The organism is Pontibacter ummariensis, from assembly GCF_900188175.1.
Taxonomy (GTDB): domain Bacteria; phylum Bacteroidota; class Bacteroidia; order Cytophagales; family Hymenobacteraceae; genus Pontibacter; species Pontibacter ummariensis.
Genome location: NZ_FZOQ01000008.1, coordinates 57672 through 115342 on the forward strand (window position 1 = coordinate 57672; position 57671 = coordinate 115342).

Consider the following 57671-nt stretch of genomic DNA (forward strand, 5'->3'; position numbering starts at 1 on the left):
GAAGCAGGTTAAAGGTAACATTTACTCGTTGGAACTATTCCATGGCCCTACCTGTGCTTTTAAAGATGTGGGGGCACGTTTTATGTCGCGCTGCCTGCAGGCCTTTACAACGCCAGGCAAACCGGTAACCGTACTGGTGGCCACTTCCGGGGATACAGGCAGTGCTGTTGCCAATGGTTTTCTGGGCGTAGAGAATGTGGAGGTGGTGATCCTGTACCCGAAAGAAGGCGTGAGCGACATACAGGAAAGGCAGTTTACCACGCTGGGGCAGAACATCCGGGCAGTGGCAGTGGAGGGTACCTTCGATGATTGCCAGCACCTGGTAAAGCAGGCTTTTTCAGATGAAGCATTGGCAAAAGACATGCAGCTTTCTTCGGCCAACTCCATCAACGTGGCCCGTTGGCTGCCGCAAATGGTGTACTACTTCCATGCGTGGGGACAATGGCGTAAGGCACAGCCACAGGAAGTATCGGACGCAGTCACTTTTGCTGTGCCAAGCGGTAACTTCGGGAACCTGGCCGCAGGGGTGCAGGCCCAAAGGATGGGCCTGCCTGTCCGCTATTTTATTGCCGCCACCAACCGAAACAAAGTGGTTCCTGATTACCTGGAGACAGGAAACTATACCCCAGCCCCCTCTGTGCCTACCATTGCCAATGCCATGGATGTAGGCAGCCCCAACAACTTTCCGCGCATGCTGGAGTTGTTCGGGCAGGACGATAAGGCTTTAAAGGAGACGGTAAAAGGGTACTGGACCGACGATGCCCCAATCAAGACAGCCATACGGGGCGTGAATGAAAAAGAGGACTACCTGCTGGACCCACATGGGGCAATTGGATACCTCGCCCTGGAGCAGTACCTGCCAGCACTTCAAACGACCGGCATTTTCCTGGAGACAGCACATCCCGCCAAGTTCAGGGAAAGCATAGAGGCTATCGTGGGCAGCGAGCTGGCTTTGCCGGCGCAGCTACAGGCCTTTCTGAACAAACCCAAAAAGGCGGGCAGCATCCCCAATGACTATGGCAGCTTCACGGCGGTCCTGCAGGAAATGGCAAACACCTCCCCTGCCTCCTGACCTTTATTGTGTAAAAACGAAATTAAAATTGACAAGCGCGTGCCCTGGCAGAGGTCAGGCGCCTAACCATACGACACCATAACCATGAAAGTCCTGAAATTCGGGGGAACAACTGTAAGCACTGCTAAAAACTTCCGCACCCTGTTAGACATCCTGCAAGAAGAGTCCCAACTTGAAAAACCTGTTGTTGTGCTGTCTGCACTTCGTGGTGTAACCAGCGGCCTCGCTGGGCTGGCAGACATCGCCGCAGCGGGCAAAGAATTTAACGGCATTTTAAAGGAAATAGAGGAGCAGCATGTTTCCCTGGCAAAAGAGCTGCTTCAGGGAGAAACGCAGCCGCCTGTACTGGGGCAGTTAAATGCTTACTTCCAAGAGCTGGAAAGCCTTTTACAGGGTATCAGCACCTTACGGGAACTCACCCCTAAGACACGCGACCTGGTATTGAGCTATGGGGAGCGTTGTGCTACCTACCTCTGCAGTGAAGCGGCAAAGGCCCGCTTCCCCGAAGTCCTTTACCTCGATGCCACCACCATTGTTAAAACAGACAACAATTTTGGCCATGCCCGGGTGCAATCAGACGTAACAGACATGCTTGTCCGCAGCGCGTATGAGGAGCACAGAAACCACCTCCTGTTTGTGACCGGCTACATTGCCAGCGACGAACAAGGGCATGTTACAACCCTGGGCCGCGGTGGGAGCGACTATACAGCAGCTCTGTTGGGTGCTGCCTTAAACTGTAGCGAAATTCAGATCTGGACAGACGTGGATGGCATGATGACGGCGGACCCTAAAATGGTAAAAAAGGCATTCCCCCTCACCGAGCTCACTTACACAGAAGCTATGGAGCTTTCCTATTTTGGCGCGAAGGTGATCTACCCCCCTTCGATGATCCCCGCTTTCCTGAAGAAGATCCCCATCATCATCCGTAACATCAACAACCCGGCCTTCCAAGGAACGGCCATCCGGCACAGCTCCGATAAAAATGGCCATAAGATAAAAGGCATTTCCTCTATCAGCGACATCAGCATCCTGAACCTGCAGGGCAGCGGCATGGTCGGCAAGGCAGGCTATAGCGGCCGGCTGTTCTCTTTACTTTCGCGCGAACAAATCAATATTATCCTGATTACGCAGGCCTCTTCGGAGCACAGCATTACCTTTGCCGTGCATCCGACAGACGCCCAAAAAGCCAAACAACTGATAGAACAGGAGTTTGAACTGGAACTGCTGGCAGAGAAACTGGAAAGGCCTACAATTGAGCAGGATCTGGCCGTACTGGCCATCGTAGGCGAAAACATGAAGCAGAAGACGGGCGTTTCCGGTACCCTGTTCCATGCCTTGGGCCGCAACGGCGTTAATGTGCGTGCCATCGCACAGGGGTCCTCTGAGTACAACATTTCGGTGATCATTTTCCGCCACGACCTGCCCAAAGCCCTTAACTCCGTACACGATGCTTTCTTTACAGAGCTAAAGAAAAGCCTGCATGTCTTCTGTCTGGGCACGGGTAACATCAGCAGCACGCTGTTCCGCCAGTTGCAGGAGCACCACGAGTTTCTGCAGCAGCATAATGGCATACAGGTTAAAGTTGTAGGAATCAGCAATTCGCGTAAAATGCTGTTCAATGCCGATGGCTTGTCTTTAACGAGCTGGCAGGAAGAGCTGGACGAACGCGGAGAGCAAGCGAACCTGAAGGAGTTTATCAGCCGGATGCAGCAAATGAACTTACCTAACTGTGTGCTGGCAGACAACACCGCCAGCCCTGCCCCTATCCAGTATTACGAGGACGTTTTCCGCTCCAACATCTCCATCGTTACCTGTAATAAGATAGGGAACTCCTCTTCTTACCAACAGTACAGAACGTTTAAAGACACGGCCCTGCAGCATGGCGTGGACTTCTTTTATGAAACAAACGTGGGCGCAGGCCTCCCAATCGTGCGCACCCTGAAAGACCTGATGATGAGCGGGGACAGAGTGCTGCGCATTGAGGCAATCCTTTCCGGTACCATTTCCTTTATCTTCAACAACTTTAAAGGCGACGCCTCCTTCCACGACGTGGTGAAGCTGGCACAGGAGAAAGGCTTTACAGAACCAGATCCGCGTGATGATTTGAGTGGCATGGACTTTATGCGCAAGATGCTGATCCTGGCCCGCGATGCCGGATATCCGCTGGAGGCAGAAGATGTGCAGATAGAGAATATTCTCCCGCCGTCCTGTCTGCAAGCGGATACCGTGCCTGCCTTTTATGAGGAGTTGAAAGCAGCAGAGGATTATTTTCAGGCCTTAAAAGACAAAGCGGAGAAAGAAGGGAAAGTGCTGCGCTACATCGGCTCACTGGACCAGGGAAAGGCCTCGATCTCCCTGCAAATGGTAGACGAGATCCATCCGTTTTACACCCTATCCGGCAGTGACAACATCATCTCCTTTACCACGGATCGGTATAAAGAGCGCCCTATGGTCGTGAAAGGACCTGGAGCCGGAGCGGAGGTAACAGCGGCAGGCGTGTTTGCAGACATTGTGAATGTGGGAACGCATTAACTGTGAGCAAGAAGCGTGTAGCCTGAGAAACTGGGCCTGAAGCTGTTTTTGTCTGTGCTGGCGTAGCTGCTGCTGACCCTGTAGCATCACTTGGGTCCTTTTTATAGCGCTTGGCTTTTCGCTCCATCTTTGGGGTATTTTGCACTTCCCTCCTTATTTTAAGGGCAGGGGCAAAGATGGTGGTGACTCTCCTTTCGAGGGTCCCTCCTCCCCCATGAAGGAGAGCCGAAGGCTTGGCCGGCGAGGTAAAAAGCTAATAAAGAGCTATAAAATATCCGGTTTCTATTAGCTGTAACAGCAGTAAGGGACCTGGCTTTTCATTAATTTGAAAACAGAAGAGCCTCACAAACTTTGTGAGGCTCTTCTGTTATGAGGTAAGCAAACTTAGTCGGCGTACACTTCCTTCTTTGCGGCACGCAAGGTATTCTTCATCAGCATGGCAATGGTAAGCGGTCCTACACCACCGGGTACTGGTGTGATGTAGCTGCACTTCTCTGCCACGCTATCAAAGTCCACGTCACCACGCAGCCTGAAACCAGATTTGCGGCTGGCATCCGGCACACGGGTTGTTCCTACGTCAATCACCACGGCTCCTTCTTTTACCATCTCGGCGGTGATCAGACCTGGTTGGCCAACAGCGGCAATAATGATATCCGCCTGCGAGGTATAGCCAGTCAGGTCCTCGGTGTAACGGTGGCAAAGGGTAACGGTGCAATTACCCGGATAGGCGTTCTTGGCCATCAGAATACTCATCGGGGAACCTACAATATTACTGCGGCCCACCACCACACAGTGCTTCCCTTTGGTATCGATCTCGTAACGCTCCAGCAGTTGCAGAATACCCGCAGGGGTGGCTGGCAGGTAGGCGGGCAAGCCGGCCACCATCCGGCCGACATTAATAGGATGGAAACCGTCCACGTCTTTTTTAGGATCAACAGCTTCTAACACCTTCTCTGTATCGATGTGTTTAGGCAGGGGCAGTTGCACGATAAAGCCGTCTACCCGCGCATCTTCGTTCAGCTCCTGGATCTTGTTCAGCAGTTCCTCTTCGGTAATGTCGTCTTCATAGCGAATAAGCGTCGAGTCGAACCCGATACGCTCACAGGCCAGTACTTTGTTATTCACATAGGTCACCGAGCCACCGTCGTTTCCGACAAGGATTGCCGCCAGGTGAGGGACTTTGCCACCACTAGCTTTTATCGCTGCTACCTCAGCAGCTATCTCGTCCTGAATGGCTTCGGATGTTTTTTTACCGTCAAGCAGGGTCATTTGGTTGATTATGAATGATGAATAAAGGATTATGAATGGCTTTGTTTAAACGGGCAATGCTGGCTTTCGGCACAGCACCTTTTAAAACCGGCAGTCCGGTACCGGCGTAATTGCTCAAGGCATAAAGCAGCAAGCCCCAACGCGCGGACACGTCGGGGCTTGTGAGAGCTTAGTCTAGTTTGAGCACGGCTAAGAAGGCTTCTTGCGGAATCTCCACGTTACCCACCTGGCGCATGCGTTTCTTACCCTTCTTCTGTTTCTCGAGGAGCTTGCGCTTACGGGAAATGTCACCGCCGTAGCATTTGGCCAACACGTTCTTGCGCATCGCTTTCACGGTTTCACGGGCAATGATCTTCTGACCAATGGCCGCCTGAATGGCGATTTCGAACATCTGGCGCGGCAGCAACTCGCGCAGCTTCTCACAAAGGCGCTTGCCCCAGTCATAGGCCTTATCGCGGTGCACGATGGCGCTTAGCGCGTCCACCTTCTCGCCGTTCAGCATGATGTCTAACTTCACCATGCTAGAGGCACGGAAGCCAATCAGCTCATAGTCGAGGGAAGCATAGCCACGGGAAATGGTTTTCAGCTTGTCAAAGAAATCGAAAACGATCTCGGCCAAGGGCATCTCAAAGGCCAGCTCTACCCGGTCGCTGGTCAGGTAGGTCTGGTTTTTCAGGATACCGCGCTTGTCCATGCACAGCGTAATGATTGGCCCCACAAACTCAGACTTAGAGATAATCTGAGCTTTGATGAAAGGCTCTTCGATGTGGTCGATGTAGTTCGGGTCCGGCATCTCAGAAGGCGCATTTACCCGCACCATCTTTTCTTTGGTCGTGTAGGCGTGGAACTGCACCGACGGCACAGTAGTGATCACCGTCATGTCAAACTCCCGCTCCAGGCGCTCCTGTACGATCTCCATGTGCAGCATGCCCAGGAAACCGCAACGGAAACCAAAGCCAAGGGCAGCAGAAGTTTCCGGTTCCCACACGAGGGAGGCATCGTTCAGCTGCAGCTTCTCCATAGAGGTTCGCAACTCTTCGTACTCGCTCGTTTCTACAGGATAGATACCGGCAAATACCATGGGCTTCACATCCTCAAAGCCCTGTATGCCCGCAGCTGGTCGGTCCACGTGGGTAATGGTGTCACCTACTTTCACCTCCTTCGCATTCTTGATGCCGGAGATCAGGTAGCCCACATTGCCCGCGCGCATTTCGTCGCGTGACTCCTGGTTCAGCTTTAGCACACCAATTTCGTCCGCCTCGTAGGTTTTGCCCGTGTTAATGAACTTTACCTTCTCCCCTTTCTTCAGAGTGCCGTTAAAAATTCGGAAGTATACTTCTATGCCTCGGTAGGAGTTGAAGACAGAGTCAAATATCAGCGCCTGCAAAGGCGCCTCCGGATCGCCTTTCGGGGCCGGAATACGCTCGCAAATGGCATTCAAGATATCCTCTACCCCAATGCCTGCTTTACCGGAAGCCAGAATAATATCTTCCTTGTCACAACCTATCAGGTCGATGATCTGGTCAGACACCTCATCCGGCATGGCATGCGGCAGGTCAATCTTGTTCAGCACCGGAATGATCTCCAGGTCGTTGCCAATAGCCAGGTACAGGTTAGAGATAGTCTGGGCCTCGATGCCCTGCGAGGAATCTACGATCAGCAACGCCCCCTCGCAGGCGGCAATAGAGCGCGACACCTCATAGGAAAAGTCCACGTGGCCTGGCGTGTCAATCAGGTTGAGCACATAGTCCTCTCCCTTATAATGATAGTTCATCTGGATGGCGTGGCTCTTAATGGTAATGCCGCGCTCACGCTCCAGGTCCATGTTATCCAGCAGCTGGTTTTGCATTTCTCGCTCCGCTACCGTTTGGGTAAACTCCAGTAAACGGTCGGCCAGGGTGCTCTTACCATGGTCGATGTGGGCGATGATGCAGAAATTACGAATGTTCTTCATATTATATCAATACGGTAACAAAGTTACGAATAATCCTGTCAAATTAATGGCCCCTCTTGCTACAAGGGGTAACAAAACTTAGATAAAGGGCCACTTATTTGGCACACAACTATTTTAATATTTATCTTTAGCTATGTTCAACCTGGGCTTTATGCTCCTTCCTCCCCACGGGAAGACGTTAGAAAACAAACTAACTGCCTGACAAATGCCGGACGACAACCAAACACCTCCTACCCCCCAAAGCATGCACGAGATGGAAAAAGAACTCGAGTTGTTACGCCAAAAGTGTGCTTTTCTGGAGCGCGTGATACACGGAGTGCCTGCTAACATTTACGTATCTGACCTGGAGAAAGGGGTCGTGTGGTGCAACAAGACGAACGAAGAAAGCCTGGGCTACCCCTTAGAAGAGATACGGAAAATGGAGGGAATGGCTTACATGCAGGCGATCCTGCACCCCGATGACCAGCAGGTGCCGGGTGAGAGCGTGGACCATTACCAAAACTTTTCCGGCGCAGAGTTTGGCGGTGTTTTTAGAGCGAAACACAAAGATGAGCAGGAGTACAAATGGTACATCGGCTGGGCGAAGGCTTTTGCCAGAAACGATGAGGGCACTGTAAAAGAGCTCCTTTGTGTAGACGTGGCCATGAGTCCGCACATGAACACGGAAGAACAGCTCGTTCAGGCGCTGAAGGATAACCTGCGCTTAAAGAACAAGCTCCTGATCAAGAGTCTCCGCAAGCGGGAAATCGAAATACTGTCGCTCATCTGCAAGGGCTACAGTACAAAATCCATCGCCAAGAAACTCTTTATCAGCGAAAACACCGTGAGCACCCACCGGCGCAACATACAACAAAAGCTTGGCACAGCAAACGTAGCCGAACTTGTAAACCTCGCCAGCGAAGCAGGTTTGGGTTAAAGCGTTTACCTCATCCACCTGCTATAAGAATAACGAGGGAGCCACGGATGAGCGGCTCCCTCGTTTGCTTTCCGGGATGCTACTCCTGTTTAGTTGGAACCATTAAACAACTTCATGAGTACGTACTCACCGACACAAGTGCAAATACAGGGCCTTCACCCCCTTTTCGCTCAAAATTGACTATATTTGCATAAAATCAGAAATAACCTTGTTACTAAACTATGCAAGTAACTAAAGTAGAACCATATAAGCCTGTCAACCATATCCGGATCGTGACAGCCGCGTCTTTATTCGATGGCCATGATGCGGCCATCAACATCATGCGCCGTATCATCCAAGCCTCTGGTGCGGAAGTAATTCACCTGGGCCACAACCGCTCTGTGCAGGAGATCGTGGACTGCGCCATACAGGAGGATGCCCAGGCCATTGCCATCACCTCGTATCAGGGAGGCCATATCGAGTATTTCAAGTACATGTACGACCTGCTGCAGGAGCGCGGCAGCGGCCATATCCGCATCTTTGGCGGCGGTGGCGGTGTGATTCTTCCGGATGAGATCGAGGAATTGCACGCGTACGGCATCGCCCGCATCTACTCGCCTGACGACGGGCGGGCCATGGGCCTGCAGGGCATGATCAACGACATGCTAGAGAAATGCGATTTCCCGACGGGCAAGAACCTGAACGGAGAGGTAAAACATTTGCGTGATAAAGACCCGAAAGCTATTGCCCGCCTGATCTCTGCAGCAGAGAACTTCCCGGAAGAGGCCAGAGGTATTCTGCAGGAAGTAAAGGAGCAGGCAAATGAAGTAAGCACACCTGTTCTGGGTATCACGGGTACTGGTGGTGCCGGTAAGTCTTCTTTGGTGGACGAACTGGTACGCCGCTTCCTGATGGATTTTCCGGATAAGCGCATCGCCATCATATCGGTAGACCCGTCCAAACGCAAGACGGGCGGAGCGCTCCTGGGCGACCGTATCCGCATGAACTCTATCTCCAACGACCGGGTGTACATGCGCTCCCTGGCTACCCGCCAGAGCAATTTGGCCCTGAGCAAGTACGTGCAGGATGCGGTGGATATCGTAAAGGCCGCGAACTTCGACCTGATCATTCTGGAGACCTCCGGCATTGGTCAGTCTGACACGGAAATCACCGACCACTCGGATGCCAGCCTCTATGTGATGACACCGGAGTACGGTGCGGCCACCCAGCTCGAGAAGATTGACATGCTGGACTTCGCTGATGTAATTGCCCTGAACAAGTTCGACAAGCGTGGTGCCCTGGATGCCCTGCGTGATGTAAAGAAGCAGTACAAACGCAACCACCAGCTGTGGGATGTGAATGACGAAGACATTCCGGTGTTCGGCACCATTGCCTCACAGTTCAATGACCCGGGCATGAACCAGCTGTACCGGGCCGTAATGGCGAAAATCTCGGAGAAAACAGGTGTGGCGTTTAACTCCAACCTGCAAACTTCAAAAGAGATGTCGGAGAAAGTGTTCATCATCCCGCCGAGCCGCACCCGTTACCTTTCGGAGATTTCAGAAACCATCCGGAACTACGACAAATGGACGAAGGACCAGGCAGAAATAGCCCAGAAGCTGTACGGTATCCGTAAATCCATCCAAGCAGTGCAGGAACTGGAGGTAGAGGACAAAGACCGCCTGGTTAAGCAACTGGAGCAGGCTTACGCCGAGGTGGAACTGAACCTGGACGGGCAGAACAAGAAGATTCTGGAGAACTGGAAAGAGAAAGTACAGGCTTACAAAAATGAGTTCTACGTCTTTAAGGTACGCGACAAAGAGATCAAGATAAAAACCCATACCGAGTCGCTCTCGCGCTTACAGATACCGAAGGTGGCCACACCGAAGTATGAGGCATGGGGCGACTTACTGAAGTGGAACCTGCAGGAAAACGTACCGGGAGAGTTCCCGTACACGGCCGGCGTGTTCCCGTTCAAGCGCGAAGGCGAGGACCCTACCCGTATGTTTGCGGGCGAGGGCGGACCAGAGCGTACGAACCGGCGCTTCCACTACGTGAGCCTCGGCATGCCAGCCAAACGCCTGTCTACAGCCTTCGACTCTGTAACACTTTATGGCGAAGACCCTGATTACAGACCGGATATTTACGGTAAGATCGGTAATTCCGGCGTAAGCATCTGCTGCCTGGATGATGCCAAGAAACTGTATTCAGGCTTCAACCTGGCAGATCCGAAGACATCGGTTTCCATGACCATCAATGGCCCGGCTGCTATCCTGACCGGTTTCTTCATGAATGCCGCCATTGACCAGCAGTGCGAGCTGTACATCAAAGAAAATGGCCTGGAGGAAGAGATCAATCAGAAAATTGAGGCGATTTACAAAGCGAAAGGGGCTGAGCGTCCGCGTTACCAGGGCAAGCTGCCGGAAGGAAATGATGGCCTGGGCCTGATGCTGTTGGGTGTAACGGGTGACCAGGTTTTACCGGCCGAAGTATACGAGCCAATTAAGGCGCGAACGCTGGCGGCCGTTCGTGGTACCGTGCAGGCGGACATCCTGAAAGAAGACCAGGCACAGAACACCTGTATCTTCTCCACGGAGTTCTCGCTGCGCCTGATGGGTGACGTGCAAGCTTACTTCATCGATAAAAGCGTACGCAACTTCTACTCGGTGTCTATCTCGGGTTACCACATTGCCGAGGCAGGGGCCAACCCGATCTCGCAGCTGGCCTTTACGCTGGCCAATGGCTTTACCTTTGTGGAGTATTATGTGAGCCGCGGCATGGACATCAACAAGTTTGCGCCGAACCTGAGCTTCTTCTTCTCCAACGGCATTGATCCGGAGTATGCCGTGATTGGCCGCGTGGCGCGTAGAATCTGGGCAAAGGCCATGAAAATGAAGTACGGTGCCGATGCCCGTTCGCAGATGCTGAAGTACCACATCCAAACGTCAGGTCGTTCGCTGCACGCACAGGAGATCGACTTTAATGACATCCGCACCACGCTGCAGGCGCTGTACGCGATCTACGACAACTGCAACTCGCTGCATACGAATGCCTATGACGAGGCTATTACGACTCCTACCGAGGCTTCTGTGCGCCGCGCCATGGCCATTCAGCTGATCATTAACCGGGAACTGGGACTGGCGAAGAACGAGAACCCGCTACAGGGGTCTTTCATCATCGAAGAACTGACGGACCTGGTGGAAGAGGCTGTACTGGCGGAGTTTGACCGCATTACGGAACGTGGCGGTGTGTTGGGTGCCATGGAAACCATGTACCAGCGCGGCAAGATACAGGAGGAAAGCCTGTACTACGAAACGCTGAAGCATACGGGTGAGTACCCGATTATTGGCGTGAACACTTTCCTGTCTTCGAAGGGCTCCCCTACCGTTATCCCGACAGAGGTGATCCGGGCTACGGAAGAAGAGAAGAAGTATCAGATAAACACCGTACGCGCACTGCAGGAGCGTAATGCCGGTAAAGGCGAAGAGCTGCTGAAGCGCCTACAGCAAGTAGCTATTAACAACGATAATATTTTTGGTGAGTTGATGGAAACGGTGAAGTATTGCTCGCTTGGCCAGATTACCAACGCCCTGTTTGAAGTAGGCGGACAGTATCGCCGCAACATGTAAAACCAGCATTTATATCAGCAAAAAGCGGGAGCAAGGGGAATCGCCTTGTTCCCGCTTTTTTTAAGTGTTAGCATTTTTTATATTGCGCAACAACAAGCTGCTGCACTTGCCGTAGTAGAGGCTTTCTATCTAATATTAAGAACATGAAACGAACCAAAACGAAGTCGCTGCTTTTTGTTTTCGGAGCTACCCTGCTGGCGCTCAGCACCGCCACCTGCCTGTTCGTGTACAACTGCTTTAACGATGAGGCATTTGACATTGACACCTCCGACGAAGACGAAGACGAAGAGGAGTACTTATAGCAGGTTGAGTTAACGCCGTCATTTACAAAACAAAGAAGGCCCTCCGGAGAGATTCCGAAGGGCCTTCTTTGTTAGGAATAGGGAACTACTAATTCAGGATGTAGTTTTGATTTAGTTCACGGGCAGAAGGGCCTTTCGCGAAGTACAGCTCTTTGAAGCTGGCGCTTCTCCCCTGCTCTACCCGGCGGAAAACCTTATCCGGGCTTATGTCCGACAGCGAGGCAAAACCACAAGCCTCCATTACCTCTACCATCGACTTGATGGTGTTTCCATGGAAGTTGGCTACCCGCACGCGCTTGTTAGCCACGTCCAGTCCGGAATAGAGGTTTTTATCCTGCGTGGCAATACCCACCGGGCAGCGCCCGGAGTCACACTGCAAGGCCTGGATGCAACCCAGGGCGAACATCATCCCGCGCGCACTGTAGCAGATGTCTGCCCCCAGCGCTCTTGCCTTAATGATGTCTACGGCTGTAATAATCTTACCTGCTGCGATGATCTTTACCTCGTTGCGAAGGCCATACTTCTTAAGGGTGCTGTGGGCAAATGCAAGGGCATCGTAAAGGGGCATGCCCAGGCTGTCTGTAAACTCCAGGGGAGCTGCTCCTGTACCTCCCTCGGCACCATCAATGGTAACAAAGTCGGGGAACAGCTGGTTGTGCATCATCTCCTGGCACAGGCGCTCAAACTCCTGCTTGTTACCGATGCATAGCTTGATCCCCACCGGCTTTCCTCCCGACAGCAGGCGCAGCTTCTCGATAAACAGGAGCATGGTAAACTGGTCGTGGAAAGCAGCATGCGCCGGTGGAGAGGCCACCGTCGTATAAGGCTCTACCTTCCGGATTGCCGCTATCTCAGGCGTGTTTTTAGCCCCTGGCAAGATACCGCCGTGCCCTGGCTTTGCCCCCTGTGAGAGCTTGATCTCGACCATTTTGATGTGGGGGTGTGCTACCTGCTGCTCGAACAGCTGAGCTGAGAAATTACCATTTTTATCACGGCATCCGAAATACCCAGTTCCAATTTGCCAGATCAAATCACCGCCTCCTTCTATATGGAAGGGGCTAACTCCACCCTCTCCGGTGTTTTGGGCAAAGCCTCCAAGCTTAGCACCCGCACTTAGTGCCTCTACAGCTGTTTTGCTCAGCGATCCATAGCTCATGGCCGAAATGTTGTAGATGCTGGCGCTGTAGGGTTGCTTACAGCGGCTGCTTCCTACCTGTACGCGCAAGCTCTCCTCTTTTACGTGCACAGGGAACATGGTGTGCGCAATCCACTCATACCCCACCTCCTGGCTGTTGCTCTGCATCCCGAAGGGTACTGTCTGCCGTACGTTCTTGGCCCGTTGGTACACAATAGAACGTTGCCGTCTGCTGAAAGGCTTGCCATCCAGGTCAGACTCAAAAAAGTACTGGCGGAACTCCGGCCGGATGCTCTCGAAAATATACCGCAGGTGCCCTATAATAGGATAATTGCGCAACAGTGTGTGCCGCCCCTGTCGCAGGTCGTGAAAATAGAGAAAGTGCAAAGGCACAAGAGCTGTAAACAGCCACAAAACCTGCCGCTCAAATATGGAGAAGAACAGAACGACCAGGTAAGCTGCGATAAAGGCGTACCCAAAGGTTTGCCTCACACTAATTTTAAAAGCCATAAAATAATCGATTGAAAGTTCTGGAATGAAACCATGCAAATGGGCAGGCTACAGGCAGAAAGCGTTCTGGCCACAGCTGCAGTATAGGGATAAACTTTAGTTAATAAAGTCTTTGGGGAACTGAAGGTAGTACCAATGGTTGCCGTTCAGCGCGCTGGTGTATAACACGGTACGCCGGGCAATTACAAATCCCTTCAAGGGCCTTTCATGCTGAGAAGCATTCATATAAGACGGACTGGCAGCACATGCTGTTTCAGGCTGCAAAGGTAGAGTAAATAGCAGGAAAAAAACCACAAAAATTTCCTGTTTTCTTTACCGAATGGCCCTTCTCGTTCATTATCAGCAAGCAATCACTCATCGCCTAAAAAATCTTTACAAAATAGCCCTCTTATAACCGCTTTTGCCTAAACTTTACCCTCCGCTATTGCGTTAGTCAGAAAAACTGGCATCACTCTTGGTAATCCTCGCTTATGAAAAGAATCACCACACTCTCGACACTACTGCTATTAGGTACAACTGTTAGCCTACTGGTTAAGAACTGGCTCTCAACAGCCAACCACTCCTCTTCTGCTTCAGGTGAGGAATTCCACCTCTACCTTTAAACAATGAAAAGTCTTTAGCCCACCTCCTAAGAAGTGGGCTATTTGCTTATCCTGCACTTGTATAGCTTGTAGGCAAAGTCTTCCACAGCTTCTCTATGTTGTGCTGCGTGCGCCTGTGAGCGTACCGGGGCTTACAAATGACACCGAAGCCTATAGCTATTTGTTTTAGTCCCCCTACCCAAGCCAGGCCGCCTCCACACGAGGCTGCTTTCTGCCTCCACATCATGTTTTCCCTGCTGAGCCGCATGCTTCATAACAGCGTATAGATTGGCAGAAGGTCTTCCTATTCCGCTTAAAAAGGCTAGCTTTGCAACAAAGCCGTTTTTTTGCGGTATACTCTATTTTCTAATGGCACCATTGGGTGCGAAAAAACTAACTATGAACTTGCAAGAGAAGATCAGCTACATCATTGGTCGCGACATGGCGACAAACCTGAAAAAGCAGGGCATTACGATTGAGGCAGACCCATTTGTAACAGGCCTGAAAGAAGTGCTGGCAGGCAAGCCCTCTACCCTATCGCAGGAGGAAGTACAGCAGGCTATGATGGCCCTGCAGCAGGAAATGACGCAAAAGCAGAGCGCCGTAGCTGATGTGAATAAGAAAGCTGGAGAAGCGTTTCTGGCGGAGAACAAGAACAAAGAGGGCGTACACACCTTGCCTAGTGGCCTGCAGTACGAGGTGATTCAGGAAGGCTCCGGCAAGTCTCCGTCGGCCTCCGATACCGTTACAACCCACTACCACGGCACGCTTATCGACGGCACTGTGTTTGATTCCAGCTATGCCCGCAACCAGCCGGCCACTTTCCCGGTGAATGGCGTAATTGCCGGTTGGACAGAAGCGCTGCAGAAGATGAAAGAAGGTGCTAAATGGAGACTGTACGTTCCGGCTAGCCTTGCCTATGGTGCACAGGGAGCAGGCGATGTGATCGGACCAAACTCCACCCTGATTTTTGACGTGGAGTTGATCTCTGTGAAGTAGGTATACAAGATGTACAAAGCAAAAAGGCCCTGGTCGAAAATGTCGACCAGGGCCTTTTTGCTTATAGCAGTTTTATGCTCTTGAACTTGTCAATAGCATTCCGTTTAACCAGCGGTGCGCCTCCTCAGGATACAGAAAGTGATCCATGATCAGAAAATAGCCACCACACATCAGCTCATCCCCCTCCAGGTCCTTCACAATGCCTGGGTATAGGGAAACAGGCAGGATAACCGCAACAAACACATCATTCCCCACCACGCGTAGAACATTTGGGAACACGTGCTGGAACACCCAGCGCTGATCCTCCCGGTTTACTTTATCCCGCTCCTGCAGGTCTAACAGCCATTTCCTGGGCTTGTGCGTCATCACCTGCTCCATCACCAGGTCATACCCTTTCCGTAATTCCTCGGAGCTTACTTTTCCGGTCCAGGTCACAACGAGTATTTCCTGCTCCTGATCGTAGTGTACATTCAGTTTATCATGTATTAAGGCATCCTTAGCGTCCCCCCCTGCCTCTAAGGCAGCGTCTAAGAATAAGTTTTTTCGCATATAGTCCTGATTAAAGCGTCCCCTCTTGTCGTTAACGTAGTATCTTAAGTAAATATTTTACTATCCCCATGTTTTCCTTTTCGGAACTATCATTTAACGGTGGTAAATTTGAGCTATTAAAAGCAATAAAGCAAAACAATATAACATATATTTTAATAAATATAATACTATAAACAGAAACCCGATCAAAAGCAACGGGAAGCATAAGTAAAATACAGGCAAAGGGAGCGGGTAAAGAAGTAAAGAGAACAAATACGGGAGAGAACCGTTCTTTAAATCATCAACGACAAACCCTAAACAAGCACTCGTATGGCACAAGACCAGACCGAAGGAAAGAAGTTTTTAGAAAGCGTACACGACTTTTTTGATCACGCAGCCCAATATTCGCGGCTCAGCCCCGGCATACTGGCGCAGATTAAGGCGCCTAACAGTGTCTATAAAGTCTCGTTTCCGGTGGAGATAGAAGGTAAGATTGAGGTGATCGAAGGAATCAGAGTACAGCACAGCCAGCACAAACTTCCTTCGAAAGGCGGTATACGCTTTAGCATGCAGGTGGATGAGGATGAGGTGAAGGCCCTGGCTACCCTCATGACCTTTAAATGCGCTGTGGTAGACGTACCCTTTGGTGGCGCGAAGGGCGGGGTAAAAATTAACCCACGCACAAGTTCCGTGAAGACACTAGAACGCGTAACCCGCCGCTATGCCGCTGAACTCATCAAAAAGAACCTGATTGGCCCTGGCATGGACGTACCGGCGCCGGATTATGGTACGGGCAGCCGGGAGATGGCCTGGATTGCCGATACCTACCAGGCCCTGAAATATGGCGAGACGAATGCGCTTGGCTGTGTGACGGGCAAGCCAATTGGCCAGGGAGGTATCAGAGGCCGTGCCGAGGCGACCGGCCTGGGTATCTACTTTGGCATACGGGAAGCCCTGGCAGACTCGGAGTTGCTGGAGGGGAAAAAGCTGGAAGGGCATGGCATGGAGGGCAAACGCATTATTGTACAGGGCCTGGGTAACGTGGGCTACCATGCAGCCTACTTCTGCCAACAGGATGGCGCCCTGATTGTAGGCATTGCCGAGCGCGAAGGAGGAATTTACAACGAGGACGGCATTGATGTAGTAGAGGCGTTCAAACACCGCAGCGAAAACGGCTCCATCCTCAACTTCCAGAACTGCAAGAATTACGAGAACTCCACAGAGCTGCTTGAAACGGAATGCGACATCCTGATACCGGCCGCCCTGGAAAACGTGATACACAGCGGGAATGCAGGCCGGATTAAGGCAAAGATAGTGGCAGAGGGAGCAAACGGACCCGTAACCCGGGAGGCAGAACAGGTATTGTTACAAAAAGGGATCGTCATCCTGCCTGACCTGTACCTGAATGCAGGAGGTGTAACTGTGTCTTACTTTGAGTGGCTAAAGAACCTCTCGAACGTGCGTTTCGGGCGGATGGGAAAACGAGCAGAAGAGGCTAGCTACAGACGATTAGTAAACGCTATCGAGGACGCCTCCGGCAAGAGCCTGTCAGCGCAGGAGAGAGCCTTTCTGACACAGGGAGCCGATGAAATTAGCCTGGTACGCTCAGGCCTGGAGGATACCATGATCAATGCCTACCATGAGATACGGGATGTAATGGACCAAAAGAAAATCCCGGACCTGCGAACGGCGGCATTTCTAACAGCTATTGAGAAGATTGGTGTGAGCTACGAGGCACTGGGTATCTTCCCTTGATCAAGAGCCACAGAGATAGTACTTAAGAAGAGGTCAGGACAGGGCGGTATATACGGCCAGGTCCCGGCCTCTGTTTAGTTGCCCCAGCCAGTATAGCGCCTCCTCTTGTTGCGTAAAGTAATTAAAGTGTATGAAAGACTGCTGCTGAAGATCGGATGATACCAGGTAATTACTGACAATCGCCTTAAAATGATCCTCTGAAAAAACTACGGCAGCGTATATGTCCTCTTTTACAGTTTTGTGCACTTCCGGATAATATTCCAAATTAAGCCAGGCTTCCTGTCCTCTTCCCAGCGCACCACACGTAGTGAGGTCAGTACAAAAAAGGGTTACCAAACGTATCTCTCCTACGTACCGCAATGCCACCCAATACGCTTCCTGAAACGACCGGTCGTCCGGCTTCTGTTTCCACCTGATTAACATGGTGTTCAGAGAAGGGATGTACTGAATTAACACGAGCGGTGTCTCCAGCAGGTTAGCACGGGGATAAGTAGCACTTACTTTCACTATCCTAAATATAGAGGCCCCCTTATTCTTATACAAACCGCTGACCAGTTAACATTTATAGTGCAACACACTCCTTTCTTTTGTGCAATTATGTCTCGTCTGATCGGTGCTGTGCCCCCTCAGAAAGAAGCCCGTCCCACTTGGAAGTCCTTATAAAAAGCAGCGGCAGGCTCTATTCAGGCCTGCCGCTGCTTTTACTGATTATTTGCTTGGAACTAGCTGTTGTTAACTTCCAGCCACTTGCTGTATATCTTTTTCTGAAGCGGTGTCGGGTTCGGCACATGTTCGAAGGTATACCGAACGCTTTCGTCCTTCAGCATGGGAATGTCAAGTACCTGCAGCTTTCCATCGCGGGAGATAAGCACTTGTGCTGTATCCCCTACGTTAAAGCCTTTGATGTAACGGTCCAGGTCGTCGCCTACACGGAACCCGTTCACTGCGATGATCTCATCGTTTACGTTCAGGCCACCTTCCCAGGCACTGCTACCACGGCTCACGCTGCGTACCTGCACTTTACCGTCGGACACAGCTGTTGAAGCCCCCCAGCTCGCGCTGTTGTTGTTAGCGTTCAGGTTGACCAGACGCAGGCCTGCCGCGTCGAAGTACTCGTTGTAATCAGGGGACTTGGTACCGTTAATGTAATCACGGAAAAAGGCATCGAAGTTGCGACCGGCTACCTTCTCCAATCCTTTTTTGAACTCCTCTTCTGTAAAACCGCGCTTCAGGTCCTTGTAGTAGCGGTTATACATGTAGCGCATTACGTCATCCAGGCTCTTCTCCCCTTCTGTCGCCTCCATGATCTCCATGTTTAACAAATGCCCGATCACGCCGCCCTTGGTATAATAAGACACCTCTGCGTTGTTCGAGTTCTCATTACGGCGATAGTACTTGATCCAGGCATCGAAGCTGGACTCTGCCACGGTTTGTACTTTGTTACCGGGGGTGTTTTCTACAGAATTGATGCTACCGGCCACAATGTCCAGGTAACGGCTCGGCGAAACATAACCCGCGCGACGCACAATCAGGTCGTCATAATAGCTGGTGATGCCCTCTGACACCCACAGCAGGTCTGTGTAATTCTCCTGGTTATAGTCGAATGGCCCTAAAGCCAGCGGGCGCAGGCGCTTCACGTTCCAAAGGTGAAAATACTCATGTGCCACCAAGCTCAGGAACCCCCTGTAACCAGCCTCAGTGCCGTAGTTCCAGCGTGAGGTCTGCAGCGTGGTTGAGTTGAGGTGCTCCAGTCCGCCCCCGCCGCGTTGCAGGTTATGCACGATAAAGACATAGCGGTCTACCGGCAGTTCGCCCATGACAGAAACAGCCTCTTCCACGATGTTCTTCATGTCCTGCATCAGGCGGTCCGGATCAAAGTTACCCTCGCCGTACACAGCTACCTCATGCGGTACACCAGCGGCAGTAAAGGTGTATACTTCATGGTTGCCGATCTCCAGAGGAGAGTCGCCCAGGATATCATAGTTCGGGAAAACATAGGTAAACTTGCCTGTGCTTTTAAGACCTGTCGAAACTTTGTTCCAGTCCTTATACGGCTTTACGACCAGCGTGCCGTTCAGATCCTGGTACCCTTCAGGGTACATGAAAACACTGGTACCGTTCACATAGCCGTGTGAAGCATCCAGAAAGCTGGTGCGCACGCTCATTTCGTAGGCATACACGTCATAAGAGGCTTTTACCACATCCGCTTTTTTAGTATAAACGCGCCATGTGTTCTTGTCGATCTTCTCAGACGGTAGCACGTTGCCGGCCTTGTCGGTCGCTTTAAAGTCTTCTACGTTTTTAGCGAACTCGCGCACCAGGTACGACCCTGGCGCCCACACGGGAAGCGTGAAGTCTACATAATTTTTCTTTACGCCAGACAGTTCTGCCTCTACTTCAAAGTAGTGCGTGTGAGGCTCTGGCATAGATAAGGTATAGCGCAACTCGGCGGCCAGTGCAGCTGCCGCATTGCCCAGGCACAGAAAGGCAATAAGTAAGAGTGATAGCTTAAATCGATTGTGTTTGAGCATGCTTTGTTAAGGGTTTTGGTTAATGCTTTTGCATACTACAACAAAAACCATGCTTTTCCAAAACCCACCGGCTGGCACGCCCTCATCGAAAGGCTTAGGAAACCGGCTCCAGTACGCTTCTGTTCAACCAGTCACGCGCCTGTACCGGATCGCAGAAAGTGTGGATAATAATAAAGGAGTTATAGCTCCTGAGGCCTGCTTTTCCGGCCTCTTCCAACAGCTCCTGATAGCATTCGGAGGAAAGTACCGTGGCCACAAAATTACCTGCCCCCATGGTCTTCATCATCCTGGAAAAAAAGTTTGCCTGCAGCCAGGCTTCCTGCTCTTCACACAAGGTGCCGATCGCTCTGAAATCAAACAGCCAGTGTTTAACGCGATTCTTTTCGGCATATAAAAGCGCTTTCTCCAGCCCCTCCTGCAACTCCTCTGAGGCAGGTGTATCCCAACAACTCAGGCAAAGCTGTCCCCGCACGCCATCAAACTCCACGGCAAAAGCATTTGATCGGATCACCGGCATCTCTCCCCTCTCTCTATTCACTGTACTATAAAATTTTGCAACAAAACAAGTTAAAAGGCATTCAACCCGTTCTAAAGTTCCGTACCCCTGAATTTTTATTTCTTAAAAGTTTAAGATCAGCTGTATACTTTCTAAAGCCAATAATGAACCTTTCCTTGTTAAGCCATGTTGTAGGGCCTTTGTAGTCATTTTTTGTTTAAGCAGTAACAGGGATACCAAGGACAGTAAAAAAATGCCAGTCTGCTAAGTCAAATTTATAAATACAGGATTATGAAGAAGAAGATTTCAGCACTGTTGTTGCCTTTCGCCCTGCTTATATTCTTCCTCTGGTTTAACCCACGGCAGTTTGCAGCCCCCGCCAAAAGATTGGGTTCCACACCCCATCTCAGCATGGTAAAAAACGACTCCTTAGCCACCATGGGAACAGCCAAAAGCGAGCTTACCAATAAAGGAAAAGAGATCGTGGCCTATGCGATGCGCTTTTTGGGGAGCCCCTACGTTTACGCGGGCATGAGTGCAAAAGGCTTCGACTGCTCCGGTTTTACGGCCTATGTCTTCCGCAATTATAGCATCAAAATTCCCCATTCGTCTGCTCTACAGTCCCAGGAGGGAGTACCGGTAGCCAGAAACGAAGCACAGCCGGGCGATCTGGTAATCTTTACCGGCACGAACCCCAAGATCCGTAAGCCCGGGCATGTGGGCATTGTCATTTCCGCACCGGGAGACACGATACAATTTGTGCACTCCTCTTCGGTAGGTGGGGTTAAGGTGAGTAAAGTAAAAGGCACCCGCTATGACACGCGCTTTCTTGGTGTCAGAAGAGTTCTTTAAGGACCTTCACGCGTTCAGGTAAACCCAGGCTGATTTTCACGTACACAAGACCATGAAAACGGCATATTGCCATCACAAAATAAATGGTCATGGTACATCCTTACATCATAAACACAATAAACGCGTTGGTGCTGATAGTGGCCGGCCTGATTGCTTATTTCTCTAACCCGGCAAGACCCCCGGCAGCCCTGGTGGCTCCCTTCCTGGGTATCCTGCTACTGGCCTGCACGTATCACCTGCGCAAGCACAATCGTTTTGTGTTTAACACCGTAACTGCGGTTACTTTACTGGCGGGCATTTTGGTTATAAGCAGAATAGACTTCGAGGAATTCAGCTTTACGGAACGGAATATTCTGTTGACCGTGATGGGCCTCAGCTGTATAATAGCAGTGGGATTTTTTGTAGGAACTTTCGTGAAGGAGCGCCGATTGGGGAATAACTCTATCTACAAAGATGATTTATAACTCAAAGACAAAAGGGGCATAAAAAAGAACACCAGGTGTAGCCCGTCAAGATACACCTGGTGTCCCCAAAAATCCTTCTTGTCCCAATAAGCGGCTTCCTGTGGTTCAGGTTGCCATCTCAAAGACCGGAAAGGTAATAAAAGCTATCTGCGCAAGCAGTAGCGACTACTGCTTACTAAGCCTGCTCACCTTTAGAGTGAACAAAATTACCTAGGCTTACTAAGACGACCGATGGATTAGACATAGCACCTCCTTTCTCTTTAGTCCAACATAACCCCGCCTTCGACCAGTTATAGTTTAGGTTGTCAGACCAGAGCCGTAGCACTCGCTACTTGATATAGTATAAAGGTAAAAGAATGCCTAAAAGTTCACAAGGATCAGCAGATAATTTTTAGACTTTTTAAAGCCCACCAGTTGGTCCTGTAGCCCTGCAAGGTGCGTCGCAGATACAGTTCCTGCCTATTCAATGTTAACACTTTGTTTACCAACCTACTAAGCCATTATATAAAAGAACATTAATTGCACCAGTTTCCCTTACTTCTTTTGCGAAAACCTTTACCAGGCCAACATTCATAATGAATTAATTTCCTTATTTTACGTTGGATATTAAAACAAACCCTTGAGTTTATGAAAAAACACCTTTTATCTCTCGTAGTGCTCATGCTGTTCGCCACCGGCGCATGGGCTCAGAACCTGTCGCCACTGGGCATCTGGACAAATGAAGAAGGCAAGGCCAGATTCGAGATCTACAAGTGTGGTGACAAACTGTGCGGAAAGATCGTGTCGTTGAAAGAGCCACTCCGCAACGGAAAACCGAAGATGGACGACAACAACCCGGATAAAAAGCTCCGTTCACGGAAACTACAGGGATTGGAATTTATGAAGGGTTTTGCCTATGAGGGCGCCAACAAGTGGGACAATGGCACCATCTATGACCCGGAAAGCGGCAAGACCTATTCCTGCTATATGAAGATGGTGGGCAAAAATAAGATGGAAGTAAAAGGATACATCGGTATCTCGCTTATTGGCAGGGCGCAGAACTGGACCCGTGTCGATTAAAGAAAAGCTAAAAGATAGGTAAAAAGCAAAAGGGTTAGCAAGATAGCTAACCCTTATTAAAACCCTTTACATTCCTATTAACTCCACTTTAAGGAAGAAGGTTGTGCTTTTCTTAAAAAACCTGCAAAATTTTATAAGTCTTATCACGGAACGTGAACTCCTCCCCTGTGGTCTTGCCGGCCATCGCCTTAAAAAGGGGCGACAAGCCTGAAATAGCAAAGTACGACTCACCGTTTAACTTTATCTCGCCCAGGCTTACCCCGATAAAGTAGTTCTGCAGTTCGGTATACACCACTGCCCCCAAAGAAACTTCATTGTTTACCTTCGTAGCGTTTATGCGGCGCAAGAGGCCCTGTGTCGTTATAAGGTCATCCAGTTGTCGCGCATACATATCGCGCTGAATCTGGCAGTTCTCCCGGAAGGACTCAAACTTATCCTCCATAGCCCCCTGATGCTCGTTTGCGCTTTCCTGCGCTTCATTCATGGCGTCTTTTGCGGCTTTTACCTGTGCAGACAAAATTTTGGTGCACTCCTGAAGCAAGCGTTTTTTTGTCTCCAGTTCTTCTGTCAATGTTTCCATATCATATCAGCTTTTGTACCGGCTTATCCGAAGACTGCTGTTAAAAGAAGCAAGTGTACGTACAGTCGGTGAATGTTATCCTAAATAACTTTAATAATTTTTCTTCCAGAAGCCTTCTCCGTCCTGCTGTAAGGCCAGGGCTTAAACTATTTGAAGGGCAATATGTTTATTGGGTAAATTATCAAATGTCGTATAACGATTTTTTCGGCCGATTGTTGGGGCTAAAAAGAGGAGGCCCGACCTGTAACAAGCTGGAACGCAGCAAGAAGTTCAAGCTGGCTTACAAGCAGTGGGTAGCAGCGCAGGTGTATTTAAAATGGACAGGGGCGTTTTTTAAAGCCTACCATTATAAAAAGGCTAATTTGCCTGCAGATTACCGCGTACAGCTTGTACAGGGAGAGCATACAAGAGGCATCATATTTTTTTATGACCCGTCGATTGGGGACCAAAACTTCGAGTTTCTGTTCGACCTGCTAAAAGACAGGGTAGAGGCATTGGGCTACACGCTGCATAGCTGTGATACTTTGGAGATCAGGCACGATCGCTACAGGGAACAAATCGAGAAGCGCCTGCTTACGCCGCCTGCCTCAGATGTAAACGGCACCAGTCTCTGCAACCAACTCTACGGCAACATACTGCTGGATCACATAAAAGTAAACAAGCGCCCGGGCTACATTCGTTTAGCTGCCAATGCCTATGCGGATTCTTTTTTCTCCCGCCCTCTCTCTTTCAACAAGCTGTTGGAGCAGGTATTACAACCAGGCGAACGGCAACAAGAAACTTAAATCAGCATTAACAGGCTGTTCAGCTAAATTTTATGTAGTCTACTCTTTTTTAAATTCCATTCTTTTAGATACATTGTAGTTTAGAACAGCATGTTGTACTAATTGGTTTTTGTATGCCCAAACGTCTACTACTGCTCCTAGTGGCACTATTTCTATCAATAGGTGCACAGGCTACCCATATTGTAGGCGGGGAGTTTGAGATGCAGCACCTGAACGGTTATAACTATAGGCTCACCTTAAATCTCTACTTCGATAACATCAATGGAAACCCTGGGGCTCTGGATCAGTCCATTGTCGTCAGTATTTTTAGCAAGGCCAACAACCAGTTGCTCCGAACGCAGGTCATGTACCTGAAAAACCAGTCTTTTGTCCCCTACACGAACATTGACTGTACCGCAGGTGAGCTGAGCACAAAAAGGCTCGTTTACTATGAGACCCTTTACCTGGACCCGAACATTTACAACGACCCTGCGGGATACTATGTGACCTGGGAACGCTGCTGTCGCAATAATACCATCAATAACATTGTTAGCCCGGAAAGTGCCGCGCAAACCTTTTATATGGAGTTTCCGCCCGTGATTAAAGACGGCAGCTTTTTCCGCAACTCCTCTCCTGTCCTGTTCCCGCCCCTGAGCGATTACGCTTGCGTCAACGAGCTGTTCTACTTTGACTTTAACGGCACGGACCCGGACGGGGACTCCATCGTGTACGACATGGTTACTCCCCTGAACGGCTACACTACCCCCTCGATGCCTGTGTATACGACCTGGCCGCTGCCGGCCCCCTACCCCACTGTTAGATGGCAGCCGGGCTATAATGCCGTAACGCAGGTACAGGGCAATCCTCCGATGTCCATTGACAGGCAAACAGGTCAGCTCACAATGCGCCCGCGCCAGAAAGGGCTCTTTGTGTTTGGTGTGAGGGCACAGGAGTACCGCAATGGCAAGAAGATAGGAGAAGTACGGCGCGACTTTCAGGTACTTGTGCTCGATTGTCCGCGCAATGCATCCCCGCAGGTGCTGGCAGCAGCAGAAGGGCAGAAAGACTTTTACCAAGAAAACGAGGTGCTTCGTATTACCCCAACTGATAGCCGCTGCGTCAACATCTTCTTTACTGACCCTGATTTTAGTGAGTTCGTCTCCCTGCGGGCCAGACCCGTTAACTTCTCCAGCCAGGACTATACGTTTGAAGGAAAGACCAGCGGCAACATTAACCAGGGAAGTGCAACGGACACCTTAACAGCCACCCTTTGTTTTGCTGAATGCTTTGATACAGAGGGCAAAGTGTTTAAGCTTGATCTCATTGTGGAGGATGATGGCTGCAGCCTTCCCCGGCAGGATACGCTTCAGGTGAGCTTTGTGATTGCCCCCATTCAGGATACCCCCCCAGAGATCTCCCTTTCCACGCCAGAGCGCCTGTTCTCTGTGAAAGATGGCGATCAACTTACGTTTGATGTTCTCGGCACGGACCCAGACGAGGATGTGGTGAGCATTAAAGCCGTAGGGCAAAACTTTTCGCTGGACGGTCAAGACATTACGTTTGAAGACCGCAGCGGTACGGGCAGCGTGACATCCCCCTTTACCTGGAACATTAGCTGCGATGCGATGAAGCAGGACTCCTACAAGATAGATTTTATAGTGGAGTCCATAGTTTGTAATGAGCTAAAGAGCCGCAAAGTTACTGTAGAAGTAAAACCAGAAAACAACAACACCCCCCCTGCTATCTCTACAGATCAGACTGCCACCGTGATTGAGTTGGAAGCTGGTCAGCCTTTTGAGGCAAAAGTCTTCGGGAAGGACGTAGACCTGGACTTGCTCATGCTCAGCGCCCAGGGCGAAGGCTTTAACTTGGCAGACTATGGGATGCAGTTTGTAAGCACAGGCAGCAATGGATCGGCACAAGGCACCTTTAGCTGGACCCCTACCTGCGACGCATTCCAGGCGGGGGCACTTAAGGTTAATTTTAACCTGACCGAAGATGTATGTGCTCCCTCTGCAGCACAGCAACTGGCACTGGAGTTCCGGATAAAAGATACCAACACCCCTCCTACGTTAACCTCTGATAAAGAAGTGCTGCGTTTTGACCTTGCTTTGAACGAGCCATTTGAAGCCAAGCTGTTTGGGGAGGACATGGACCTGGATAACCTGATCTTAACAGCGACCGGAGAAGGTTTTAACCTGGCTGATTACGGAATGACTTTTAACAGTACCAACGGGAGTGGAGAGGCTAACGGAACCTTTAACTGGATCGCCTCCTGCTTAGGCACTGAGCAGGAAATGGTACGCGTAAACTTTACCCTTGCCGAGGAGGCCTGCGATCCGTCCCCACAGGAAATAACCATGGAGTTCCGGGTAAAAGCCCCAAGCATAAACGACTTTGTGCCCGCCAACCTCTTTACCCCGAATGGTGATGGACGGAATGACTTTTTCGAAGTGCCTGGACTGCCAACCGAATTCTGCTCTGCTACCTTTACGAGTATCCGTGTGTTTAACAGGTGGGGCAAAGAAGTTTACTCCAGCAATCAAAGCGATTTTAAATGGGATGGTGCTGGAGTGAATGATGGGGTCTACTTCTATGTGATAGACTATAACACGAGTAAGTTTAAAGGCTCAGTCACCATCGTGCGCTAATCATGCGGCGCCCCACACCCCCTTGCGCATTTTAGTCCAGTTAACAACAACTCCTCTCTGAAAGAAGGGCGTTAGAACCGCATCAAAGACCGCTCTGTCGGAGAGGAACACATAATTGCAAGAGGAAGCTCTCTCCTGGTGGACATACGCACTAAGTGAAGATTGGGCTAGGCAACCCTTACAGTAAGCTTGGCCCCTTAGGCAATAAAAAGGAAGACCAGGTAGAGGCCTAACCAGAGGAAGTCCATAAAGTGCCAGTAGCTATTGAGCATCGAAAGCTGCATGTTCCGGAAAGGATCACGAATAAAGATCAAACTGCGGACACCGTCTGAGGCGACATAAATGGTCTTGAAAAGCATGAAAGACAGAAAGATAATACCGCCCAGCAGATGTAGAATATGAAGGGCAGAGATCAGGTACAGATAGGTGCCAGAGGCTTTCCCGGAGAAGTAAACGCCAGCCCTGGACATCTCGTTCCAGCCAATTAATTGCGCTACGATAAAGAGTATGCCTAAAGACAAGGTAAGTGCCAGGTAGCGTGACATCTTCTTCAGCTTCTCCTTTCTGTACATGCTGGGCACCTTAGAAATGGTAAAGCTACTGAATAGAAGAAGGATTGCACTGACGCTAAAGAACTTAGGCAACTCAAACTGCTCTCCGGGGAATCCGCCCGTGCGGGCAAAAGCAACTGTCAGGATAAAGAAAAGAACGCCTATCCCCATCATGCTGATATACAGCAGCATCCGGATAGGGTGCATTTTCTCTATTCTTCTGAAGCCCGAGCGTTGCGCCGAGTCTATTTGTTTCTTTCTATCTGAATCCATCCTCTACTCCTATTTCCATCGAATAAAAACCTTAGCTCAGAAATGTCTTTGGTTCACATTTTAAGTATCATGTTATACTACAATTATACCTTTTTAAGCGCCTTATAGTTTTGGAATTATTTAGATTAATTTACTACTCCTGCACATAGCTGCCGTAACAGTTAACTTCCTGATTTGTTGCGCTCACCAGTAAAACCGGCATTCTCTCGCACAAGCTTTCTCCCTCCTCTACGCTCTCCGCACAGCCCTACGCTTCATGTCAGAATCTTCATGCACTGTGATACCATACTGGCGTTTAGCACCATTCCCAAGCAGCCTCCATTACACCCTGGCCCCAGTACCCTCCCTATACTGGTCTTGGCTCTAATGGCTCAGTTAAACGTCCATTTTATAGCTACTTATAACTCTTTACCGGTTTTATACCGGAAAGCTTACGAGTAACTTCATAACAAAGGATGAGCAAGATTTATTGCAACAGGCAACAGCGTTTTTAGGCCTCCGACAGCTTTGCCTAATGCCCGATACTTCTTACATTTACCTATACTACTAGCCCGATACCACCATGAAAAAAGTATTTCTTCTCATAGGCTTAGCTGCGGTTGCTTCTGCTTGCAACAGACCAGACACAACCACCAGTACGACAGAAACAACAAACCCTCCAACAGCTGAACCAACACAGGCTTTTGGCGCTGCTTTTAGTGAAGCACCTGTCGTACCTGCTGCCCGATTACAGGAAATGGCCGCAGGGAAGGATTCTGTACAGGCGACTGTGGAAGGTGAGATCATAGCGAGTTGCCAGGCCAAAGGGTGCTGGATGGACGTGAAGCTAGCCGAAAATAGTATCATGAAGGTTACCTTCCGCGACTACGGCTTCTTTATGCCCGTAGAAGACCTCAAAGGGCGCAAGGTTGTGTTTACCGGTATAGCAAAACGGGAAGTGATTTCAGTGGATGACCAGCGCCACTATGCAAAAGATGCGGGTAAGTCAGAAACAGAGATCGCCTCCATCACCTCGCCGAAAGAGGAACTCCGATTTGTAGCTGATGGCGTCATTCTAAAGTAGACCGGGAAGCAGCGCCCTCCGCAACAAACACCGGCCTGTAAGTAGGAAGCTTTCCTGGTCATAGCCAGTGGTAGAAAGGGGCCGTGCATCTTATAGCCGTCCCTTTCGTTTTCACTAAATATCCAAGGCTTGTTTTAAAAATCTCTTTTCTATTTTTACGGGAGTATAACGCAACGTAAGATGGCAACAGAGAAAGACCCAGCTCAGGAGATACAGCAACTCACCGAACGCATTAATTATCTAAACTACCAGTATTACCAGAACAGCAGATCAGAAGTGCCGGACTTTGAGTTTGACATGATGCTGAAACGCCTGCAGGAACTGGAAGAACAGCACCCTGACCTGCGCCAGTCTAACTCTCCTACCCTGCGCGTGGGAGGCACCATCACCAAGAACTTTAAGACTGTATACCATACCTGGCCGATGCTGTCGCTGGGCAACACCTACTCTGAAGAAGAGCTACGGGAGTTTGACAAGCGGGTAACCAAGGCCATTGGTGAAAACGTGGAGTACGTGTGTGAGCAGAAGTTTGACGGGGTAGCCATTAGCCTGACCTACGAGAAGGGCAAGTTCACTCAAGGCGCCACCCGGGGCGACGGCACCCGGGGTGATGACATTACCGCGAACGTACGCACCATCCATGATGTGCCTTTGCAGGTGCATGGGGAGGACTACCCCGAACTGTTTGAGGTGCGCGGGGAGGTGTTTATGCCCTTACCCGTGTTTGAGCAACTAAACAACGAGCGTGAAGAAGCCGGAGAACAACTTTTAGCCAACCCGCGCAATGCGGCCTCTGGCACTTTAAAGCAACAGGACTCTGCTGTGGTCGCTAGCCGCAAGCTGGGTTGCTTCTCTTATAGCTTCCACTGCGCGAACAGCCCCTTTGATACGCACTCAGAAAGCCTGCAGGCCATTCAGAAATGGGGGTTTGAGGTGTCGGATACCTGGCGCAAGTGTAGCAGCATCGAAGAAGTGCTGGCCTATATTAACGAATGGGAAACCAGGCGCTTTGAACTTCCGATCGCCACTGACGGGGTCGTGGTAAAGGTAAACAGCTATGCGCTGCAGGAAGAACTGGGCTTTACCTCTAAAAGTCCGCGCTGGGCGATTGCCTACAAATACGCGGCGATGAGTGCCTCCACGGTGCTGCAGGGCATACAGTACCAGGTAGGCCGCACCGGCGCCGTGACGCCTGTGGCCTTGCTAGAGCCTGTGCAGCTGGCGGGCACTGTGGTAAAAAGAGCCTCTGTGCATAATGCCAACGAAATACAGCGCCTGGACCTGCGCCTGGGTGACACAGTTTTCGTGGAGAAAGGCGGAGAGATCATTCCGAAGATAACAGGGGTGGACCTGGAGAAACGACCGGCGGACAGCCAGGCCATCGCCTATCCTACCCAGTGCCCCGCATGTAGCACAGATCTTGTACGCTCTGAAGGCGAAGCCAACTTCTACTGCCCTAATGAGAAGGGCTGCCCTCCCCAGATCAAGTCCAAGCTAGAGCACTTCATCTCCCGAAAGGCGATGAACATCGACGGCCTGGGCCCGGAAACCATCGAGCAACTCTACACAACGGGCCTGGTGCAGAATGCAGCCGACCTTTACGACCTTACCTTCGAGCAATTGGTTGGCCTGGAGCGCATGGGCGAAAAATCGGCCAACAACATCCTGAAGAGCCTGGAGAAGTCCAAAGAAACGCCTTACGACCGGGTGCTGTTTGCCCTCGGGATTCGCTTCGTGGGCAGCACTGTGGCAAAAAAACTGGCAGAGCAACTCCCTGACCTCGAGGCCTTGCGTGGCGCTACCTACGAAGAACTCATTGCTATCAATGAAATTGGGGGACGGATTGCCAACTCTGTTTTGGAGTATTTCCAGGACTCCGACCATGTGCAATTAGTGGAAAGGCTAAAAGCAGCCGGGTTGAAGTTGAAAGCAGAGCATACTGCCCCAGCAGTGGAAAGCGACACCCTCGCGGGAAGTACCTTTGTTATCTCCGGCGTTTTTGAAAGCGTAAGCCGGGATGAGCTACAGCAACTAATCACCAGCCATGGCGGTAAGGTGGTCAGCTCTATCTCAGCAAAACTCTCTTACCTGGTAGCTGGGGATAAAATGGGCCCGGCCAAGCTTGAAAAGGCCAATAAGCTGGGAATAAAAATCCTGTCCGAAAACGACTTTTTGCAGATGATTTCAAAATAAGAAGACTTAGTCTATCGAAAGCATGATCTCCTGACAGGACATAGACCACCTCAGGACCTATATCCTGGAACAATAGGAGCACCTCTACAAAGAAGGTGCCCCTGCTTTTCTAAGCACCTCGCTATACGCCATTCCCTTTTTCAGTGCCTAAAATGTTAATCCTCATAAACAAAGGCTTCATCGCTACTAAATAGCCATTTGTCTATACATCGGCTGCTGTCTGTTATAAAGTAGCTTACATTGCTTATCTTTAAATGACATTGGCCTGCCTGATCAGGAGGTTTTCCTGTGTAAGGCTAAATTTATGAATGAAAGTACTTGCTGCTGCCCCTCATATGAATATCACACTACCGGAGGTAACTCTTAGGAAACGCTATCAGATAGCCCTCCATGCCGCTGGCTGGCTTATCTTTATTTCCTGGGTGTTTTACTTTGTGTACGCCAACCGTACGCTTACCTTCGGAAAGGGCCTGGACATACTCGTAGGCTTTCTTTTCCATTTACTCATCTTTTACTTTAACTGGTACGTCCTGATTCCCCAGTACCTGGCGCGTAACCGCATCCTACTGTACATAGCCGCCGTGTTGGCCACCCTCCTAGCCGTGGCCATCATACAGGCGCCCCTGGACTATTACGTCTTTAGAGAGTATAACCCAGGGCTGGAGGCTCTGTTTATGCCTGAGCGGCTACTGCAGTACGCGATGGGAGGCCTGGTGACGGTCTTTATCAGTTCAGCCTTGAAAGTGACCGGTAACTTTATCCGGAACGAGCGGCGAAACAAAGAGTTGGAGACCCAGAAGTTAATGGCGGAACTTGCCTACCTGAAATCGCAGGTAAACCCGCACTTTCTGTTCAACACACTAAACAACATTTACTCCCTGGCTTACAAGCAGCACCCGGAAACGCCCGATGCCATCATGAAGCTGTCACTGCTGATGCGCTACATGCTGTATGAAAGCAACGACACCCTGGTGAGCCTGGAGAAAGAAGTAGAGCACATCAAAAACTTTATTGACCTACAGCGCCTGCGCCTGCGTGAGGGAACCAGCATCAAGTTTAACATAGAGGGTGACCTATCGAACAAGCGAATCGCACCGATGTTGCTGATGACCTTGGTGGAAAACGCCTTCAAACACGGGTTGGTCAGTAAGAACGAGATCGGAATCATTATGAACCTGGACGTGCAGGACAATTCACTCACTTTTAACACCATCAACAACACCAGTTCCCATAAGAAACGGGAGTACGGCGGCATTGGGCTGGAAAACCTAAAACGCCGCCTGAAACTGTTGTACCCGAACGGGCATATCCTTAAGTTTCAGGAGAAAGAGGGGACTTTTTACGCTACCTTAAAACTATACTTCAGACCTAATCAAAAATAAAACGATGACAATACGCTGCCTTGCCGTTGACGATGAGCCACTCGCACTGGACATCATCGAAAGCTATATAAGCAAACTTCCCTTTTTGCAGTTAGTCAAAACCTGCTCTAGCGCCACAGAAGCTATGCAGGTGCTGCAGGAAGAACAGGTAGACCTGATGTTCCTGGATATTGAGATGCCGGAGTTAACAGGCATTCAGTTCCTGAACATCCTGAAGCACCAGCCTCTTATTATTTTTACAACGGCTTACCCCGATTATGCCCTGGAAGGCTTCAATCAGGATGCTGTTGACTATCTGCTTAAGCCCATCCCCTTCGACCGCTTTCTGAAAGCAGTCACAAAGGCGCAGGAAAGGCTGCAACGCAACGGCAAAGCCACCGAGGCCGCTCCTGCCTTACCTCCTACTCCCGCCGCGCCTGAGCATGACTTCATGTTCGTGAAGGCCGACTACAAAACCATACGGGTGGACTTTAAGGACATTCTCTGGATTGAGGGCTTAAAAGATTACATCATCATCCAGACAAAAGACCAGAAAATCATCACATTGCTGTCGATGAACAAGATGATGGAAAAGCTGCCCGAGTCTAAGTTCCTGCGCGTACACCGCTCCTTTATTGTATCGTTACAAAAGATAGACAGCATCGAGAAAAGCCGCATACGTATTGGTTCTAAAGAAATCCCGATTGGGGAGGTCTATAAAGAGCAGTTCCTGAAGTGGGTAGAGGAAAACAACATTCAATAGAAAAAAAATGCCGTAAACACCTATAAAGCCCCAAGCATTTGCAGAAGCCGAATCATAATTCGAAATTCGCGGTTCATAACACTGAGTAGATGATTAGAGAAAAACTAAGAGGGACAGGCGTTGCGTTGGTTACGCCTTTTACGAAAGAGTTGGCTGTAGACTATGACGCACTGCGCAAACTACTGGACTTTGTGCTGGACGGTGGCGTGGAATACCTGGTGGTGAACGGAACAACGGCGGAATCGGCAACTACAACGGAAGCGGAAAAAGCAGAAATACTACGTTTTGTTAAACACCACGTTGGCAATCGCATACCAATTGTTTACGGACTTGGAGGAAACAACACCCAGCAAGTGCTTCAGACACTGACCGGGACGGATCTAAAGGGAGTAAGCGCCATCCTGTCTGTTAGCCCTTATTATAGTAAGCCTTCCCAGCAGGGTATTTATCAGCATTACCTGCAAATAGCAGATGCCTCTCCTGTGCCTGTCATTCTTTACAACGTTCCGGGCCGAACCGGCAGCAATGTTACAGCAGACACAACCTTAAAGTTAGCCACTCATGATAACATTATCGGCATTAAGGAAGCTTCCGGTAACCTGGAGCAGTGCATGGCGATCATGAAACACAAACCAGAAGGGTTTTTGCTCATCAGTGGAGACGACATGCTTACGGTGCCTATGATCTCTTTCGGGGCAGATGGCGTTATATCTGTGCTGGCCAACGCTTTCCCCGGTAAGTTCAGCAACATGGTGCGCCTGGCTTTGGAGAGCAAGTTTAAGGAGGCCTCTGATGCTTTGCTCAGCTTTGTTGACATCAACCCGCTGCTGTACCAGGAAGGCAATCCGGTAGGCGTAAAAGTAGTACTGGAGCGCTTTGGGGTGTGTGCAGCCAGCGTACGGCTTCCTTTAGTAGAAGCTTCTTCCGGGTTAAGAGACAACCTGCACAAGCTTCTTTAGAGAAAATTTATATATAACGATAAAAAAAGAAAGGCCGGTTAAACCCCGGCCTTTCTTTTTTGTCCTATGTTCCGGTTCCCTGAATCAATCTTATAAAACACTAATCTTTATTACCCTAACCTTTTATTACATGAGTAAAAAATTACGCTATGCCCCGCTGGTAGCGCTCTTGCTTGCAGGTGCTACCATGGCACCCGCTCCGGCACTGGCTCAAAAGAGTAAAAAGAAGAAAAAAGCCAAGCAGGAAACTACTGCCCAAGCCCCTTCTAAGAAAGATGATGGCAAGCCCAAGCCATACAACGAGGTCATTACAGCCAAGGCCCTTAGCGATGAAGGCCTTTTTAAAGTGCACCAAATCGACGAGAAGTACTACTACGAGATTCCGGACACACTGCTAAACAGGGACATGCTGCTTGTGAGCCGTATTGCCAAAACAGCCAGCAACATAGGCTACGGCGGCGAAGAGTTAAACACACAGATGCTACGCTGGGAGAAAGTAGGTAACCGAGTGCTGCTGCGTGTGATATCCTATGAAAACGTGGCCGCAGACACGCTGGAAATCTATAATTCTGTTCAGAATTCAAACTTAGCCCCGGTTATTCAGGCTTTTGATATCAAAGCTTTTGGTACCGGCACCCAAGTAGTGGAGGTAACAGACCTCTTTACAAAGGATATTCCTTCTTTAGGGCTTGACAAGAGAAGAAGAGAGCAGTATAAAGTGAAGCGCCTGGATGACAAGCGGACCTTTATAGAGAGTGTTAAGAGCTTTCCGCTGAACATAGAGGCCCGCTCCCTGATGACCTATGAAGCCACTGATGCCCCTGCTAACTCCAGTACAGGGACGATTACTTTGGAACTGAACCACTCTATGCTTCTTCTGCCAGAAAAACCAATGGCGGCACGCCGCTTCGATCAGCGAGTGGGCTTTTTCACCATTAACCAGACCGATTACGGCACAGACGAGCAGCGCGCGGCAAAGCGTCGCTATATCGTGCGCTGGAGACTGGAGCCTAAAGACGAAGCGGCCTATGCACGTGGTGAACTCGTAGAGCCTAAAAAGCCTATCGTTTACTACATCGACCCAGCTACGCCCATGAAATGGCGTCCTTACCTAAAGCAAGGCGTGGAGGACTGGAACAAAGCCTTTGAAGCAGCTGGCTTTAAAAATGCCATCATTGCCAAAGACCCTCCTTCTGTTGAGGAGGATCCCGAGTTCAGCACCGAAGATGCCCGCTACTCGGTAATCCGCTACTTTTCGTCCGAAACGCAGAACGCTTACGGCCCTAACGTGCACGACCCTCGCTCCGGTGAAATTCTGGAAAGCCACATCGGCTGGTACCACAACGTAATGAACCTGCTCCGTAACTGGTATTTCATCCAGACGGCTGCGGTAAACCCGGATGCCCGTGGCGTACAGTTAAAAGATGAGGTGATGGGTGAGTTAATTCGCTTCGTATCCTCCCACGAAGTGGGCCACACCTTAGGCTTGCCTCATAACATGGGCTCCAGCGCAGCTTATCCGGTAGAAAAGCTGCGTGACCCAGCGTTTACCAAAAAGATGGGCACGGCTCCTTCTATCATGGATTATGCCCGTTTCAACTATGTAGCCCAGCCAGAGGACAAAGGGGTAGCGTTGATGCCAGGGATCGGAATTTACGACAAGCACGCTGTGAAATGGGGCTATACTTATTTCCCGGAAGTGAACGGGGAGGATAACGTAGAAAAGCTCTCCAGTTGGATACGTGCGCATGAAAATGACCCGATGTACCGCTTCGGCCGTCAGCAGGGTAACCCAATAGACCCATCTTCGCAGACAGAGGATTTAGGTGATGACGCCATGAAAGCCAGCAGCTACGGCATTACGAACCTGAAGCGCATCATGCCGCACCTGATCGAGTGGACCAAAGAGGACAACAAGGACTATGGAGACCTGGAGGAGATCTATGGCCAGGTACTAGGTCAATGGAACCGCTACATGGGACATGTTACAGCTAACATCGGCGGCGTGTACGAAAACTACAAAACGTACGACCAGCAGGGTGACGTATACGCTTTTGTACCGAAGGAAAAACAGCAAATAGCCTTAAAATTCCTGAACGAACAGGGCTTTGCCACCCCTACTTGGATGCTGGATGAAAACATCCTCCGCAAGATTGAAGCTGCGGGTTCCGTGGAACGTGTCCGCCAGGCACAGGTGAATGTTCTGAACAACGTATTGGATGCAGGTCGGATGGCCCGCTTAATAGAAGCACAGGCAGCCCTGGGTGATAAAACCTATACGCTCACAGAAATGATGGCGGATTTGCGCGGTGGTATCTGGTCAGAAATTGCCGCCGGCAAAACGGTTGATGTTTACCGACGAAACCTGCAAAGAGGTTACCTGGAGCGCATGGCGTTCCTCATGGCAGACCAAGAGCAGGACAACAACAGCAACGCGAGCCGTTATCGTGGCAGAGGCACTTCTGTGGATGTAGCACAATCAGATATTCGCCCGGTAGTGCGCGGAGAGCTGCTAGCCCTGCAAAGCCAAATCAAGGCCTCACTTCCTAAGACAAAGGATACCCTTACTAAGTATCACTTGCAAGATGCACTTGTGAGGATTGATAACATTCTGAATCCGAAAGGTTAGTTTGTCATTAAGCAAGTACCATAAAAACAACTTGGTATACAGAACATAAAAACTAACCACTAAAAAAACCTCTGATACTTTTGTATGGGAGGTTTTTTGCTTCTATAGCTGCATGTTCACTGTTGCAGTTCTTCGTAAAGGTCCTACGTGCTGTTCTAGAGTTGAATTATGGATCTGGAACTTATGCTACCATTCTCTCTAGTATTAGCACTTGGCAGTCGCGGTAGAGAGGTTAAGACTATTGTAGAATTCTACAAGTGGAGCTATGGACTTCGATAACGCCAGACCAAGCTTTTCCATTCAATAACAGGAAAAGCCCCAACTGCTTGCTTTCACTTAGGCAGGGGAAAGCAAGCAGTTGGGGCTTATTTTAGCAAAAGACTTCCTATCTTCTTCTGTTTTGTCTTCTCTCTCTACTTTCGCGTGGTTCACGATCTACAAAAGGATTGTAATGTACTTTTACAGAGAAATTAAGATAATGATCTGGTTTTCCTAAGTACCCCCCACTCCTCTTAACATTATCAAGGTAATCTGTTGATGTTAAATTCAAAGTTGCTTCAGGGCTTAGCGTAACAACATCCGTTAACTGCATTTTTACACCTAAACCAACTGGGATGAATGCAGCTAAACTAGAGTTTTCTTCTTCTGGGTACCCATCTATGTCATAGGAGTTGGCGTTGTAATACATAAAACCTATCCCAACTTTAGCATAAGGTATTAAAGACCTACGCTGCGATGCCTGATATACTCTTGAACCCGCAAAGGCATCAAGAAAATTGTATACAACAGATCCCGAAGCCCCTACCATGTAGGTATGAAAATCAAATTCTGATGTAGTACGAGCATCGCTTAACTTTTCTCCCTCCAGATATATGAAGTCTGCGCTACTCAAAAAACCTAAAGAGGGTGATAATTTATAGAAAAGGCCGGCACTTAAGCTAGGTCCATAGCCGTTATTAATAATAGGGTCTAATATATCCCGGCCAAAATTGTGCCCCCTATTATCACTGTTTATAACCGAAAACCCCATCCCTGCAACAAACTCAAAGTCAGAGCTTTTATTCGGGATTGATCTCCTGATATCAGAGGTTTGCGCCTTTACAGAGAATGCGGAAACTAAAAAGAAGGAAGCGACTAAAACTCGGAATCTATGTTTCATCGGGGTCATGTATAGTAAGGTAATTAATGCTTGGCATTAAAACGCATATACTTTAACATTGTTGTATATAAATATACAAAAACCATAATAAGCGCAAAAGCTTAAACCTTAGTTTTTTAGCTTAATAAGCATATAACTAAAGTATTGAACTTGCTAAAGTTAACATGCTTTGATAGTAGCAGTACAATACTTGCTGCCCTTAGTAGTTCTTTGCTCTTGAATATTTAAAAACTTATCCTAAGGGGACCAGACATCTGTAAACCAATTGTCAGGTTAATCGAATAAATCCAGTACCTTTGCAGTCCATAAGACTTAACCTAACTTATGGCTACTAAATATATCTTCGTTACAGGTGGCGTAACGTCCTCCCTGGGAAAAGGCATTATCTCTGCTTCTCTTGCTAAGTTGCTGCAGGCAAGAGGCTTCTCTGTAACCATCCAGAAATTTGACCCTTACATCAACATCGACCCAGGCACACTGAACCCCTACGAGCACGGCGAGTGCTACGTAACGGAAGACGGTGCTGAAACAGACCTGGACCTGGGTCACTACGAGCGTTTCCTGAATACGGCTACTTCACAGGCAAACAATGTAACCACCGGGCGTATTTACCACCACGTGATCACTCAAGAGCGCGAAGGCGCTTACCTGGGCAAAACAGTGCAGGTGGTTCCGCACATCACAGATGAAATCAAACGCCGCATGCTGCTGTTGGGGCAAACAGGCGAGTACGACATAGTGATTACGGAAATTGGTGGCTGCGTTGGTGACATAGAGTCTCTTCCTTTTATCGAGGCCTTACGCCAACTGCGTTGGGAATTAGGAGTGCACGAATCAGTGGTGATTCACCTGACGCTGGTGCCTTACCTGAGAGCAGCCGGTGAGCTAAAGACGAAGCCTACCCAGCACTCTGTGCGCGCCCTGTCTGAAGCCGGCGTGCAGCCTGACATCCTGGTTTGCCGCTCAGAGCACCCGATACCTGCGGAGATGCGCAAGAAAATTGCCCTTTTCTGTAACGTGAAGATCAATTCCGTCATCGAGTCACTGGATGCGGAGACAATCTACGATGTGCCCCTGCTGATGCGCAAGGAGAAGTTGGACGAGCGGGTGATCAGCAAACTGAAGCTGCCGCATCGCGCAGAGCCTAACCTGGACAGTTGGAAAGAGTTCTTGGGGCGCTTGAAAAACCCAACGGAAGAGGTAAGTATTGCCCTGGTAGGTAAGTATGTGGAATTGCCTGACGCGTACAAGTCTATTATAGAAGCATTTGTACACGCTGGATCTGCAAATGAATGTAAAGTAAACATCAAGTGGTTCCAGTCAGAGAACATTACGGATGAGAACGTGGGGGCGCTACTGCATGGCATGGACGGCGTGCTGGTGGCCCCAGGCTTTGGGGAGCGGGGCTTTAAAGGCAAGCTGGAAGCGATCCGGTATGTGCGGGAGAACAACATCCCGTTTATGGGTATTTGCCTGGGCATGCAATGTGCTGCTGTAGAGTTTGCACGTAACGTACTGGGTCTGGCAGGAGCCGCCTCTACTGAGATGGACCCGACCACGCCGCATCCGGTTATCGCCATGATGGAAGACCAGAAACAAATCACGCAAATGGGCGGAACCATGCGGCTTGGCTCCTACACCTGTGAACTAAAAAAAGGTTCTAAGGCTTATTCTATTTATGGGAGGTCTAAGATATCGGAACGCCACAGACACCGCTATGAGTTTAATAACCAATACTTAGCAGCCTTTGAGGCTGCCGGCATGGTGGCCTCTGGCATTAACCCGGACACGGGCCTGGTAGAGGTTATAGAATTACAGCATCACCCATGGTTTGTGGCCGCGCAGTATCACCCAGAGCTTAAGAGTACCGTACTGGGGCCTCACCCACTCTTTGTACGGTTTGTGAAAGCAGCTATTAACAACGCAAAATCGAAATAAACAAAACACAGTTCAATTATTAGTAAATGGATAGAAATCAAGCGATTGGCTTTGGGTTGATTGCCGTGCTCCTGCTGGCTTACTCCTTCTTCTTTGCAGGAACCGATAAGCCTGTTGAGCAGGTGGCCGTGCAGGAAAAAGCCAAAGTAGAGCAACTGCAGTCTGCTGTGGTAGCCGAGGATGACTCACTGGTGCAGGCCCGCAGAGTAACTGCTCTGGGCGCTTTTGGTGTGGCCGCTACTGGCGAGGCAGAAGTGGTTACCCTCGAAAACGAGAACATGGTGGTTGCCTTTAACACCAAAGGCGGGCAGGTAGAGGAAGTACTGCTGAAAAACTACAAAACGTACCAAGGCGACCCGTTGGTGCTTTTTGACAATGAAAGCAGCGAAACAAACGTCGCTTTTAAGACAACAGATGGTAATGTAGTGCAGTTGTCGGACTTGTTCTTTACCCCTTCTGCCGTGGAGGAGGTAACAGAAGAAGGAACGGCTGGCAAGACAATTGTTTTCACGGCTCAGTTAGGCAACGGACAGTCGATCAACCAGATCTACACACTCTATGAGGAAAACTTCCTGCTCGGCTACAAGTTAGAATTTAAAGGCCTGGAGCGCGAAATTGCCGGCGATGTGCTGACCTTTACCTGGAGCGACCGCTTAAAGCAACTGGAGCGCGACATCAAGCAGAACAGAGCCAAATCGACTATCAACTACTATGTGGCTGAGGACGGTTTCGAGAGCCTGAGCATTTCAGAAGGCACTGAAGCAGAGAGTGTGGAGGCGCCATTAAAATGGGTGGCCAACAAGCAAAACTTCTTTACCGCCGGTATAATTGCCGGTGAGGAGTTTGCGGGTGCTGAGATGAAGTCATCGGTAGATTTAGCCGATTCTTCTGTTGTAAAAACCCTTGCTTCACAGATCTACATTCCGAAGGAAAACGTGTTCTCCGGCAAAGGGGATTTCATGTTCTATTTCGGCCCGAACGACTATACTATCTTAAAGAACATCGGGTTTGACTTTGATGACAACTTGGACTTGGGTTGGGGCATTTTCTCGTATGTGAACAAATGGCTGATTATTCCGGCCTTCGACTTCCTCGAGAACTACATCGGCAACTACGGCATCATCATCATCCTACTGGTGCTGTATATTAAAACCATCCTCTTCCCGCTCACTTACAAGTCGTATGTGTCGATGGCGAAGATGAAGGTGCTGAAGCCAGAGATTGACGCCATTAAGGAGCGCAACGACGGTGACATGCAGAAAACGCAGATGGAAACCATGAAACTGTACTCCGAGATGGGTGTTAGCCCACTGAGCGGCTGTATTCCCATGCTCTTGCAGATTCCGATTCTGTTTGCCATGTTCAATTTCTTCCCGAACTCTATTGAGCTCCGTCAGGAGGCATTCCTATGGGCAGAAGACCTCTCTACCTACGACGTGTTCGCGAGACTGCCCTTCACCATTCCGTTCTATGGTGACCACGTCAGCTTATTTACCCTCCTAATGACCCTCTCTACCATCCTGTACACGTGGTCTAACAATCAGGTAAACACCATGCAGGGCCCGATGAAGTATTACAGCTACTTAATGCCTCTGATCTTCATGTTTGTGCTGAACTCCTACCCTGCTGGTCTGTCTTTCTATTACTTTGTGTCGAACATTGTAACATTCACACAGCAGGCGGCTATCCGCAAGTTCGTGGATGAAGGTAAAGTGCGGGCAAAACTGGAAGAGAACAAGCACAAGATTAAGGAGAAGAAAAAGAAAGGAGGTCCTTCTTTTTCTGAGCGTATGCAGGAAGCAATGCGCCAGGCCGCTGAAAAAGAGCAGCAAAAGCGCAAAGCCAAGAAATAAACGCTCAATAGGGACGAGATCTTCCCTTACTATGAGACAGCAAAAGCCCCTCCGGATCAGGAGGGGCTTTTTTTTATAGCTTTCGCCGCCTAACGCTCGTATGCATTATCTATGAACAAGTTCTACAGAATAGCGCCTTTACTGTTACTCCTGCTGTGTTTTTATGGCTGCCAGCAAAGAACGGAGGAAGAGGGAAGCATTGCCAGCACCCACCCGGAACTGGCAGAGGAATTAGCAGAAGACCCGTTGGAGATGCCCATCTCGGATAACGAGAACCCAGACTTGTATCAACAATACCGCATTACGCTGGAAGAGTACCTGGGCAGCGGCGACTATGACGTTGGCGATATGTACCGGGGGCGTCTTGCTCCGCTAGATGAGGCAAGCCATGTAGATGCCCGCACATACCGCACAGCCTTACGGGAAGGATTGGAAGCAGGCGTCAATTTCGCAGGAAGCTACACGGTGGTGACAGTGGGATGCGGAAGCAGTTGCCAGTTGCACTACGTAGTAGACCGCGAAACCGGCAAAGTACTGGACAAGCTGCAAAGCAGTGTTGGGGCAGACTACCGCCCCGATAGCCGTTTGTTTGTCCTAAACCCTCCCGACTCAGCAATCAACTACAACGAGTGTCAGTACTGTGCCCCGGAAGCCTATGTGTTTGAGAATGGCAAATTTGAGAAATTACCCGATGTCCCGTAGCTTTCGTCTTGGAGCTGCTAACTTCAGGGCCTGCTTCCTTGTTCCTTGCCTCACTCTCTTGCTTGGCTGCGCTGCCTCACCTGCCGGTAACATAGAGAACTCACCACAAGCTGCAGAACTCGCACTGCTTTATCAGAAAACGCCCTGCCTCGGTATTTGCCCTGCCTATGACGCCCGCATTTATACGGATGGCACCGTGACCTTTATCGGACATAGAAATGTACCTGTGCAGGACACTTTACAATTCTGCCTGACAAAAAAGGAAATGAAGTTACTGCAAAAGGCTCAAAGGGAATTAAACTACGGCTCTTTACAAAGAGCCTACCTCTCTCAATGGTCGGATGTACCCGCTACCTACATCACTTTTTACGAGGAAGGCACTGAAGTAAAACGAGTAAAGCACCAGGAAGGCGGTCCTAGTGAACTGCTTCACCTTCAGGACTTACTACACAAGCTAACCATGCAGCATGTGGCAGCAGCTAAAGCAAGATGATTCCTCTCCGGTTAGCCGCACCTGGTGCAGCGCAGGGTCTAAACATTGGTCTGAGTAAGAAGAGAATTAACTACTCTGGCTTGTAAATCCGGCCCGTTAGCAGATCGTAAGCGTACTTTGTTTCAGGGTCATAAATCTTCTTATAACGGGGGTAGTAGCGTAACCCCGTCTCCGGGTCTTGCATAAAACCAGAAACAAAGGGGGCAGGCATAGCCACAGATTCAGACGCAGGCTGTAAAACAGGCATTGTCTCATAAAAGCGCTCTTGATGTGTCTTCGCATACTCCTTTAGTTTCTCCCTAAACACCTCCTTCCCGTTCGTTTGCGCAAAAGCACTAGAGGGAAGGCCAAGCACGCACAGGCCGGCGATGGTGATCAAATTTAAGAATCTCATTATTAACAAAGAGTTAAATATAACCTTTACCCTGTACGTGCGCTTGCAGCATCAGGTAATCAAAAGGGGCACCGGTCATTGCTTACATCTTAAGCGTTAGCGGCTTTACGGCCTGCTGCTTCGGGGGTAGCTTTCCAACTTCCACACACATCTCTTTCACCTATTCGCTATTAGATATATACAAACTGAATATTACTACCTACACCCGTTCACCTGTTCTAATTTCTAATTACATTCAACCAGATGGCTTTTAGTCCGTAGAAATACATATACGAGATATACGAGACGGGACACCCACCTCGGGAAAACTATATTTTAATATGGTGATACAATACAGGGATGAGCGAAAAGACAAATAAAATAAAATCAGAGTTTGAGCAGAAGTATGAGGAAAGCCAGCAAGCAGCTCCAAAGGCAGAAAAGTTGGCAGAACCCGCACAAAATAATCTTAACTCCGAGGCCATTCCTGTTGTGGAAGAGCAACTAGAGGTGGAAAAGAAAACGGTTCCGACCGGACGCGTGAAAATCTCGAAAGAGGTAAATGAAGAAGACGTAACCGTCGATGTCCCGATGATGCACGAGGAAGTAGACGTGGAGCGTGTGGCAGTGAACCAATACGTGGATTCCCCGCCCCCGGCAGTCAGGCACGAAGGCGAAAAGATGATCATCCCGGTACTCCGGGAAGAAGTCGTGGTGCAGAAGCGCCTGTTGCTGGTAGAAGAACTGCACGTAACCAAACGCCAAGTGCAAACACAGGAGTCGCAAAAGGCGACCCTCCGCAAAGAAAAAGTAAACGTGGAGCGTGTTGACCTTCGCAACGACTCTGACCAGGCTTGAGAGTCAAGCCCTTTGGAAAATTTATCAGAACTAAAAAAACACAAAGAACTATGAGACAAACAGTAATAGGAATTTTCGATTATGGAGTAGACGCACAGATGGCCGCACAGCAACTGATGGACAGTGGCATTGCGGAAAATAAAATAGACATCGCCGTAAGAGGTGCCTCAGATAGGAACGATACCATGGGCACCCCACCGGATAACAACTTAAACACTCCGTCGAACAACCTGGAAACAGATAACAGAACCAACGCAACAGCTACAGACATGCCGGAGAACAAGCGCGACAATGACTTTTTCAGCTCTTTGTTCGACAGCCGGGACGAGTCGAATAAGTACTATGAGGTAGCCCGCCATGGCTCGATTGTAACAGTACACACCGACTCAAAAGAAGAGTCTAAGCGTGTGGCTGAGATGCTGGATAAAGCCGGCGCTATTGATGTAAACGAGCGCGCTGAACAGTACAGAGGCATGTCGACCTCGAGCAAGGGTAAGTGGACAGACGCGAAGACAACCATCCCAGTAGTAGAGGAAAAAATGGAAGTTGGCAAGCGCGAGGTAGAGACAGGCGGCGTACAGTTGAGAAGCCGTATTGTGGAACGCCCTGTTGAAGAACACCTGCGCCTACGGGAAGAGCATGTAAACATAGAGCGTAACCCGGTAAACCGACCTGCGAACGAACGCGACCTTGCTAACTTTAAAGAGGGTGAGCGAACCATTGTAGAGCACGGTGAGGTACCATTGGTAAACAAAGAAGCGCGTGTAGTGGAAGAGGTAAAACTGAACAAAAAGACAACCGAGCGCGACGAAACCATTCGTGGTAATGTCCGCAAGCAGGATATTGATGTAGACAAGCTTGACAAGGACAAAGACAAGCGAGACCTGAAGAAGTAATAAGATAGGTTAATCTTTTAAAGCCTGCAGCTATAATTAGCTGCAGGCTTTTTTTTACAACACTGTCTATCTGCCAGCTATAACCTTCGCGTCCTTATACAAATCCAGTGCTAACAGCCCCTCTCCTCCCACCGTCTACGAAAGAAAATCATACCTAAAAGAAGATTTGTTCGTTCGGCTTTCAAGGAGTGAGGAGCGGTGTTCAAAAGGCTTTCCGGCATAGATAAAATTATGCCCCAGCCTGTAATTGCCTCCCTCTTTCTAGCTAAAAGATGTATCTTTGTGCATGTATCAAATTTTTGCGCAAGCATTTCGCAATAAACCACGAACACTATGGAAATAACATACTACGGACAGTCTTGCTTCTTATTTCGGATTGGAGAACACCAGGTATTGTTCGACCCTTTTATATCCCCAAACGAGTTGGCTTCGGCCATAAACGTAGATGAGATAAAGGCAGACTATATCCTGCTCTCACACGGGCATCAGGACCACGTGCATGACGCAGAACGAATCGCAAAGAATAACAACAGTACCATTGTCGCCACTTTTGAGATAGCTGCCTGGTTTGGAAACAAAGGCGTGGAGAAAACCCACCCCATGAACACAGGCGGCAAAGTAACGCTCCCTTTCGGTACGGTTAAAATGGTGAACGCAATCCATTCCAGCTCACTGCCTGACGGCTCCTATGCCGGCAGTGCAGCAGGCTTTGTGGTAGAAACGGAGAACAAGGCTTTTTACTTTGCCGGCGACACCGCCCTTACCTTCGACATGAAGCTGATTCCGGAACAATTTGACCTGGATTTTGCCCTTCTCCCAATCGGTGATAACTTTACCATGGATATACACGATGCCATGGTCGCCGCAGATTTTGTACAGGTAGACAAAGTGATCGGAATGCACTACGATACCTTCCCGTACATCCAGATAGATAAAGACGAGGTGAAGGAAGTGGCGCAGATGGCAGACAAGGAACTTATTTTGATGGAGATAGGTCAGACTATAAACCTATAATTGCAGCATGGGAAAAATAATTGCGGTTGCCAACCAGAAAGGTGGAGTAGGCAAAACCACTACTGCCATTAACCTGGCGGCTAGCCTGGCAGCTTTAGAATTTAAGACATTACTGGTAGACGCCGACCCACAGGCCAACGCCACCTCGGGCCTTGGCTTTGACCCTGCCACTATTACCAGCAGCATTTACGAGTGCATGGTGGAGGACTTAAAGGCCGAGGATATTATCCTGCAGTCGCCTAACATAGAGTTCCTCGACCTGATCCCCTCACACATCGACCTCGTAGGTGCCGAAGTGGAGATGATCAATGTGCCGAATCGAGAGGAAAAGATGCGGGAAGCACTACAAAGCCTGAAGCAGCAATATGATTACATCATCATCGACTGCTCTCCATCGCTGGGCCTGATCACCGTGAACTCCCTGACGGCTGCCGACTCAGTGGTAATACCCGTGCAGTGCGAGTACTTTGCCCTGGAAGGCCTAGGCAAGCTGCTGAACACGATCAAGATCATACAGTCGCGCCTGAATACGGAGTTAGCCATTGAGGGTATTCTGCTGACCATGTACGATGTGCGCCTGCGCCTGTCGAACCAGGTGGTGGAAGAGGTCAAAACGCACTTCCAGCAAATGGTGTTTGACACCATTATCCCTAGAAACGTGAAGTTGAGCGAGTCACCGAGCTTTGGTATCCCGGCCCTGCTGCACGATGCAGAGAGCAAGGGAGCCATGAGCTACCTGAACCTGGCCCGCGAAATAGCCGAGAAGAACAGCGTAGTGCTGGCAAAATAATAGTACGATAGATTACATGTCTGATAACAAGAATTCTGCAGCCAAGCGCAAAGGCGGCCTCGGTAGAGGCCTTGGCTCTCTGCTGGAGGGCAACAAGTACACCGGAAAAACCGAATCGTCCACCCTTAACGAAGTAAATACCATCGCAGATATTGCTATTGATCAGATCCAGACAAACCCTTACCAGCCGCGTACCCATTTCGATCAGACAGCGCTGGAAGAACTGGCAGAATCCATTAAAATACAGGGCATCATTCAGCCCATTACAGTTCGCCAGCTGGGCCCGAACAGCTACCAGCTAATCTCAGGGGAACGACGTTACCAGGCCTCCAAAATTGCGGGGCTCACTGTTATCCCGGCCTTTATCCGTAAAGCAGATGACCAGCAGATGCTGGAGATGGCGCTTATCGAGAACATCCAGCGTGAGAACCTGAACGCGATCGAAATTGCCCTCTCCTATCAGCGCCTGCTTACCGAGTGTAGCCTGAAACAGGAAGAGCTGGGGGACCGCGTAGGCAAAAAGCGTACTACGGTTACAAACTACCTGCGTCTCTTAAAGCTTCCGCCGGATATTCAGATAGCCCTGCGCGATAACGTCATCAGCATGGGCCATGCCCGCGCGCTCATCAACATCGACACAATTGAGCAGCAGCTGGATGTGTTTAAAGAAGTAGTGGCCAAGGAACTCTCTGTCCGGAAGGTAGAGGAGTTGGTACGCAACCTGCAGAACGCTAAAAAGAAACCGGATCCTCAGCATAAGCTGCAGTTCAACAAATATGAAGAAGAGTTAAAGACGGTACAAACTAAGCTCTCCTCGCAGTTTGGCACCAAAATACAGGTCAAAGCCAACGACGAAGGCAAAGGCGAGATCAAGATTCCCTTCGTTTCAGTGGATGAACTGAACCGCATTCTCGAAATTTTAAATTACTAAGGCTACATGAGGCTGAAATCCAGCGCCGCGGCACTGTTGTTCGGTATACTTTTTTTCTTTGCCCCTGCCATTAGTCACGGGCAAATCATTACCGAAGGGCCGGATTCAGCGCGTGTGCCTGTTCCTGAGACCATCGGAGGCAAGGACGGTTTCTTTTTGACGCGCTGGGACAGGCCTGCCCGAGCGGCCTTCTACTCTGCCGTGTTGCCGGGTGCCGGTCAGTTTTACAACAAAGCCTACTGGAAAATACCGATTATCTATGCCACAGGGGCGGTGCTCGGTTATTTCATTATCGATAACAACAATAAGTACCAGGACTTCAGGCAGGCCCTTATCTGGCGCACAGACAATGACTCGACTACCACTGATCAATTTGCCAACGACCCCGTACTGGGAGTGGCACGGGGGCAGATCGCTACGGATAACTTAAGGCGTGGCAGAGACTTTTACCGCCGAAACCGCGATTTGACCTACATTCTGTCGTTCATTGCCTATGGCCTCAACATTGCCGAGGCCTACGTGCACGCGCACCTGAAGGAGTTTGACGTGAGCGACGACCTGGCACTGCGCGTACAACCTGCTGTTATTCCCCTTGTTGCCGGGCCTGCCAGGCATACCCCAGGCTTAACCTTTACTTTATATACCCGATCCAAATGAGAATCCTTTTGATTGGCTATGGCAAGATGGGCAAAACCATCGAGCAAATGGCTTTAGCCAAAGGCCACGAAATTGTAGGCAAAATTGACCGCGATAATGCCCATGAGCTACAGAACTTTTCGTCTAAAGATACGGACGTAGCCATAGAGTTTACACACCCAGCGCAAGCCTTCAGAAATATCTCCTATTGCTTAAGCAATGGAATACCTGTGGTGTCTGGTTCTACAGGCTGGCTAGACAAGTTTGAGGAGGCTAAAAATCTGTGTCAGCAAAAGCAAGGGGCTTTCTTCTATGCCTCTAACTTTAGTGTAGGGGTAAACCTCTTCTTCCACTTTAATGAATACATTGCCAGCAAGATGCAGGCGTACAAGGAGTACGAGGTGGCTGTCCGGGAAATTCACCACTTGCAGAAGGTAGACAAGCCAAGTGGTACGGGCATTACAGCCGCGGAAGGAATTCTGGCAAGCTATACAAATTTAGCGGGATGGGTAAGTGATAATCCGGAAGAAAAAACTAAATTAAACATTGCTTCAGAGCGCGAACCAGATGTGGTAGGCACACATATTGTTACCTACAGCTCTGAGGTTGACAAAATAGAACTCGGACACATTGCGCACAGCCGTGCCGGCTTTGCAGAGGGTGCTGTCATGGCCGCAGAGTGGCTGATAGGCCGCCAGGGTGTGTATGGCATGAAAGACATGCTAAACCTGTAACCATAGAAAGTGCAGATGAACGTAAAATTCTGGGAAAAGAAACCAGTAGCGAAAGAGCCAAAGAAAAAGAAAAGCTTCGCCCGCGAGTGGGGCGATGCTATTTTGTTTGCCGTGGTAGCAGCCAGCTTGATACGTTGGGCTACTTTTGAGGCCTACACCATCCCTACGCCTTCTATGGAGAAGTCTTTGCTGGTGGGCGATTTCCTTTTCGTGAGTAAGCTGCACTATGGTCCGCGCACCCCAATGACGCCCCTGCAGGTGCCTTTAACGCACCAAACAATCTGGGGGACAAACATCCCCTCCTACACGGATGCGGTTCAGCTGCCGTCTTACCGCTTGCCTGGTTTTTCGGAGGTAGAGCGTAACGATGTGGTTGTGTTCAACTATCCGCCGGAGGAAGAGCACCCTGCAGATTTGCGCACCAACTACATCAAGCGAGCCATTGGACTGCCGGGCGATTCGCTGCAGATCAAGGACATGCAGGTGTTTATTAATGGGCAGGCCATCGATATGCCCGAGAAGCTCCAATATAAGTACCTGATCGTGCCGAAAACACAGCTGTCTCCCAAGTTTTTTCAGGACCGTGACATAAACCTGCGCGATGTACAACTCTTTGAAAGCGGGTACGTGGTAGATGCTTCACCGGAGCTGGCAGAGCAAATTGCTGCGCTAGACTTTATCGAGGATGTCGTGCTGCTGAAAGAAACACCGGACAAAATAGAGGCAGAGGTATTCCCGTTTGTCCCGAGCAGGTATGCATGGAACAGAGACAACTATGGTCCCATTTACATCCCGCAGGAAGGCGCTACCGTGGCCATTACTCCTGCCACCCTTCCTTTCTACGAAAAGGTGATTTTGGAGTACGAACACAACGAGAATGCCGAAGTGCGCGACGGGAAGTTGTTTCTAGACGGCAAAGAGGTAAACCAGTATACCTTTAAGCAGAACTACTACTTTATGATGGGCGATAACCGCCATAACTCCCTCGACTCGCGCTACTGGGGCTACGTGCCGGAAGACCACATTGTAGGCAAGGCAGTCATGATCTGGATGTCAACAAACCCTGAAGGAGGTTTCTTAGATAAAATCCGGTGGAGCCGCCTCTTCAATATTATTGAGTAACAAACCGACAGGACCCCTATAAACAGAAAAGCCAGATTTACAGTCTGGCTTTTCTGTTTACCTTCGATTCACTTTAGTATACGCATGCACCTGCTTTAGGAGAGTATTTGTAAAGGCTGTTGCGTAGTTGTTTTCAACTTAGAAGCGTGTACTAAATGCGCGATGCAACGTTTGCCTTTAAAAAGGGTCTTATTAAAAAGCCCTCGAACATGAAAAACGTCTTCCTCCTGTTTGTCATCCTCTTCCTCTTTATGAGCGTCTCCTGCGATAAAGAGGAAATAGATCCAGAAACTTTGAACGGCACTTACACAGGGTACTTTGTGCGGGCATCTAGCCCAAGTGCGGATTACGCACGCGCCAACGTCACCTTAACCCTGGACAACGGTAAGTTTTCAGGAAGCAGCAACATGCCCTACTACCCTGCTATTTGCAGAGGAACCTACAGCCTTTCAGGGCACGAAATCCAGTTTCAAAACGAATGTTTCTGGACGGCTAACTTCGATTGGACTTATATTTTAGACGGAAGTTTCAGGCTTTCACTTGATGGAGACAAACTGACCATAACCAAGCAACTCGAAGGATCTTCCATCATAGACACTTATGCTTTAGAGAAGCAGTAAGAGCACATCCAAGAGGAAATCGCGCGTTGCCTTTCGGTCAATTAGACTTAGAGATTACTACCGCAGCCTAATCTAATAAGGTGAGAAAATTCTCCGGTGGCCGGCCAACAACTGCCTGTTGGTCTTTTACGACAATAGGTCGTTCCATTAGTACAGGATGTTCCACCATCACCTGAATCCATTCCTCATCAGACAGAGTCTTACCCTTGTAGTTTTCCTTATAGAGCTTCTCCCCTTTGCGCAGCAGGTTTTCCGGTTTCAAACTCAGCTTTTGTAGTACCTCCCTTAGCTCTTGAGCAGTGGGAGGTGTTTTCAGATACTCCACCACTTCTACTTCCTGACCGGCCTGTTGAATCAGTTCCAGGGTTTGTCTGCTTTTACTGCAGCGGTTATTATGGTATATCTTCAGCATATGGCTATGTTTTAGTTCACCCGAATGTATTAAAAAATCACCAAAGTGACAGCCACTTGTAAGTTTAGCCAGGTAGCGAAATCAAAAGCGAAAAAAGTATTACTTTCGGATGACAAATGCTAAAACATAAAACTATGAGAAAAGCCCCAAAGCTGGCTCTGGTCTTGCATTGCCTGTTACTTTATGCAGGCATCACTTCCTTGGCAGCCACAGTTTCACCTTCCCCTCCTACTCCTAAAAAGGGCGTGCAGATTATAAAGCGGATGTACAGCACCTGGAAAGGCAAATGGTACCCGAACTTTGCTTTTGAGCAAAAAGCGATATTTTACGAAGGGGACAAGATAACCAAAGAGGAAACATGGCAGGAGGTCTATGCCCAGCCCGGTAACCTGCACATACGCTTTAATGGTTTTGATAGTGGCAACGGTGTGGTTTTCGCGGCGGACTCTGTTTATCAGTTCAAAGACCACAAGCTCCATTCCCGGCAATACCAGATTCACCCTCTCGTGCTTCTTAGCTTTGATGTATATTTTACAAAGCCAGAAAGTACGCTCGAAAAGCTGCAGTCCCTTGGCTTTGACCTAAGTAAAACCACCGAAGCTAACTGGAAAGGCCGTGCTGCCTATGTTGTTGGTACAACTGATGCAAGCGATTCTCAGTCACCACAGTTCTGGGTAGACAAAGAGCGGCTATACGTGCTTCGCGTCCTTACGAACAACAAGGGGAACACCCGCGACGTGGAAATCAACAACTACCAGCAAATAGAGGACAAATGGGTAGCCACGGAGATCGTGTTTAAGACAAACGGCCAGACCACTTTGCGGGAAGAGTACTTTAATATTAGCTTTCCGACACAGGTGAACAAAGATTGGTTTGATCTAGAAAAATTCAGCACCACCAAGTGGTGAACGTTGGGTATTTTACCTTAAAAAGAAACCAACTACCGCTGCCATAAAATAAAAAAAGCGTCTCCCAAAAGGAGGCGCTTTTCTGTATCTGGAATTAATACTACAAATGCGAGGGTACTTTTATATGATTGTACTCAAGCCTACTTCAATATTGCTCTTGTGCGGAAGCGCCTCAGCACCCTCCAATACACAATAAGCAATGTAACTTCCTACCTGCTCGGTGGTGTAGGAAGATTCTTTGTTTAACTCAGGTGTTAAGATCTGATGATCTATAGCATTCTGCACCGCGTCTTTTACCACACTAGCCTCCTGTTGTAAGCCAAAGTGCTCTAAGAGCATGGCAGCGGACAGAATGGATGCAATGGGGTTCGCAATCCCTTTTCCTTTTGCCTGCGGATAGGAACCGTGGATAGGTTCAAACAAGGCTGTTCTTTCCCCTACCGAAGCAGAAGGCAACAGGCCCAGAGAACCCGCCAGCACGGAAGCTTCGTCAGACAAGATATCCCCGAACATGTTCTCCGTCAGCATCACGTCAAATTGTTTCGGATTCAGGATCAACTGCATGGCCGCATTGTCTACAAAAAGGTAGTCTACTTTTACCTGCTCATAGCCTTTTGCTACTTCCTGCACTACTTCTCTCCACAGGCGCGATGTCTCCAGCACGTTCGCTTTGTCCACCAGTGTTAACTTGCCTGTACGGGCGCTAGCTGCCTGAAAAGCAAGATGTGCGACCCGCTCTATCTCTTCCCGGCTGTACGTACAGTGGTCGTAGGCGCTGTCTTCAGTTCTACCCTTCTCTCCAAAGTAGATACCACCTGTTAGTTCACGGAAGATGAGCATGTCTGCCCCCTCCACTCGGTCTCGCTTCAGGGGCGAATGCTCCAACAAAGCGTCATAAGCTGTTACTGGGCGAATGTTCGCAAACAAACCCAGGGATTTGCGCAAGCGCAACAGCCCCTGTTCCGGACGCACCTTAGCGCCGGGGTTGTTATCATACTTTGGGTCACCGATAGCGCCCATCAGCACGGCGTCGGCATCGAAACAGGCATCAAGCGTGTCTTCCGGAAGGGGATCTCCGGTAGCATCAATGGCACAGGCACCCATAAGTTTGGTATTGAACTCAAACTGGTGCCCGAAACGCTCAGAAATTGCCTTTAAGACTTTTACTGCTTCGTTACACACTTCCGGGCCTATGCCATCCCCCGGAAGTACTGCTATATGTTTAGTTAATATGCCCATACTCTATTCTTTTCGTAGTTTTCAATAGCCTCTTTCTGGTTTACCAGAAAGTCAATATCATCATAACCATTCAGCAGGCACTCCTTCTTATAGGCGTCTATTGCAAAGGGGACGGCTATGTCTGCAGCAGGAACAAGTAGCTGCTGTTGCTGTAGGTCCACAGTGAAGGTAGTTTCCGGTTGTTGACTTACTAGATCAAGTAATTGCTGTAGCACTTCCTCGGACACTTGCAGTGGCAGGATGCCATTGTTTAAGGCATTGCCACGGAAGATATCCGCAAAGTAGCTGCTGATCACAACCCGGAAACCCGCGTCATAAATAGCCCAGGCAGCGTGCTCGCGACTGGACCCACATCCAAAGTTCTTCCCGGCCACCAGTATCTGCCCCTTGTACCTCTCATCATTTAACACGAAGTCGACTTTAGGACTACCCTTGCTATCGTAACGCCAGTCGCGAAACAGGTTCTCCCCGAAACCATCGCGGGAGGTTGCTTTTAGGAAACGGGCTGGGATGATCTGGTCGGTGTCTATGTTTTCAACAGGAAGCGGTACTGCCCCTGAATGAAGCACTTCAAATTTTTCCATTAGTTGAGAAATTGCGTAACGTCAACAATCTTACCCTCCACGGCTGTGATGGCCGCCACAAGTGGACTCGCCAGCAAGGTTCTTGCTCCCGGGCCCTGGCGCCCTTCGAAATTCCGGTTAGAGGTAGACACACAATAGGCACCAGCCGGGATCTTATCCTCGTTCATGGCAAGGCAGGCACTGCATCCTGGTTCCCGTAATTCAAAACCCGCTTCGGCCAGAATACGGTCCAGGCCTTCCTCAATAGCCTGCTTTTCGACCAGCTTAGACCCTGGCACTATGATCGCCTCCACATGGGTTGCCTTCTGCTTGCCTTTTACATACTCAGCCACCTGCCGGAGGTCCTCTATGCGGGAGTTCGTGCAACTGCCAATGAACACGTAGTTGATCTCCTTCCCCACTAAAGACTCACCCGGCGCAAAGCCCATATAGGTGAGTGATTTCCCTGTGCTGAACGCTTCCGAGGCGGCTACCTCTGCAGGAATGGTGCCGTTGATTGCCATCCCCATAGCGGGATTCGTGCCATAGGTGATCATTGGAGCAATGTCAGCCGCGTCATACACATGCTCTGCCTCAAATTCGGCGTCCTCATCCGAAAACAAGGTACTCCAACAAGCGACTGCTTGCTCCCACTTCTCTCCCTGCGGCGCATAAGGCCGGCCTTTGAGGTAGTTAAAGGTTGTCTCGTCCGGGGCGATCATACCACCGCGGGCTCCCATCTCGATGCTCATGTTGCACACCGTCATGCGTCCTTCCATACTCAGACCACGCACTGCGCTACCGGCATACTCCACAAAGTACCCTGTTGCGCCACCGGTCCCTAACCTGGAGATGACATACAGGATGAGATCCTTCGCTGTAACCCCTGCTTTTAGCTTGCCATTTACGGTAATGCGCATGCGCTTGGGTCTGCTCAGCAACAGGCACTGCGATGCCATTACCTGCGTTACCTGGCTGGTACCAATACCGAAAGCGATGGCCCCGAATGCACCATGGGTAGAGGTATGGCTGTCGCCGCACACCAAGGTCATACCCGGCTGCGTGATGCCAAGCTCTGGCCCGATCACGTGCACAATTCCCTGGTGCTTGTGCCCCAGACCAAACAGTTCAATGCCGAACTTCCCGCAGTTTTCAGTAAGCTTATCCACCTGGGATCGGGAAAGCGGATCCTGAATAGGTAGGTGCTGGTTCTTAGTAGGCACGTTATGATCGGCCGTGGCTACCATTTGCTCTTTCCGGAACAGTGGCAGGTTACGGCTCTCCAGCTCCGCAAAAGCCTGTGGGCTTGTTACTTCATGAATCAGGTGCTTGTCGATGTAAAAAACATCTAAGCCTCCCGGGATGGACTTCACCACGTGCGCATCCCAAATTTTATCAAATAATGACTTTGCCATCTTATCCAACAAAAACTAGCTTCTCCTGCTCTACCAAGGCATGCAGGTCATTGTCTTCTACTTCTTTCTTTCGATCAGCTACTAACAGGAAAGAAGCATACGCCTTATCCAAAACATTTTTCTCGAACGTATAGCCTAGCTTCTGCAGGCGGTACGCCAAGGCTGCTCTGCCGGATCTGGCTGTTAGCACGATGGAGGAGCTGTTTACTCCTACCTCCTGCGGATCGATGATCTCGTAAGTCGCGCGGTGCTTGATCACGCCGTCCTGGTGAATGCCACTGGAATGCGAGAAAGCATTTGCGCCCACGATCGCTTTGTTTGGCTGTACTGGCATGCGCATCATGTGCGATACCAGGTTAGAGGTTTCTGTTAAAAGCTTGGAGTTAACAGAGGTGGTCAGGTTCAGGTAAGGGTGTTGCTTCAGGATCATGACGACCTCCTCTAAAGCGGTGTTACCTGCGCGCTCCCCCACCCCATTGATGGTACACTCTATTTGACGGGCCCCGTTCATGACACCGGCAATAGAGTTAGCCGTAGCCAGGCCCAAATCATTATGGCAATGCGTGGAAAGGCTTACCTTTTCAATGCCTTTTACATTCTCGTAGAGGTACTTTATTTTAGCGCCGTATTCTTCCGGCAGGCAATAGCCTGTTGTGTCCGGAATATTAAGCACCATAGCACCGGCCTTGATGGCTGCCTCGCAAATTCTAGCCAGGTACTCATTCTCGGTTCTACCAGCGTCTTCTGCATAAAACTCCACATCCTCCACAAAGCTCTTTGCCAGTTTCACGGCTGCTACGGCACGTTCCATTACCTTTTCCTGCGTAGAGCAGAGCTTATACTTCACGTGCAGTTCAGATGTACCAATACCAGTGTGGATGCGCGGGTAACGGGCATACTGCAGGGCATCTGCAGCCACACGGATGTCCTCTTCTACTGCTCGGGAAAGACCACATACCGTTGCTTCTTTCGTCTGCTGGCCCACGGCCTTCACTGCCTCAAAATCACCCGGACTAGAGACTGGAAAACCTGCCTCAATTACGTTAACCCCCAGTAATTCTAACTGCCTCGCAATTACCAACTTTTCCTCCTTGTTCAGTTTACAACCTGGTACTTGCTCGCCGTCTCGGAGAGTTGTATCAAATATTTGTATTTTGTTTTCCGACATCTTTTATTTGGCTGTTTATGCAGTTGATTTCTTAAAACCTATTCCCAATAACCGGTATTAAGACGGGCCATAAAAACAGCTGCAACAGGTGCTTACTATTTCTAAAAGCTTTTAATTTAACTGTAACAATTTTGTTTTCAGTTATTTACACAATTAACCACTACAATGTCTAACATAAATAACGATGCTGTCTTTCAGCTAATAAAATCTTTAACCCGGTCTGAGAAAAGGCATTTCCGGTTGTTCACAAACCGCCAAGGCTCTAATGAAGGGCTAAAATTCCTGCACGTGTTCGATGCGCTGGACAGCCAGGAGCAGTACGACGATGAGAAAGTGCTGAAGCAGGTACCAGCAATCAAGAAAGCACAGCTCGCTAACCTGAAAGCAAACCTGTACAAGCAACTCTTGTCTAGTTTGCGCCTGTACCATGCAAACCAGAACCTGGACATACAACTGCATGAGCAGTTAGATTACGCCCGCGTGTTATACAATAAGGGACTGTACCAGCAAAGCCTGAAGATGCTGGATAAGGTGAAGCTAGCAGCCCAGCAAGCAGCGCTACCCCATATAGCGCTGGAGGCTTTAGACTTTGAAAAGCAGATCGAGACCCAGTACATCACCCGCAGCTTGCAAGGCCGGGCCGAGAGTTTATCTGCCGAGGCCACACAAACCGTTCGACATGTCGCTCAGGTCCACGACCTGTCGAACGTCGCCTTGCGCCTTTACGGCTTGTACATTAAGATGGGGCATGCCCGCAATCGGGAGGACCATGATAGCATCACAACTTACTTTAAAGAGAATTTACCCAACCTGGACCTACCACGGGCAAGCTTTACAGAACGGCTCTACTATTACCAGGCGAACGTGTGGTACTATTATATTGTGCAGGATTTTAGGGCTTGTTACCGCTATGCGCAAAAATGGGTTAGCTTGTTTGAGGAAGAACCGGCTATGAAGGAGAAACAGGCGAGCCACTATATTAAAGGACTACATAACCTGTTGGCTGCTCTGTATAACCTGCTATACTACAGTAAATTTAAGGCGGTACTCCAAAAGCTGGAGGACTTTGCAGCCGACCCGGACAGGCGCCAGAGCGCCAACACCGAAATGTTGCTCTTCCTGTACATCTACACCAACCGCCTGAACGCCTATTTTATGGAAGGCAGGTTTTCTGAGGGGCTTCAGATTGTACCGGAAATACTAGAGAATCTCGACCGGTATCAGTTGCAACTGGATTCGCATCGGCGGTTGGTCTTCTACTTTAAAATAGCAAGCTTGTACTTTGGCAGTGGCGACTATCCAAACACCATCAAGTACCTAAACAAGATCATCAACTTTAAGGATGTAAGCTTACGGGAGGACCTGCAGTGCTTTGCCCGTATCCTGAACCTGATTGCCCACTATGATTCCGGGCAGGACGAGGCACTGGAATACCAGATCAAGTCTACGTATCACTTTCTGGGCAAGATGAATAATCAGCAGCCTATGCAAAAAGAG

49 protein-coding genes (2 of these 49 cut by a window edge) are annotated in these 57671 nt (G+C 49.5%); 33 read left to right on the plus strand and 16 right to left on the minus strand.

The window, feature by feature from the left end; genetic code table 11:
• Both thrC and thrA read left to right on the plus strand, forming a co-directional pair.
• Positions 1–1072 carry the 3' portion of a threonine synthase gene (gene thrC / locus CHB92_RS10330; protein ID WP_089319129.1) on the plus strand. 257 nt of this gene lie to the left of the window's left edge, so only the last 1072 of its 1329 coding nucleotides appear in the window; its start codon lies off the left edge, out of view; it ends in the stop codon at positions 1070–1072.
• An 84-nt stretch (positions 1073–1156) separates the two neighbouring features.
• A complete protein-coding gene (gene thrA / locus CHB92_RS10335) occupies positions 1157–3604 on the plus strand; it encodes a bifunctional aspartate kinase/homoserine dehydrogenase I (RefSeq protein WP_089319130.1) in 2448 nt (815 codons plus the stop codon).
• Positions 3605–3988: 384 nt separating this feature from the next.
• Here thrA and CHB92_RS10340 read toward each other — a convergent pair whose 3' ends face one another.
• Entirely contained in the window at positions 3989–4873 is an 885-nt protein-coding gene (locus CHB92_RS10340; RefSeq protein ID WP_089319131.1) for a bifunctional 5,10-methylenetetrahydrofolate dehydrogenase/5,10-methenyltetrahydrofolate cyclohydrolase, read from the minus strand.
• Positions 4874–5042: 169 nt separating this feature from the next.
• On the minus strand, positions 5043–6827 hold the full coding sequence (gene lepA / locus CHB92_RS10345) for a translation elongation factor 4 (protein WP_089319132.1): 1785 nt from the start codon (positions 6825–6827) through the stop codon (positions 5043–5045).
• Positions 6828–7080: 253 nt separating this feature from the next.
• On the opposite strand from lepA, the gene CHB92_RS10350 reads away from it, so the two are divergent.
• The 3 genes from CHB92_RS10350 (at position 7081) to CHB92_RS25795 (ending at position 11653) form a co-directional block, all read left to right on the plus strand.
• Entirely contained in the window at positions 7081–7743 is a 663-nt protein-coding gene (locus tag CHB92_RS10350) for a helix-turn-helix transcriptional regulator (protein WP_245842453.1), read from the plus strand.
• A 221-nt stretch (positions 7744–7964) separates the two neighbouring features.
• A complete protein-coding gene (locus CHB92_RS10355) occupies positions 7965–11351 on the plus strand; it encodes a methylmalonyl-CoA mutase family protein (protein WP_089319134.1) in 3387 nt (1128 codons plus the stop codon).
• A 143-nt stretch (positions 11352–11494) separates the two neighbouring features.
• Entirely contained in the window at positions 11495–11653 is a 159-nt protein-coding gene (locus tag CHB92_RS25795; RefSeq protein ID WP_179223010.1) for a hypothetical protein, read from the plus strand.
• An 88-nt stretch (positions 11654–11741) separates the two neighbouring features.
• Here the strand turns inward: CHB92_RS25795 and CHB92_RS10360 are convergent, their stop codons facing one another.
• On the minus strand, positions 11742–13298 hold the full coding sequence (locus CHB92_RS10360; RefSeq protein WP_089319135.1) for an FMN-binding glutamate synthase family protein: 1557 nt from the start codon (positions 13296–13298) through the stop codon (positions 11742–11744).
• Between the two features lie 980 nt (positions 13299–14278).
• On the opposite strand from CHB92_RS10360, the gene CHB92_RS10365 reads away from it, so the two are divergent.
• Positions 14279–14878, plus strand: a complete 600-nt coding sequence (locus CHB92_RS10365; protein WP_089319136.1) for an FKBP-type peptidyl-prolyl cis-trans isomerase — start codon at positions 14279–14281, stop codon at positions 14876–14878.
• 72 nt (positions 14879–14950) lie between these two features.
• Here the strand turns inward: CHB92_RS10365 and CHB92_RS10370 are convergent, their stop codons facing one another.
• Positions 14951–15427 carry a hypothetical protein gene (locus CHB92_RS10370; RefSeq protein ID WP_089319137.1) on the minus strand — a complete coding sequence of 159 codons (477 nt, stop codon included), beginning with the start codon at positions 15425–15427 and terminating at the stop codon, positions 14951–14953.
• Positions 15428–15736: 309 nt separating this feature from the next.
• Between CHB92_RS10370 and CHB92_RS10375 the strand changes: the two genes are divergently transcribed.
• On the plus strand, positions 15737–17161 hold the full coding sequence (locus CHB92_RS10375; protein ID WP_089319138.1) for a Glu/Leu/Phe/Val family dehydrogenase: 1425 nt from the start codon (positions 15737–15739) through the stop codon (positions 17159–17161).
• Between the two features lie 33 nt (positions 17162–17194).
• On the opposite strand, the gene CHB92_RS10380 is transcribed toward CHB92_RS10375, so the two are convergent.
• The 3 genes from CHB92_RS10380 to CHB92_RS10390 all read right to left on the minus strand — a co-directional run bounded on the left by CHB92_RS10380 (position 17195) and on the right by CHB92_RS10390 (position 20230).
• Positions 17195–17668, minus strand: coding sequence for a hypothetical protein (locus tag CHB92_RS10380; RefSeq protein ID WP_089319139.1), 474 nt, complete (start codon positions 17666–17668; stop codon positions 17195–17197).
• A 215-nt stretch (positions 17669–17883) separates the two neighbouring features.
• Positions 17884–19692 carry a M61 family metallopeptidase gene (locus tag CHB92_RS10385; RefSeq protein ID WP_245842455.1) on the minus strand — a complete coding sequence of 603 codons (1809 nt, stop codon included), beginning with the start codon at positions 19690–19692 and terminating at the stop codon, positions 17884–17886.
• 94 nt (positions 19693–19786) lie between these two features.
• The gene (locus CHB92_RS10390; protein ID WP_144266298.1) at positions 19787–20230 is read right to left on the minus strand and encodes a hypothetical protein; all 444 of its coding nucleotides are present in this window, start codon (positions 20228–20230) and stop codon (positions 19787–19789) included.
• Between the two features lie 249 nt (positions 20231–20479).
• Between CHB92_RS10390 and CHB92_RS10395 the strand changes: the two genes are divergently transcribed.
• The 3 genes from CHB92_RS10395 to CHB92_RS10405 all read left to right on the plus strand — a co-directional run bounded on the left by CHB92_RS10395 (position 20480) and on the right by CHB92_RS10405 (position 22563).
• A complete protein-coding gene (locus tag CHB92_RS10395) occupies positions 20480–21040 on the plus strand; it encodes a C40 family peptidase (protein WP_089319141.1) in 561 nt (186 codons plus the stop codon).
• Between the two features lie 89 nt (positions 21041–21129).
• Complete coding sequence (locus tag CHB92_RS10400; protein ID WP_245842457.1) at positions 21130–21504, plus strand: hypothetical protein; 375 nt, start codon at positions 21130–21132, stop codon at positions 21502–21504.
• A gap of 627 nt (positions 21505–22131) precedes the next feature.
• Positions 22132–22563, plus strand: a complete 432-nt coding sequence (locus CHB92_RS10405) for a DUF2147 domain-containing protein (protein WP_245842458.1) — start codon at positions 22132–22134, stop codon at positions 22561–22563.
• A gap of 112 nt (positions 22564–22675) precedes the next feature.
• On the opposite strand, the gene CHB92_RS10410 is transcribed toward CHB92_RS10405, so the two are convergent.
• A complete protein-coding gene (locus CHB92_RS10410; protein ID WP_089319143.1) occupies positions 22676–23143 on the minus strand; it encodes a hypothetical protein in 468 nt (155 codons plus the stop codon).
• A 185-nt stretch (positions 23144–23328) separates the two neighbouring features.
• Here CHB92_RS10410 and CHB92_RS10415 point away from each other — a divergent pair, with 185 nt between their 5' ends.
• Both CHB92_RS10415 and CHB92_RS10420 read left to right on the plus strand, forming a co-directional pair.
• Complete coding sequence (locus CHB92_RS10415) at positions 23329–23928, plus strand: hypothetical protein (RefSeq protein WP_106219102.1); 600 nt, start codon at positions 23329–23331, stop codon at positions 23926–23928.
• A 140-nt stretch (positions 23929–24068) separates the two neighbouring features.
• Complete coding sequence (locus tag CHB92_RS10420; protein WP_179223011.1) at positions 24069–26558, plus strand: gliding motility-associated C-terminal domain-containing protein; 2490 nt, start codon at positions 24069–24071, stop codon at positions 26556–26558.
• A gap of 197 nt (positions 26559–26755) precedes the next feature.
• Here CHB92_RS10420 and CHB92_RS10425 read toward each other — a convergent pair whose 3' ends face one another.
• Positions 26756–27382, minus strand: a complete 627-nt coding sequence (locus CHB92_RS10425; protein WP_089319146.1) for a cytochrome c oxidase subunit 3 — start codon at positions 27380–27382, stop codon at positions 26756–26758.
• A 562-nt stretch (positions 27383–27944) separates the two neighbouring features.
• On the opposite strand from CHB92_RS10425, the gene CHB92_RS10430 reads away from it, so the two are divergent.
• The 6 genes from CHB92_RS10430 (at position 27945) to CHB92_RS10455 (ending at position 36350) form a co-directional block, all read left to right on the plus strand.
• Entirely contained in the window at positions 27945–28445 is a 501-nt protein-coding gene (locus tag CHB92_RS10430; protein ID WP_089319147.1) for a DUF4920 domain-containing protein, read from the plus strand.
• 180 nt (positions 28446–28625) lie between these two features.
• Positions 28626–30638, plus strand: a complete 2013-nt coding sequence (gene ligA, locus CHB92_RS10435) for an NAD-dependent DNA ligase LigA (RefSeq protein ID WP_089319148.1) — start codon at positions 28626–28628, stop codon at positions 30636–30638.
• 308 nt (positions 30639–30946) lie between these two features.
• Positions 30947–32020, plus strand: coding sequence for a sensor histidine kinase (locus tag CHB92_RS10440; protein WP_245842460.1), 1074 nt, complete (start codon positions 30947–30949; stop codon positions 32018–32020).
• A 4-nt stretch (positions 32021–32024) separates the two neighbouring features.
• Positions 32025–32762: a LytR/AlgR family response regulator transcription factor gene (locus tag CHB92_RS10445; protein WP_089319149.1), complete on the plus strand. Its 738-nt coding sequence runs from the start codon at positions 32025–32027 to the stop codon at positions 32760–32762.
• 89 nt (positions 32763–32851) lie between these two features.
• A complete protein-coding gene (dapA, locus tag CHB92_RS10450) occupies positions 32852–33721 on the plus strand; it encodes a 4-hydroxy-tetrahydrodipicolinate synthase (protein WP_089319150.1) in 870 nt (289 codons plus the stop codon).
• Between the two features lie 130 nt (positions 33722–33851).
• Complete coding sequence (locus CHB92_RS10455; protein ID WP_089319151.1) at positions 33852–36350, plus strand: zinc-dependent metalloprotease; 2499 nt, start codon at positions 33852–33854, stop codon at positions 36348–36350.
• A 385-nt stretch (positions 36351–36735) separates the two neighbouring features.
• On the opposite strand, the gene CHB92_RS10460 is transcribed toward CHB92_RS10455, so the two are convergent.
• Positions 36736–37509, minus strand: coding sequence for a DUF6089 family protein (locus CHB92_RS10460; protein WP_179223012.1), 774 nt, complete (start codon positions 37507–37509; stop codon positions 36736–36738).
• A gap of 324 nt (positions 37510–37833) precedes the next feature.
• Between CHB92_RS10460 and CHB92_RS10465 the strand changes: the two genes are divergently transcribed.
• The 4 genes from CHB92_RS10465 to CHB92_RS10480 all read left to right on the plus strand — a co-directional run bounded on the left by CHB92_RS10465 (position 37834) and on the right by CHB92_RS10480 (position 42495).
• On the plus strand, positions 37834–39447 hold the full coding sequence (locus tag CHB92_RS10465; protein WP_089319153.1) for a CTP synthase: 1614 nt from the start codon (positions 37834–37836) through the stop codon (positions 39445–39447).
• 26 nt (positions 39448–39473) lie between these two features.
• A complete protein-coding gene (gene yidC / locus CHB92_RS10470) occupies positions 39474–41300 on the plus strand; it encodes a membrane protein insertase YidC (protein WP_089319154.1) in 1827 nt (608 codons plus the stop codon).
• A gap of 111 nt (positions 41301–41411) precedes the next feature.
• The gene (locus CHB92_RS10475) at positions 41412–42002 is read left to right on the plus strand and encodes a hypothetical protein (protein ID WP_089319155.1); all 591 of its coding nucleotides are present in this window, start codon (positions 41412–41414) and stop codon (positions 42000–42002) included.
• On the plus strand, positions 41968–42495 hold the full coding sequence (locus CHB92_RS10480; protein WP_144266299.1) for a DUF6438 domain-containing protein: 528 nt from the start codon (positions 41968–41970) through the stop codon (positions 42493–42495). Before CHB92_RS10475 ends, CHB92_RS10480 begins: the two co-directional genes overlap by 35 nt.
• 70 nt (positions 42496–42565) lie before the next feature.
• On the opposite strand, the gene CHB92_RS10485 is transcribed toward CHB92_RS10480, so the two are convergent.
• Positions 42566–42889, minus strand: coding sequence for a hypothetical protein (locus CHB92_RS10485; RefSeq protein ID WP_089319157.1), 324 nt, complete (start codon positions 42887–42889; stop codon positions 42566–42568).
• Positions 42890–43228: 339 nt separating this feature from the next.
• On the opposite strand from CHB92_RS10485, the gene CHB92_RS10490 reads away from it, so the two are divergent.
• The 9 genes from CHB92_RS10490 (at position 43229) to CHB92_RS10530 (ending at position 50469) form a co-directional block, all read left to right on the plus strand.
• Entirely contained in the window at positions 43229–43726 is a 498-nt protein-coding gene (locus tag CHB92_RS10490; protein ID WP_089319158.1) for a YsnF/AvaK domain-containing protein, read from the plus strand.
• 50 nt (positions 43727–43776) lie between these two features.
• Positions 43777–44622: a YsnF/AvaK domain-containing protein gene (locus CHB92_RS10495; protein WP_089319159.1), complete on the plus strand. Its 846-nt coding sequence runs from the start codon at positions 43777–43779 to the stop codon at positions 44620–44622.
• Positions 44623–44955: 333 nt separating this feature from the next.
• Positions 44956–45636: a metal-dependent hydrolase gene (locus tag CHB92_RS10500; RefSeq protein ID WP_089319160.1), complete on the plus strand. Its 681-nt coding sequence runs from the start codon at positions 44956–44958 to the stop codon at positions 45634–45636.
• 7 nt (positions 45637–45643) lie between these two features.
• A complete protein-coding gene (locus CHB92_RS10505; RefSeq protein WP_089319161.1) occupies positions 45644–46426 on the plus strand; it encodes a ParA family protein in 783 nt (260 codons plus the stop codon).
• Positions 46427–46442: 16 nt separating this feature from the next.
• Positions 46443–47357: a ParB/RepB/Spo0J family partition protein gene (locus CHB92_RS10510; protein ID WP_089319162.1), complete on the plus strand. Its 915-nt coding sequence runs from the start codon at positions 46443–46445 to the stop codon at positions 47355–47357.
• A gap of 6 nt (positions 47358–47363) precedes the next feature.
• Positions 47364–48014, plus strand: coding sequence for a DUF5683 domain-containing protein (locus CHB92_RS10515; RefSeq protein WP_089319163.1), 651 nt, complete (start codon positions 47364–47366; stop codon positions 48012–48014).
• A complete protein-coding gene (dapB, locus tag CHB92_RS10520) occupies positions 48011–48727 on the plus strand; it encodes a 4-hydroxy-tetrahydrodipicolinate reductase (RefSeq protein WP_089319164.1) in 717 nt (238 codons plus the stop codon). The genes CHB92_RS10515 and dapB overlap by 4 nt, the downstream gene beginning before the upstream one ends.
• A gap of 15 nt (positions 48728–48742) precedes the next feature.
• Positions 48743–49849 (plus strand): signal peptidase I, encoded by a 1107-nt coding sequence (gene lepB / locus CHB92_RS10525; protein ID WP_089319165.1) that lies wholly within the window; start codon positions 48743–48745, stop codon positions 49847–49849.
• A 209-nt stretch (positions 49850–50058) separates the two neighbouring features.
• On the plus strand, positions 50059–50469 hold the full coding sequence (locus CHB92_RS10530; RefSeq protein ID WP_144266300.1) for a hypothetical protein: 411 nt from the start codon (positions 50059–50061) through the stop codon (positions 50467–50469).
• 67 nt (positions 50470–50536) lie between these two features.
• Here CHB92_RS10530 and arsC read toward each other — a convergent pair whose 3' ends face one another.
• A complete protein-coding gene (gene arsC, locus CHB92_RS10535) occupies positions 50537–50881 on the minus strand; it encodes an arsenate reductase (glutaredoxin) (protein ID WP_089319167.1) in 345 nt (114 codons plus the stop codon).
• A gap of 134 nt (positions 50882–51015) precedes the next feature.
• Between arsC and CHB92_RS10540 the strand changes: the two genes are divergently transcribed.
• Positions 51016–51789, plus strand: a complete 774-nt coding sequence (locus CHB92_RS10540) for a LolA-like protein (protein WP_089319168.1) — start codon at positions 51016–51018, stop codon at positions 51787–51789.
• Between the two features lie 120 nt (positions 51790–51909).
• Here the strand turns inward: CHB92_RS10540 and leuB are convergent, their stop codons facing one another.
• The 4 genes from leuB to CHB92_RS10560 are packed head-to-tail and all read right to left on the minus strand — an operon-like array spanning position 51910 to position 56174.
• Positions 51910–53028: a 3-isopropylmalate dehydrogenase gene (gene leuB / locus CHB92_RS10545; protein WP_089319169.1), complete on the minus strand. Its 1119-nt coding sequence runs from the start codon at positions 53026–53028 to the stop codon at positions 51910–51912.
• Positions 53016–53612 carry a 3-isopropylmalate dehydratase small subunit gene (leuD, locus tag CHB92_RS10550; RefSeq protein WP_089319170.1) on the minus strand — a complete coding sequence of 199 codons (597 nt, stop codon included), beginning with the start codon at positions 53610–53612 and terminating at the stop codon, positions 53016–53018. The genes leuB and leuD overlap by 13 nt, the downstream gene beginning before the upstream one ends.
• Entirely contained in the window at positions 53612–55006 is a 1395-nt protein-coding gene (gene leuC / locus CHB92_RS10555; RefSeq protein ID WP_089319171.1) for a 3-isopropylmalate dehydratase large subunit, read from the minus strand. Before leuC ends, leuD begins: the two co-directional genes overlap by 1 nt.
• 1 nt (position 55007) lies before the next feature.
• A complete protein-coding gene (locus CHB92_RS10560; protein ID WP_089319172.1) occupies positions 55008–56174 on the minus strand; it encodes a 2-isopropylmalate synthase in 1167 nt (388 codons plus the stop codon).
• Between the two features lie 165 nt (positions 56175–56339).
• Between CHB92_RS10560 and CHB92_RS10565 the strand changes: the two genes are divergently transcribed.
• Positions 56340–57671, plus strand: partial view of a hypothetical protein gene (locus CHB92_RS10565; RefSeq protein WP_089319173.1) — the 5' portion only. Its footprint extends 213 nt past the window's final position; the window shows 1332 of its 1545 coding nt (coding positions 1–1332); it begins with the start codon at positions 56340–56342; its stop codon lies off the right edge, out of view.

What these genes read in the sequence shown, in the direction of transcription:
- CHB92_RS10445 (WP_089319149.1), top strand. Translation starts at nt 32,025, where the DNA reads ATGACAATACGCTGCCTTGCCGTTGACGATGAGCCACTCGCACTGGAC.
- CHB92_RS10530 (WP_144266300.1), top strand. Translation starts at nt 50,059, where the DNA reads ATGAAAAACGTCTTCCTCCTGTTTGTCATCCTCTTCCTCTTTATGAGC.
- lepB (WP_089319165.1), top strand. Translation starts at nt 48,743, where the DNA reads ATGAACGTAAAATTCTGGGAAAAGAAACCAGTAGCGAAAGAGCCAAAG.
- CHB92_RS10505 (WP_089319161.1), top strand. Translation starts at nt 45,644, where the DNA reads ATGGGAAAAATAATTGCGGTTGCCAACCAGAAAGGTGGAGTAGGCAAA.
- CHB92_RS10440 (WP_245842460.1), top strand. Translation starts at nt 30,947, where the DNA reads ATGAAAGTACTTGCTGCTGCCCCTCATATGAATATCACACTACCGGAG.
- CHB92_RS10500 (WP_089319160.1), top strand. Translation starts at nt 44,956, where the DNA reads ATGGAAATAACATACTACGGACAGTCTTGCTTCTTATTTCGGATTGGA.
- CHB92_RS10365 (WP_089319136.1), top strand. Translation starts at nt 14,279, where the DNA reads ATGAACTTGCAAGAGAAGATCAGCTACATCATTGGTCGCGACATGGCG.
- CHB92_RS10465 (WP_089319153.1), top strand. Translation starts at nt 37,834, where the DNA reads ATGGCTACTAAATATATCTTCGTTACAGGTGGCGTAACGTCCTCCCTG.
- CHB92_RS10485 (WP_089319157.1), bottom strand. Translation starts at nt 42,889, where the DNA reads ATGAGATTCTTAAATTTGATCACCATCGCCGGCCTGTGCGTGCTTGGC.
- CHB92_RS10490 (WP_089319158.1), top strand. Translation starts at nt 43,229, where the DNA reads ATGAGCGAAAAGACAAATAAAATAAAATCAGAGTTTGAGCAGAAGTAT.
- leuD (WP_089319170.1), bottom strand. Translation starts at nt 53,612, where the DNA reads ATGGAAAAATTTGAAGTGCTTCATTCAGGGGCAGTACCGCTTCCTGTT.
- CHB92_RS10370 (WP_089319137.1), bottom strand. Translation starts at nt 15,427, where the DNA reads ATGCGAAAAAACTTATTCTTAGACGCTGCCTTAGAGGCAGGGGGGGAC.
- CHB92_RS10395 (WP_089319141.1), top strand. Translation starts at nt 20,480, where the DNA reads ATGAAGAAGAAGATTTCAGCACTGTTGTTGCCTTTCGCCCTGCTTATA.
- dapB (WP_089319164.1), top strand. Translation starts at nt 48,011, where the DNA reads ATGAGAATCCTTTTGATTGGCTATGGCAAGATGGGCAAAACCATCGAG.
- CHB92_RS10385 (WP_245842455.1), bottom strand. Translation starts at nt 19,692, where the DNA reads ATGCTCAAACACAATCGATTTAAGCTATCACTCTTACTTATTGCCTTT.
- yidC (WP_089319154.1), top strand. Translation starts at nt 39,474, where the DNA reads ATGGATAGAAATCAAGCGATTGGCTTTGGGTTGATTGCCGTGCTCCTG.
- CHB92_RS10475 (WP_089319155.1), top strand. Translation starts at nt 41,412, where the DNA reads ATGAACAAGTTCTACAGAATAGCGCCTTTACTGTTACTCCTGCTGTGT.
- leuB (WP_089319169.1), bottom strand. Translation starts at nt 53,028, where the DNA reads ATGGGCATATTAACTAAACATATAGCAGTACTTCCGGGGGATGGCATA.
- leuC (WP_089319171.1), bottom strand. Translation starts at nt 55,006, where the DNA reads ATGGCAAAGTCATTATTTGATAAAATTTGGGATGCGCACGTGGTGAAG.
- CHB92_RS10495 (WP_089319159.1), top strand. Translation starts at nt 43,777, where the DNA reads ATGAGACAAACAGTAATAGGAATTTTCGATTATGGAGTAGACGCACAG.
- CHB92_RS10480 (WP_144266299.1), top strand. Translation starts at nt 41,968, where the DNA reads ATGGCAAATTTGAGAAATTACCCGATGTCCCGTAGCTTTCGTCTTGGA.
- CHB92_RS10355 (WP_089319134.1), top strand. Translation starts at nt 7,965, where the DNA reads ATGCAAGTAACTAAAGTAGAACCATATAAGCCTGTCAACCATATCCGG.
- CHB92_RS10560 (WP_089319172.1), bottom strand. Translation starts at nt 56,174, where the DNA reads ATGTCGGAAAACAAAATACAAATATTTGATACAACTCTCCGAGACGGC.
- CHB92_RS10375 (WP_089319138.1), top strand. Translation starts at nt 15,737, where the DNA reads ATGGCACAAGACCAGACCGAAGGAAAGAAGTTTTTAGAAAGCGTACAC.
- CHB92_RS10360 (WP_089319135.1), bottom strand. Translation starts at nt 13,298, where the DNA reads ATGGCTTTTAAAATTAGTGTGAGGCAAACCTTTGGGTACGCCTTTATC.
- CHB92_RS10430 (WP_089319147.1), top strand. Translation starts at nt 27,945, where the DNA reads ATGAAAAAAGTATTTCTTCTCATAGGCTTAGCTGCGGTTGCTTCTGCT.
- CHB92_RS10350 (WP_245842453.1), top strand. Translation starts at nt 7,081, where the DNA reads ATGGAAAAAGAACTCGAGTTGTTACGCCAAAAGTGTGCTTTTCTGGAG.
- CHB92_RS10460 (WP_179223012.1), bottom strand. Translation starts at nt 37,509, where the DNA reads ATGAAACATAGATTCCGAGTTTTAGTCGCTTCCTTCTTTTTAGTTTCC.
- ligA (WP_089319148.1), top strand. Translation starts at nt 28,626, where the DNA reads ATGGCAACAGAGAAAGACCCAGCTCAGGAGATACAGCAACTCACCGAA.
- CHB92_RS10515 (WP_089319163.1), top strand. Translation starts at nt 47,364, where the DNA reads ATGAGGCTGAAATCCAGCGCCGCGGCACTGTTGTTCGGTATACTTTTT.
- CHB92_RS10425 (WP_089319146.1), bottom strand. Translation starts at nt 27,382, where the DNA reads ATGGATTCAGATAGAAAGAAACAAATAGACTCGGCGCAACGCTCGGGC.
- lepA (WP_089319132.1), bottom strand. Translation starts at nt 6,827, where the DNA reads ATGAAGAACATTCGTAATTTCTGCATCATCGCCCACATCGACCATGGT.
- dapA (WP_089319150.1), top strand. Translation starts at nt 32,852, where the DNA reads ATGATTAGAGAAAAACTAAGAGGGACAGGCGTTGCGTTGGTTACGCCT.
- CHB92_RS10405 (WP_245842458.1), top strand. Translation starts at nt 22,132, where the DNA reads ATGAAAAAACACCTTTTATCTCTCGTAGTGCTCATGCTGTTCGCCACC.
- CHB92_RS10400 (WP_245842457.1), top strand. Translation starts at nt 21,130, where the DNA reads ATGGTACATCCTTACATCATAAACACAATAAACGCGTTGGTGCTGATA.
- CHB92_RS10455 (WP_089319151.1), top strand. Translation starts at nt 33,852, where the DNA reads ATGAGTAAAAAATTACGCTATGCCCCGCTGGTAGCGCTCTTGCTTGCA.
- CHB92_RS10540 (WP_089319168.1), top strand. Translation starts at nt 51,016, where the DNA reads ATGAGAAAAGCCCCAAAGCTGGCTCTGGTCTTGCATTGCCTGTTACTT.
- CHB92_RS10410 (WP_089319143.1), bottom strand. Translation starts at nt 23,143, where the DNA reads ATGGAAACATTGACAGAAGAACTGGAGACAAAAAAACGCTTGCTTCAG.
- arsC (WP_089319167.1), bottom strand. Translation starts at nt 50,881, where the DNA reads ATGCTGAAGATATACCATAATAACCGCTGCAGTAAAAGCAGACAAACC.
- thrA (WP_089319130.1), top strand. Translation starts at nt 1,157, where the DNA reads ATGAAAGTCCTGAAATTCGGGGGAACAACTGTAAGCACTGCTAAAAAC.
- CHB92_RS10340 (WP_089319131.1), bottom strand. Translation starts at nt 4,873, where the DNA reads ATGACCCTGCTTGACGGTAAAAAAACATCCGAAGCCATTCAGGACGAG.
- CHB92_RS10415 (WP_106219102.1), top strand. Translation starts at nt 23,329, where the DNA reads ATGTCGTATAACGATTTTTTCGGCCGATTGTTGGGGCTAAAAAGAGGA.
- CHB92_RS25795 (WP_179223010.1), top strand. Translation starts at nt 11,495, where the DNA reads ATGAAACGAACCAAAACGAAGTCGCTGCTTTTTGTTTTCGGAGCTACC.
- CHB92_RS10510 (WP_089319162.1), top strand. Translation starts at nt 46,443, where the DNA reads ATGTCTGATAACAAGAATTCTGCAGCCAAGCGCAAAGGCGGCCTCGGT.